Source organism: Mucilaginibacter sp. OK283, from assembly GCF_900110415.1.
Classification (GTDB): domain Bacteria; phylum Bacteroidota; class Bacteroidia; order Sphingobacteriales; family Sphingobacteriaceae; genus Mucilaginibacter.
On the sequence record NZ_FODR01000023.1, the window covers coordinates 1 to 40,472 of the forward strand.

The 40,472-nt window shown below is 44.5% G+C and carries 32 protein-coding genes and 1 pseudogene; 15 read left to right on the forward strand and 18 right to left on the reverse strand.

All coding sequences use genetic code 11. The features are described from left to right. The first annotated feature begins 672 nt into the window (after positions 1-672). Positions 673-1,185 carry a DUF2199 domain-containing protein gene (locus tag BMX56_RS29230; protein ID WP_090653270.1) on the forward strand — a complete coding sequence of 171 codons (513 nt, stop codon included), beginning with the start codon at positions 673-675 and terminating at the stop codon, positions 1,183-1,185. Between the two features lie 123 nt (positions 1,186-1,308). Here the strand turns inward: BMX56_RS29230 and BMX56_RS29235 are convergent, their stop codons facing one another. Next, entirely contained in the window at positions 1,309-1,863 is a 555-nt protein-coding gene (locus BMX56_RS29235) for a dihydrofolate reductase family protein (protein ID WP_090653271.1), read from the reverse strand. 1,065 nt (positions 1,864-2,928) lie between these two features. On the opposite strand from BMX56_RS29235, the gene BMX56_RS29240 reads away from it, so the two are divergent. The 5 genes and pseudogenes from BMX56_RS29240 to BMX56_RS29270 all read left to right on the forward strand — a co-directional run bounded on the left by BMX56_RS29240 (position 2,929) and on the right by BMX56_RS29270 (position 8,738). Then, on the forward strand, positions 2,929-4,167 hold the full coding sequence (locus BMX56_RS29240; protein WP_255369956.1) for a glycoside hydrolase family 76 protein: 1,239 nt from the start codon (positions 2,929-2,931) through the stop codon (positions 4,165-4,167). 1,766 nt (positions 4,168-5,933) lie between these two features. Next, on the forward strand, positions 5,934-7,268 hold the full coding sequence (gene argH / locus BMX56_RS29255; RefSeq protein WP_090653274.1) for an argininosuccinate lyase: 1,335 nt from the start codon (positions 5,934-5,936) through the stop codon (positions 7,266-7,268). A 4-nt stretch (positions 7,269-7,272) separates the two neighbouring features. Further along, positions 7,273-7,737, forward strand: coding sequence for an HAD domain-containing protein (locus BMX56_RS29260; RefSeq protein WP_090653275.1), 465 nt, complete (start codon positions 7,273-7,275; stop codon positions 7,735-7,737). Between the two features lie 31 nt (positions 7,738-7,768). Beyond that, a pseudogene (locus BMX56_RS29265) lies at positions 7,769-7,971 on the forward strand (YwbE family protein). Positions 7,972-8,033: 62 nt separating this feature from the next. After that, a complete protein-coding gene (locus BMX56_RS29270) occupies positions 8,034-8,738 on the forward strand; it encodes a DUF1345 domain-containing protein (protein ID WP_090653276.1) in 705 nt (234 codons plus the stop codon). Here the strand turns inward: BMX56_RS29270 and BMX56_RS29275 are convergent. The 5 genes from BMX56_RS29275 to BMX56_RS29295 all read right to left on the reverse strand — a co-directional run bounded on the left by BMX56_RS29275 (position 8,735) and on the right by BMX56_RS29295 (position 13,875). Next, complete coding sequence (locus BMX56_RS29275) at positions 8,735-9,661, reverse strand: DUF72 domain-containing protein (RefSeq protein ID WP_090653277.1); 927 nt, start codon at positions 9,659-9,661, stop codon at positions 8,735-8,737. The genes BMX56_RS29270 and BMX56_RS29275 overlap by 4 nt on opposite strands. A gap of 422 nt (positions 9,662-10,083) precedes the next feature. Further along, complete coding sequence (locus tag BMX56_RS29280; protein WP_090653301.1) at positions 10,084-11,715, reverse strand: amidase; 1,632 nt, start codon at positions 11,713-11,715, stop codon at positions 10,084-10,086. Positions 11,716-11,833: 118 nt separating this feature from the next. Further along, positions 11,834-12,376, reverse strand: a complete 543-nt coding sequence (locus tag BMX56_RS29285) for a YbhB/YbcL family Raf kinase inhibitor-like protein (protein ID WP_090653278.1) — start codon at positions 12,374-12,376, stop codon at positions 11,834-11,836. Positions 12,377-12,464: 88 nt separating this feature from the next. Beyond that, entirely contained in the window at positions 12,465-13,319 is an 855-nt protein-coding gene (locus BMX56_RS29290; RefSeq protein WP_090653279.1) for a helix-turn-helix domain-containing protein, read from the reverse strand. 49 nt (positions 13,320-13,368) lie between these two features. Continuing rightward, complete coding sequence (locus BMX56_RS29295; RefSeq protein ID WP_090653280.1) at positions 13,369-13,875, reverse strand: hypothetical protein; 507 nt, start codon at positions 13,873-13,875, stop codon at positions 13,369-13,371. Positions 13,876-14,142: 267 nt separating this feature from the next. Between BMX56_RS29295 and BMX56_RS29300 the strand changes: the two genes are divergently transcribed. Beyond that, complete coding sequence (locus tag BMX56_RS29300; RefSeq protein WP_143065564.1) at positions 14,143-14,610, forward strand: hypothetical protein; 468 nt, start codon at positions 14,143-14,145, stop codon at positions 14,608-14,610. A 199-nt stretch (positions 14,611-14,809) separates the two neighbouring features. On the opposite strand, the gene BMX56_RS29305 is transcribed toward BMX56_RS29300, so the two are convergent. Next, positions 14,810-15,571 carry an MBL fold metallo-hydrolase gene (locus tag BMX56_RS29305; RefSeq protein ID WP_090653282.1) on the reverse strand — a complete coding sequence of 254 codons (762 nt, stop codon included), beginning with the start codon at positions 15,569-15,571 and terminating at the stop codon, positions 14,810-14,812. Then, positions 15,568-15,840: a hypothetical protein gene (locus BMX56_RS29310; RefSeq protein WP_090653283.1), complete on the reverse strand. Its 273-nt coding sequence runs from the start codon at positions 15,838-15,840 to the stop codon at positions 15,568-15,570. Before BMX56_RS29310 ends, BMX56_RS29305 begins: the two co-directional genes overlap by 4 nt. A gap of 115 nt (positions 15,841-15,955) precedes the next feature. Here BMX56_RS29310 and BMX56_RS29315 point away from each other — a divergent pair, with 115 nt between their 5' ends. Continuing rightward, a complete protein-coding gene (locus tag BMX56_RS29315) occupies positions 15,956-17,017 on the forward strand; it encodes a polysaccharide deacetylase family protein (protein WP_090653284.1) in 1,062 nt (353 codons plus the stop codon). A gap of 200 nt (positions 17,018-17,217) precedes the next feature. On the opposite strand, the gene BMX56_RS29320 is transcribed toward BMX56_RS29315, so the two are convergent. Next, positions 17,218-17,766, reverse strand: a complete 549-nt coding sequence (locus BMX56_RS29320; RefSeq protein ID WP_090653285.1) for a CAP domain-containing protein — start codon at positions 17,764-17,766, stop codon at positions 17,218-17,220. Positions 17,767-17,954: 188 nt separating this feature from the next. Between BMX56_RS29320 and BMX56_RS29325 the strand changes: the two genes are divergently transcribed. After that, a complete protein-coding gene (locus BMX56_RS29325; RefSeq protein WP_090653286.1) occupies positions 17,955-19,142 on the forward strand; it encodes a glycosyltransferase WbsX family protein in 1,188 nt (395 codons plus the stop codon). A 235-nt stretch (positions 19,143-19,377) separates the two neighbouring features. On the opposite strand, the gene BMX56_RS29330 is transcribed toward BMX56_RS29325, so the two are convergent. The 3 genes from BMX56_RS29330 to BMX56_RS29340 all read right to left on the reverse strand — a co-directional run bounded on the left by BMX56_RS29330 (position 19,378) and on the right by BMX56_RS29340 (position 23,469). Next, positions 19,378-20,106, reverse strand: a complete 729-nt coding sequence (locus BMX56_RS29330) for an MIP/aquaporin family protein (protein WP_090653287.1) — start codon at positions 20,104-20,106, stop codon at positions 19,378-19,380. 126 nt (positions 20,107-20,232) lie between these two features. Next, positions 20,233-21,729, reverse strand: coding sequence for a glycerol kinase GlpK (gene glpK, locus BMX56_RS29335; protein WP_090653288.1), 1,497 nt, complete (start codon positions 21,727-21,729; stop codon positions 20,233-20,235). Between the two features lie 165 nt (positions 21,730-21,894). Beyond that, positions 21,895-23,469: a glycerol-3-phosphate dehydrogenase/oxidase gene (locus BMX56_RS29340; protein WP_090653289.1), complete on the reverse strand. Its 1,575-nt coding sequence runs from the start codon at positions 23,467-23,469 to the stop codon at positions 21,895-21,897. A 123-nt stretch (positions 23,470-23,592) separates the two neighbouring features. Between BMX56_RS29340 and BMX56_RS29345 the strand changes: the two genes are divergently transcribed. The 4 genes from BMX56_RS29345 to BMX56_RS29360 all read left to right on the forward strand — a co-directional run bounded on the left by BMX56_RS29345 (position 23,593) and on the right by BMX56_RS29360 (position 28,774). Beyond that, positions 23,593-24,360: a DeoR/GlpR family DNA-binding transcription regulator gene (locus BMX56_RS29345; RefSeq protein WP_090653302.1), complete on the forward strand. Its 768-nt coding sequence runs from the start codon at positions 23,593-23,595 to the stop codon at positions 24,358-24,360. Positions 24,361-24,604: 244 nt separating this feature from the next. Next, positions 24,605-25,552, forward strand: a complete 948-nt coding sequence (locus BMX56_RS29350; protein ID WP_090653290.1) for a GLPGLI family protein — start codon at positions 24,605-24,607, stop codon at positions 25,550-25,552. Beyond that, a complete protein-coding gene (locus BMX56_RS29355; RefSeq protein WP_090653291.1) occupies positions 25,549-28,221 on the forward strand; it encodes a TonB-dependent receptor in 2,673 nt (890 codons plus the stop codon). The genes BMX56_RS29350 and BMX56_RS29355 overlap by 4 nt, the downstream gene beginning before the upstream one ends. Before the next feature lie 172 nt (positions 28,222-28,393). Next, positions 28,394-28,774 (forward strand): nuclear transport factor 2 family protein, encoded by a 381-nt coding sequence (locus BMX56_RS29360; RefSeq protein ID WP_143065565.1) that lies wholly within the window; start codon positions 28,394-28,396, stop codon positions 28,772-28,774. Positions 28,775-28,859: 85 nt separating this feature from the next. On the opposite strand, the gene BMX56_RS29365 is transcribed toward BMX56_RS29360, so the two are convergent. The 4 genes from BMX56_RS29365 to BMX56_RS29380 form a co-directional block, all read right to left on the reverse strand. After that, entirely contained in the window at positions 28,860-30,428 is a 1,569-nt protein-coding gene (locus BMX56_RS29365; RefSeq protein ID WP_143065566.1) for a hypothetical protein, read from the reverse strand. Positions 30,429-30,431: 3 nt separating this feature from the next. Beyond that, positions 30,432-32,276 carry a glycosyltransferase gene (locus tag BMX56_RS29370; protein ID WP_090653293.1) on the reverse strand — a complete coding sequence of 615 codons (1,845 nt, stop codon included), beginning with the start codon at positions 32,274-32,276 and terminating at the stop codon, positions 30,432-30,434. Positions 32,277-32,386: 110 nt separating this feature from the next. Then, positions 32,387-34,468: a cellulose biosynthesis cyclic di-GMP-binding regulatory protein BcsB gene (locus BMX56_RS29375; protein ID WP_090653294.1), complete on the reverse strand. Its 2,082-nt coding sequence runs from the start codon at positions 34,466-34,468 to the stop codon at positions 32,387-32,389. Positions 34,469-34,482: 14 nt separating this feature from the next. Further along, a complete protein-coding gene (locus BMX56_RS29380) occupies positions 34,483-35,829 on the reverse strand; it encodes a sensor histidine kinase (RefSeq protein WP_090653295.1) in 1,347 nt (448 codons plus the stop codon). A 168-nt stretch (positions 35,830-35,997) separates the two neighbouring features. On the opposite strand from BMX56_RS29380, the gene BMX56_RS29385 reads away from it, so the two are divergent. Both BMX56_RS29385 and BMX56_RS29390 read left to right on the forward strand, forming a co-directional pair. After that, complete coding sequence (locus BMX56_RS29385; RefSeq protein WP_177183962.1) at positions 35,998-37,020, forward strand: glycoside hydrolase family 5 protein; 1,023 nt, start codon at positions 35,998-36,000, stop codon at positions 37,018-37,020. 62 nt (positions 37,021-37,082) lie between these two features. Beyond that, positions 37,083-38,063: an acyl-ACP desaturase gene (locus BMX56_RS29390; protein ID WP_090653297.1), complete on the forward strand. Its 981-nt coding sequence runs from the start codon at positions 37,083-37,085 to the stop codon at positions 38,061-38,063. A gap of 111 nt (positions 38,064-38,174) precedes the next feature. Here BMX56_RS29390 and BMX56_RS29395 read toward each other — a convergent pair whose 3' ends face one another. Both BMX56_RS29395 and BMX56_RS29400 read right to left on the reverse strand, forming a co-directional pair. Continuing rightward, positions 38,175-39,800 (reverse strand): mechanosensitive ion channel family protein, encoded by a 1,626-nt coding sequence (locus BMX56_RS29395; protein ID WP_090653298.1) that lies wholly within the window; start codon positions 39,798-39,800, stop codon positions 38,175-38,177. A 46-nt stretch (positions 39,801-39,846) separates the two neighbouring features. Beyond that, positions 39,847-40,173, reverse strand: a complete 327-nt coding sequence (locus BMX56_RS29400) for a hypothetical protein (protein WP_090653299.1) — start codon at positions 40,171-40,173, stop codon at positions 39,847-39,849. Between the last annotated feature and the right edge of the window lie 299 nt (positions 40,174-40,472).

Here is a 40,472-nt window from a genome sequence, read left to right on the forward strand (position 1 = left end):
TTGATGGTATAATAAGAGCCGTATGAAGTGAGAGCTTCACGTACGGTTCTGTGAGAGGCTTGGGCTGAAATGCCCTTGCCTACTCGACCCTCCAGGCCTGTGTGCCCGCATGCAAATCACGATGTTGTTGTAAAGTCCTCGGCTCACAATTACCCCACAGCCCGCGTTAGTAATGGCAGTGGATACCGGCCAAGCGCCTAAGGCCTGTGCAGTATGAACGTACAGCACGGCCCGCAGGGAACGCCATTTTTAAAAGGCAAAAGTTAAAACTGCGCAGCACTCTTGAACACCTAAAAAAACAATTAAACAGTGAAAAATTCAAAAGTCAAAAAAATATCGGGTCGCAAAGTTTTGGCGTTAGTACCGAGTTGTAATTACCCAATGTTACGATTTTTAAACCCCAGCTGCAGACTACGCGCTTAGTTTTGTGAAGTCGGGTATAGCATTTAATACGGACAAAACTTATTAAATTTATTACTATAGCATAATCATTCGAAGTCTTCAAAACAGGGTAGGGAGCGCCAACAAGTGCCAGATGTCTTTAGTCGTCCTCATGCCTTTGTTTTGCTATAGCCTTCACTATTGTGCGCTGCGTGTTCTTGTTAAGTAATTACCATCAAAAACATTAATTTAGCCTACTAACTAACGCCCTTAGCTATCAACTTTAAAATTATGGATACTTCGTTCACCTGTATGTGCTGTGGTAAAAGTTATGAAGGGGTTCCGCTGTGTTTCGGTACCGATTTCCCATACCATTATTTCGCTATACCGGAAGATGAAATAGCTGCTCGGGTAGAAATTACAGAAAGCTTATGCGTAATTGACGAAACTTATTTTTTTCATAGGGGAAGGATAACTATACCGATTATTGACCATGATGAGAATTTGATATTCAATGTATGGACAACAATTAGCAGGGAAAATTTCGAAATACGGAATACTATCTGGAATGATGCCGAAAGAATAAACCACCCGCCTTATTTCGGCTGGCTGCAAACCAACATACCTGCCTACGGCAATACTATCAATATTAAAACTATGGTTCACGAAAATGAAGTTGGTTTAATCCCTGATGTAGAGGTGGATCCGGAACATCCGATTGGACAAAATCAGCTAAACGGGATAACTTATCAAACTGCTCTCGAAAAGGTACAGCTTATTCTCAGCTCGCTTCATGCCGGGTAGTTGATGCCGTTACTTTGTAAGCATCTTTTGTTAAGCCGCAAGTATCAGGTACACGGATTTTTTAGACCGGGAAGTCCACAAATCTTAGCATCCGGGAAATATGGATGCTGCTTCAAATTTCCCTCACCACCCCTTCACATAATGCAACCCCACGCATCCCGATTTAAAAACCTTGGCATCCACCAGTTTCCAGTTTAGTTTTTCCGGCAGGGGGAAATCTTCCATCAGCTTTTTCCTTTCGCCAATAATTACCGGGTGAATTACAATATGCATTTCGTCGACCAGGCCGAGCGCCATGAGTTGCGAACGCAGGCTTACGCCGGCGATGGAGATTTTTTTGCCGGGCTGCTGTTTCAGGTCCAGGATTTCGGCTTCCAGGTTGTCGCGCACAATGCGTGTATTGCCTTCCACGCTTTGGAGGGTGCGCGAAAAAACAATTTTATCAACGTCGACAACGGTTTGCGCAAACGCATTGCCCGCTGCCGTGCCCGACTGGGTTTTGGCCACCTCGGTCCAATACGGAACTATCAAATCGTACATTTTACGTCCGTATACCACCAGGTCTACGTCGTGCGCCAGGTCGGCAAAATATTGGTGAATTTCTTCATCGCCATTAAATTTGGTGTGGTCGTAACAGCCATCTATGCTGATATTCATGCCAAAAGTTACAGTTCTCATGGGGGTGGTTTTAAGGTTAATTCTTATTGACCGGTTTTGCTAAATAAATATCAAAAATAAAATACGGCATTTATAGCGGTGAGGGTAGTTCGCGACAAAAAAAGGGGCGTTTAAGTCGGAAGTCTGAAGTCTTTAGTCGGAAGTCAGATTTTTCAGGACTCAGGACTTTAGACTCAAGGCTCCCCCCGTGCATAGTTGATAAGTGGTTTCGTTGAAAGATAAAATTTATACAAAACATAAAAAATTTTCCCGACGCTTGGGGGCTGAGCCCCGCTGGCAGCATCCTACTATTATAAACCAATTGAAAAACAATACCATAAGCCGGGCAGGCGGGCGCTTTTAGCGTTTGCAGCAGCCGGGCTAAACCAACATTCGTGATTTTTTTAAGGGGCAGTTTTTACTGGCTGGGCGGGAGCGTGGCGTATGGTGGGGAAGACTCACCCGGCGAGGCTGCGCCCGCCACCCTCTCTCTTCACCTGCGGTGGAAAGAGGGGCTTGAACGAGGGATATACTGTTGAGGGGAATTAAATGGGGCAAGATGGGCTTGAAACGCGGGATATGCTGTTGACGGGGGATTAAACTCGGAAAGAGAAGTCCGAGTGCTGACCAACCCGATATGCTAAATTGATTCAGCACTTCAAGCCCCTCTTTCCGGCGAAGCCGAAGAGAGGGTGGCCAGCGCAGCGTAGCCGGGTGAGTGTTGGCCAGCGTTCAACAGGTTTTTAATAATGCCTTGGGCTATGGATGGCGTGTAGGGTATGGAGGTGAAGACTCACCCGGCGAGGCTACGCCCGCCACCCTCTCTTCACCTGCGGTGGAAAGAGGGGCTTGAACGGGGGATATACTGTTGAAGGGGATTAGATGGGGCAAGAGGGCTTGAAACGCCGGCTAAACCCGATATGCTAAATGCATTCAGCACTTCAAGCCCCTCTTTCCGGCGAAGCCGAAGAGAGGGTGGCCAGCGCAGCGTAGCCGGGTGAGTGTTGGCCAGCGTTCAACAGGTTTTTAATAATGCAACAAACAGGGGCGGGCTTTATATAAACCAATTAAACAAAATCAATTTCTATGAAAATTATGAAAAACAATGTTAAACAAACCGGCGGCGCGTTGGGCGTGCTGCGTGCTTTTAAATTGATGGGCCGGGCCGGGCGCGGCTTGTTGCTGGCGGCGATGGGCTGTATGGCGGTGGCATCGGGCTGTAAAAAGGAGGGGCAGTTGGCGGCTGGGTCGCCGGCTTCGGTAGCGGTGGCCGGCCGAAAGCTGGTAACCAATGCAACCCTGCCTACCCGTGCCGAGGCGCTGGTGGCTATGCAGGTGTACAATAATACGTTTTACAACCAGTATGGCACCTACGGCCCCAGCTATAAGGCCTACTACTGGAAAGACCAGAACCACACCGGCCGTATGGACTTTTGGACGCAGGCCGAGGCTATTGAAACCCTCATTGATGCCTACAATATAAACCCCAATGTAGATTTGAAGAACAAAATTAGCTACCTGTATAACGGCATGCGCGATGGTTACGGCCTTACCTGGGAAAGCAACATTTATAATGATGATATTATTTGGGGCAGCCTCATGTGCGTGCGCGCCTATGCCATTACCAACGATGGCGGCATGCTGGACATGGCCAAAAACAACTTCGCCATTGTGTGGAACCGTGCCTATGATACCGCCCTGGGCGGCGGCCTGTGGTGGACTACCGCCAAGCAAACCAAAAACGCCTGCGTAAACGCGCCGGCCATTATTTGCGCTATGAAGCTGTACGCTGCCACCGGCGATGCCAGTTACCAAACCAAAGCCAAGCTGCTGATGGATTGGATGGTGGCCACCCTGTATACCAGCAGCGGCGAGGTTAAGGGCGCTATAAACGCGGCCGGCACCATTACCGAAGGCAGCCGCTCATACACACAAGGCACTTTCATAGGCGCCTGCGATGCCCTGCGCCTGCAATACCCTGCCGTAAACTACGCCGCCATGGCCAATAACGTAATGAACTACAGTAAAAACAACATGTGCCAAACTCCCGGCGGAATTTTGCTTGATGAGTACGACACGGCCGATACCCAGGGCTTTAAGGGCATATTTGCCCGCTGGGCCTGTATTTATGTGCATTCGGCCGGGTTACAAAGCACTTATGGCAACTGGCTGGATGCCAACGCCACGCAGGCATGGTCGATACGCAACAGCAGCGGACAAATGTGGGGCAAATGGGCCACCCGCACCCCCGACGGCACCATCCTGAACGCCTTTGAAACCACACCCGGCGTAGCCATGGTGAATGGCATTTACTGGTACCGCTAAATTAATTTAGCATGTCCCTGTTTGTTTTATAGTTTTTTGTTTGATGATGCTTTTTGATGCTCCCGGAAGTTTAAATAATTGTGAATTAGAATTTTTAGCTGCAGGTAAATGTCTGAACCGGAATTTATCGAATTAAGGAATTAGCAGAATTTTTAGCTGCAAATTATTTGTCTGAATCAGAATTTGAGAATTAGCAGAATTTTAGCTGCAAATTTCATTACAGAAAAAACACCATGTTATCCCAAAAGTGTCAGCAGAGGGAGCTTCGGGCGAAAACGGCCAAAACGATGATGGGCTGTGCGGTGGCAGGGCATAGGATGTTTTTGCACGCGTGAGGGCCGACCGTGCCGGGGCAAAATAAATCCAGCCCAGGTTTTGGCCGTTTTGCAGGGCAAAGGCCCGTGCGGCAAAGAAGCATTTCTGCTGACTTGATTTTTGGTTACTTTGTATCAAGACAAAGTAACAGCCCTCCCGCGGCGAATGAGCGGGCCGATGTAGTAGTTTCTACAAAGTAATTTCGTAAATCAGAATTTTTCACACGTAAATGATTTTTCAAAGGTGTTCAAGAGGGCTGCGCCGTTTTCAGAATTAAAGAATTAGCAGAATTTTAGTTGCAAATTTCATTACAGAAAAACACCTCGTCGTCCCAAAAGTGTCAGCAGAGGGAGCTTCGGGCGAAAACGTCCAAAACGATGATGGGTGGTGCAGTGGCAGGGCATAGGATGTTTTTGCACGTGTGAGGGCCGACCGCGCCGGGGGGCAAAATAAATCCAGCCCAGGTTTTGTCCGTTTTGCAGGGCAAAGGCCCGTGCGGCAAAGAAGCATTCCTGCTGACTTGAATTTTGGTTACTTTGTTTCAAGACAAAGTAACAGCCCTCCCGTGGCGAATGAGCGGGCCGATGCTGTAGCTTCTACAAAGTAATTTCGTAAATCAGAATTTTTCACATGTAAATGATTTTTCAAAGGTGTTCAAGAGGGCTGCGCCGTTTTCAGAATTTGAGAATTGGCAGAATTTTAGCTGCAAATTTCATTACAGAAAAAACACCTCGTCGTCCCAAAAGTGTCAGCAGAGGGAGCTTCGGGTGAAAACGGCCAAAACGATGGTGGGTTGTGCGGTGGCAGGGCATAGGATGTTTTTGCACGTGTGAGGGCCGACCGCGCCGGGGCAAAATAAATCCAGCCCAGGTTTTGGCCGTTTTGCAGGGCAAAGGCCCGTGCGGCAAAGAAGCATTTCTGCTGACGGCCATTTTGGTTACTTTTGGGGCTTCAAAAGTAACAAGCCCCCCGCGGCGAATGAGCGGGCCGATGTTGTAGTTTCTACAAAATAATTTCGTAAATCAGAATTTTTCACATGTAAATGATTTTTCAAAGGTGTTCAAGAGGGCTGCGCCGTTTTCAGAATTTGAGAATTAGCAGAATTTTACGGTGCCCAACGAGTGCTTTACGTGGGGTGGCAGGTATGTAATAAGGGTGTAACAAGGTGCTAACAGAACCTGGCAGGGTGTTCACGGGTACAAACATCCACAGGCCACCCACCTCCGGCAAAACAGGACCAATTTACCTCGCCCCGAAATTATTCGAACACCTAATTATCTGATATATAATATTTTAAGTGTTCGGCCCCGAACACCTGTTTATTCCTGTAAAAAACCGAACACCTTGCGGTAGTATCAAACCCCAGGTTGTAACCGATGCTTCAAAAATCTTGATACCTGATACTTGCGACTTGATACTAAAATCTTGCTACTAAACTTTACATTTGCACCATGAGTAAGTTATGGCAAAAAACTACTAATGTAAATCAGCTGGTAGAGGATTTCACCGTAGGCAAGGATAGGGAATTTGACCAGGAAATGGCTGCGTTTGATGTGCTTGGCTCGCTGGCCCATACCCGTATGCTCCAAAGCATCGGCCTGATGGATAGTGCTGACCTTGAGCTTGTTCAGCGCGAGTTAAAGGCCATTTATGCCGATATTGAGGCCGGTAATTTCACCATTGAAGATGGGGTGGAGGATGTACACTCGCAGGTAGAAATGCTGCTAACCCAACGCATTGGCGATGCCGGCAAAAAGATCCATTCCGGCCGCTCCCGTAACGACCAGGTGTTGGTCGATCTCAAATTATTCTTCCGTCACCAGCTGCAACAGGTAGTTGAGGAAACAGAAACCCTTTTCCGCCAGTTGATTACACTAAGTGAGCAGCATAAAGATGTGCTGCTGCCTGGCTATACCCACCTGCAGGTGGCCATGCCATCCTCGTTCGGCCTGTGGTTTGGTGCCTATGCCGAAAGCCTTGCCGATGACCTGGAACTTGTATTGGCTGCTTATAAAATCACCAATAAAAACCCCTTGGGTTCGGCAGCCGGTTATGGCTCGTCGTTCCCGCTTAACCGTACGCTAACTACCCAATTATTAGGGTTTGATAGCCTGAATTACAACGTAGTATACGCCCAGATGGGCCGCGGTAAAACCGAGCGGATCATTGCCCAGGCCTTATCAAGTATAGCCGCCACCCTTGCCAAAATGGCTATGGACCAGGCGCTTTACCTGAGCCAGAACTTTGCCTTTGTAAGCTACCCCGATACACTAACTACCGGCAGCAGCATTATGCCACACAAAAAAAATCCGGATGTTTGGGAAATTATGCGTGGCAAATGCAACCGCCTGCAAGCCCTGCCAACCGATGTAGCCATGATGACCACCAACCTGCCATCCGGCTATCACCGCGAGCTGCAACTGCTTAAAGAACTCCTTTTCCCCGCCTTTGCTGACCTAAAGAAATGCCTGCATATGGCCACCTTCATGCTCCAAAATATAACGGTAAATGCTGATATACTGAAGGATCCCAAGTATGCCTACCTGTTTAGCGTTGAGGAAGTTAACCGTATGGTATTAAGTGGAACACCGTTCCGTGATGCTTACAAACAGGTGGGCTTAGCTATTGAGCAAGGCGATTTTAACCCCGACAAAACTGTAAACCACACCCACGAAGGCAGTATAGGCAACCTGGGTAACCAGCATATTACCGCCGCCTTTGATAAGCTGCTTACTAACTTTGATTTTGGGAAAGTTGAAACGGCAATAAAGGAGCTGGTGGCCTAACAAAATGGTAATCCTGCTGGATATAGATGGAGTATTGGTGACCGAACCGTCCTGGAAAAAGGTAGAAATTGGTGCCGATGGGTTCATGCTGTTTAACAAACAATCGGCAGAAAATCTGGTTGATATTTTGTCGCTAACAGGTGCCGACGTGGTTTTAGCCAGTACACATAGGATTAGCTTTACTATTGAACGTTGGCTGGAAATCTTCAAAATCAGGGGGATAGCTATTAATAAATTATCTAAACTTAACGATAGGCAATCCCTGTCGGATATGCAGGATCGTGGTAGCGAAATTCAGGAGTGGATACATAAGAACGGTGAGGCGAACTACGTCATTATAGATGATGACTTGTCAATAAATAACTTGCCAAATGCTATAAAGCAAAGGTGGGTTACCATCAAACCCTATCTTGGAATTGATATTGAGGCCAAACAAAAGGCTTTGGATATCCTTTTAAATAATCGGTGAAATCACCCTATAAATCAGTGTAATCCTAAAAATGAACGGACAAAACAGAAGCGATATCTTCCCCGGCCTGGAGGTGGATATTATCCTAAAAAAGACCAGCGCACGGGCGCCCTTACGCGCGGCATTGTGAAAAGGCTGTTAACCAGTGCATCATACCATTCCCGCGGCATTAAGGTACAGCTAGATGATGGCCAGGTTGGCCGCGTAGCCTGGATTGTTGAGGAGGAAGATTAATTCATAATTTCTACACAATTGTTTACCATATTTACCTTGTACTTACCATAGTACAATCCTATATGCCTGCAAACCCTCAACGAAAATCAAAATTATGGTTACGGTTAGATACGCATCACCGTTTATTAATTTCGTTTATTGTAGCTATTGCCACCCTAGCTTTTATTTGGGAACGTTTTAGTATACCAGCAATCGTCTTGGTTACGTGGTCGGCATTTGGGTTGAGCGTTATAGTGATGGATTGGATTATCATCCTGTCGTCGCACCCAATGGAGGTTAGGCACATAGCCAAAATCGAGGATTCCAGCCGGGTGTTGATATTTGCTTTTGTAATTGTAGCATCCATCATTAGTCTCCTGGCAATTTTTTTCCTGCTCAAATCATCTAAACAGCTATCGCCTGCCGTAGTTACAGGGCATGTGTTGTTAGGAATGACGTCGGTAATCATTTCCTGGATATTGGTGCACACCATATTTACCCTGCGTTATGCCCATATGTATTACGCCACAGATACCGACGGTGATAACAAGACTAAACCTTTGGGCGGATTGGAGTTTCCAGGCGATGATAAGGGTTTTGAGCCTGATTATCTTGATTTTGTTTACTTTTCCTTTGTGTTGGGGATGACTTTCCAGGTATCGGATATCGAGATCTCATCCCGGCAAATCCGCCGCCTGGCCTGGATTCACGGCATGATATCTTTTGCCTTTAATACTGCTATTGTGGCTTTGAGTATCAACGTGATATCAGGACTGGTATCAAACTAAAATAAACCGCCTTGCTGATCAATAAATTTGGGGCGAAGTAAATTGGTGCCAAGGGCCGCGTTTAATTTTTTGGTTACATAATCTGACAGTATGGGCGAAAACCGTTCGTCATGCTGATGCATAAAAAACCAAACCGATTTTAAACCTTCCTGCTGCCATTTTTTTATCCTTTCTACCCACATATCCAGGCGGGCTTCATCAATACTGTATTCGCCTATTTTATCGGTACAGCCCACAAAACGGATGAAGGCGTGAGGCGTGGGCAAACTCATGTGTATTACGTCCCGGCGTCCGGAGGCATCGGTTATTACGGCGCCAATATTAAGATCGCGAAACAGGCTGAATACTTTGTCGCTGTTTTCCTGTTGGGCAAACCATTCTTTATGCCGCAGCTCTACAAAAACGGGTACATCTTTGGGCAAAGCCTCCAGGTATGCTTTCAGTTCGGGGAAGCTTTTGGGCGTATAGTTATCGCTCAATTGCAAAAATAGTGGTCCCAGCTTTTCGCCAAATGCCATGATGCCTTCATAGTAAGTTGTTGTAACATCGTCGGCATTTTTTAACCTGCGGATGTGGCTGATACTTTGTGAAAATTTAGGGCAGAATTTAAAACCGGGGTTGCTTTCGGCTTTGGCTTTCCATTTGGCAATGGTATCCGGGCCGTAAACGTTATAAAATGTGGCATTCAGTTCAATGCAATCAAAGTGTTTTACGTATTCATCTAAAAAGTTAGCCTCTTTGGTTTTTGGGGGATAGATTTGCCCAATCCACTCCTTGCGGCCCCATTTGGCACAACCTACGTGAACCTGTATTGGCTCACTGTTTTTAGCTGTTGTTAATACCTTAGTGGTGAGTTCTGTATCGGGCGGAAGGGTGAAATCTATTAGGTGTAATTCTTCGGGTGCTACTTTGCCAAATTCCATGGTAAGCTTATTGGTGAACGGTTGGGCTAAGTTAGAAAAAGTTAAAATAAAAGTGCCGTAATTCGGCGCATTACTCAGGGCAAACGCATCAAAACAGGTGATGGAATGAGCTTATGGCGTCGGGAAGATATAAGCATCAAACGATACACTGTTTTTATTGGCTGATCGTGGTTAAATGATCCATGTACTAAAGGGACTTGTATTGACCAACAACAGGCACAAATATTTGGATCTGCCTAAATTGCGCCATCAGTTCCGTGTTAACCATGATAAAATATAAAATATTGATTATCAAATATTTAAAAATATTTTACCTGGAATGTGTTAAGTTATGTTAACCCAATTAGATGCGTTTGCCCTGGCACATTATCACTGAACGAGTTTAAACCTAATCAACCACTCTCCCAATCAACCACTCACTATTACCCCAACAAATCCACTTTAAACAAAGGCTTAACCCTTTTTTTACTCGCCTGCTCGTAAGCATATCCCAGCTTAATAATATCGCCTTCTTTCCAGGCAGTGCTAAAAAATGACAAACCAATGGGCAAGCCATGTAGTAATCCCATGGGTACGGTAATGTGCGGATAGCCCGCCATAGCTGCCGGGCTGGAAAAGCCGAAACCGTTGTCGTAATCGCCATTTACAAGGTCGATGCAAACTGCTGGGCCGTTGGTTGGGCCTATGATGGCATCCAGTTTGTTATCCGTTAAAATATTATCTATCGCTTTGCGGGTGCCGGTATTGGTTTGCTTTATTGCTTTCAGGTATTCTTCGGTATTTAAGTCGCCTTTGGCCTGGGCCAGTTCAAGGGTTTCCTGTTTAAAAAATGGCATCGCTTTGGCTTCGTTTTGCTTGTTATAGGTAATTACATCGGCCAGGGTTTTTACTTTGCTGTTGGCATTGCTTAAATATTGGTTCAGCCCATCTTTAAATTCATATAATAAAACAGGGAACTCGCTTTTGCCGATATCTTTCAGTTCTTTATTCAGTTCAACTTCAATTACGGTAGCGCCTTTACTTTCCAGGGTTTTAATGGCATCTTTTAGTAAAGCCACCATGCCTGGGTTACCCTCCATTGCCGATTTTTCGACCCCGAGACGTTTGCCTTTTAAGCCATCGGCATCCAAAAATTTGGTGTAGTCAGCCTCGGCCTTGCCTTTGCCGGCCAGGGTAAAACTATCTTGTGGGTCAACGCCGGCCAAGGCACCTAAAAAAATGGCCGCATCCTTAACGGTGCGGGCCATAGGCCCGGCGGTGTCCTGCGTTTTGGAGATAGGAATAATACCCGATCTGCTCCATAACCCCACAGTAGGTTTAATGCCCACCAGCCCGTTTACTGACGATGGCGATACTATTGAACCATCGGTTTCGGTGCCAATGGCTATGGTGCATAAGTTGGCCGCTACAGCAGTCCCCGAACCTGCGCTTGAGCCGCTGGGGTTGCGATCGAGAATGTAGGGGCATTTGGTTTGCCCGCCCCGGCTGCTCCATGCACTGGTAGAGTGTGTTGAACGGAAGTTGGCCCACTCGCTTAAATTGGTTTTGCCCAATAAAACCGCGCCGGCCTCGCGTAATTTGTGTACGATAAAAGCGTCCTGTTTGGCAAAATTGTCACTCAGGGCCAGCGAACCGGCAGTGGTGTGCATATTATCGCCGGTATTTATGTTATCTTTTATCAACACGGGTATGCCGTGTAAGGGGCCGCGTACTTTGCCTTTCTCCCGCTCTTTATCCATGGCATCAGCCATGTTTAAAGCATCCTTATTTAATTCAATAACGGAGTTTAGCTTAGGACCATTCTTGTCAATCTCGTCAATTCGTTTCAGGTAAAGTTCGGTAAGCAGGCGCGATGTATATTGCTTTGCCTTCATTTTTTCCTGTAAATCGGTTATGGTAGCTTCCGAAAGCTCGAACAGGTCATCCTTACTATCCGTAGCGGTGGTATCTGGTTTTTTATCGTCTGTTGCTGGCTGGCTGCATGATGCAGTAACCAATGTTGATAACGTAAGGCCAGCTAATGACCCTGTTTTAAGAAAATTTCGTCTGTGCATAACCGGTTGTTGAAAAGCATCTACAAGTAACAAAATATTTGTGGGATAAAAAATTATCAACCTGAAATGTTACAACATGTATTCATGTACAGCCGGTTTATGCACACACGTTTAGCAATTAACGTTTGGCATATATAATTAATGATGCTTTTGCGATAACATTCTGGTTTAACATAAAGCCAACCAATGCGGGTGATGCCTTATCGCCAATGCCAAGCTTATCTGTTTTTAAGGCGAAAATGGTGATGACATAGCCGTGCGCAGCATCATTTACCGGTGGGCAGGGGCCGCCATAACCTGGAACACCAAAATCGGTGTTGCCTTGTATGGTGCCAGCGGGCAACTCATTTGCAGATTGACTGCCCGCGCCTTGTTTAAGTTGATGAACACTGGCAGGGATATCAAAAACAACCCAGTGCCACCATCCACTGCCGGTAGGGGCGTTGGGATCGTACATGGTGATAGCGAAGCTTTTGGTGCCTTGTGGTGCATTTTGCCATTCCAGCTGCGGCGATTTGTTTAGCCCCGTGCAGCCAAATGTATTTGATGCAAATTCATTGGTGAATTGCCCGCCCAGGTCGGCGCTTTTTAATGTAAATGTTTGTGCTTTGGTGCTTAAGCAGCTTAGGGCAGCAAATAAAAATAAGAAGAACTTTTTCATGATTTTTTGGATATAAATAATATCCAAATGTGGCTTATTTTCGGTGGCAGGCGTTAATGCCGGCGGCTCAAAAACTATTGAAAACAGCTCATGCTTCTTGTGCGCTCACCTGGTATTGTTTTGGGCTTACGCCGAATTTTCTTTTAAATGCCGATGAAAAGTTCGAAAGGTTATCGTACCCAAAATCAATATAAAGCGATGTGGCATTTTTACCTTGTTCCAACTCCTGCCGGGCTACCTCAAGCTTTCTCTCGCGAATGTATTTGCCGGGGGCCATGTGGTAAACCTTTTCAAAGTCGCGTTTAAATGATGCCAGGCTCTTGTTGGCCAAAAAGGCCAGCTCATCAAGCGTAAGGTTATTGAAGAGGTTGTTCTCCACTACGTTTTTCAGCAGCAATTCGGGCGAGGGGGTGTTGCTGCGCAACAGGCCGGTCAATTGGCTACCGTAACTATCCAGCAAAACTAAAAGCAGCTCTTCTACTTTATTGGCCGCCAGCAGGTATGGCAAATTTTGCCCTTCGTCTATCAGCGTTTTCAGACTTTTAATATAGCCGGCAATGTAATTAGTTTGCCTGAACTTAATATAGTCTGGTGCTAACTGGACTGGCCGCGAGTTCAGTTTATGCCGGTTTAAAAAATCCTGGGCGAAAGCCGACGAAAAAAATACCAAAATACTGCTATATTGATGGTCGTTTAAAGTATGCTCGGCCATAATGGAATTTCCTTCGGGAATCACAATCCCCTCGCCGGTGCCTACAATAGTATTATTGGCCGGGCGAAAAATTGCTTTCTCGCCATTAATTACAAAGCTGATGGCATAGCAGTTAAATACTACCCTGCTGTTTTGCAGGCTATCCTTTTCGGTATAATGTACAAATGAGATATCACCGGCGGTTATTCGCCGTTGGTTTTCGGTAGCCTGGGGTATGTAAATGTTGGTCATAAATTCGTCTCTTTGTACGTAAATCTGGCAGTGAAGCCGTCAAAATCAACTACAGTATTTGCTCGGTAGTTGATTTTGGGATTTGTAAAGCCGGGTTAAAATCAGGGATCAGCTGTTTTATTTTATCGCTGGTGGAGTTGCTTAAATCCAAAAAAGACCATGTTTTGCCACCGTCCTTACTTATTGCCAGTAGATAGCTGTGGCTGATTATATGAGCGTTTGGCAGTTTAATGGTTAAGTTCTCCGGCACAAGGCAATGGGTTTCGGCACCTGCCTTGTAAAATTTTCCTGGGGAGCCTACTGTGGCGCTTTCAAAAATTACTCCCTGGGTTTTCATTTGTGCCATACCCTTGTTAACTATCGATACCATTTTTTGCTTACCACCCGCCATTTGCACAGCTTTAGGATAAGTATGGTTTATAATAGTTGCATAATCGCCGGCTATCATGGCCTGGGCCAAAATATTTGCCTGCTGTTTTACCGTAGCAGTGTCCTGGGCTAATGCGGTTAACGGCAAAATTGTAATGACGAACAGGTGAAATATGATTTTTTTCATGGCGTATATTTAAAAGTCTTTTTTATGGATGCAACTTGAATCTAATATAGGCTTTCGATAGGGTATAAAAAATATATTTTAGTTTGAGTACGGTTTAATATCGTTATCAATATCGAAGCAGGTTTGCTAATACTGCAAACCGGTACTTTACCTAAGCGATAGTAGCTGCAAAAGGGAGGCGGCACTATATCTGTATAAATTCCATTACAAAATGCAGGCGGCGTTAATTTTAGGTAACTTCATATTTAAAAACATAACTGCTTCCTGATGATGTTAAAATGTCTGATCAAAATAGTATCTCCGGTCATTTTAACGGCAAGTTTGCTGGGCTGCAGCCATGGTAAACAGGTGTTTAAGAGCGATTGCAATGATGATTTCTCGCCCGTTTATAAGCGTGTTCCTTTTACCGAGCTGGTAAAAAACCTAAAAAAGTATGATAGGCAATATGTAGAGGTTACCGGCAAATATATAGAAGCGCCAGAGCAATCCGCTTTGTTTAATGATAGCCTTTTTGCCGATCACTCGGCAGGGCATGCCATCTGGATAAATTTTAACCCCGATTGTCCGCTTTATTTAGAGGGAACGCGAATAGGTCTTTTTCAATATAATAACGGCCAGTTTACGCAGATAAATGATAAACATGTAACTATAAAGGGGCGGGTTGATGCCCACGATACCGGGCACCTGAACCAATACAAAGGAGCTATTGAAAGAATTAGTTATATCGATTTATAAATAAGCCTTGCCGGGCTGTTTAATATCATTAAAACAAAGTCTTAAACATCGTCATTGCGAGGTACGAAGCAATCCCCGATATGCTAAGTCCTACATAGTTCGGGATTGCTTCGTACCTCGCAATGACGCATGAATATTGCTTCATTCGAAGTCTAAAAATATTAATAAACCATTTTTAGATAGCTTCTAAGCCCTTCTTTTAAATCTCCAGCTTTAAACCATCGTAAGCAAGCCGGATATTGGGTGACAGCTCGGCCGATATATCCTGGTGTTTGCCCAGGCGGTGGCTTATATGGGTAAGATACGTAGTTTCGGCGCCAATTTCATTGGCGAAATCAATGGCTTCGTCGAGTGTAAAGTGCGAGATATGGGTTTGTTTTTGCAGGGCATTAATCACCAATATTTTTGAGCCTTTTATTTTTTCTTTTTCGGCCTCTGATACCGTTTTGGCATCGGTGATATAGGTAAAATCATTAATCCTGAAGCCCAGTACCGGCAGCCGGTAATGCAAAACCTCGATAGGGGTAAATTTTACACTGCCGATATTAAAAGGATCTAAACTGATGGGGTGCACAGTAACCTGCGGAATACCCGGATATCCGGTACCATCAAACACATAAGGAAACTCGCGGGCAAGCGCGCGTTGAACCCTAAAATCGGCGTAAACATCTACAGGGCCTTGTTGAAAATAGTTGAATGCCCGGATATCATCCATCCCGGCTATATGATCTTTATGCTCGTGGGTGTATACAATGGCATCCAAACGTTTTACACCTGCACGCAACATCTGGTACCTGAAATCGGGGCCCGAATCAATAACGATAGTTTTATCTTCGGCTCCAATTAAAATAGAGGTGCGTAAACGCTTATCGTATGCATCGGCAGATGTGCAGACCTCGCACCCGCAGGCAATAACAGGTACGCCCTGCGATGTTCCGGTACCTAAAAATGTTATGGTCACAGCTGCAATTTTGTTTGTTTTATTTCCTGTAAAAATGCAACCTGTTTTTCGTCAAGCAATCTAAAATCTACTTCCAGTTCGCGGAGCAGTTCAACCAGGGCCAGAATTTTGCTTTCCAGGTTCGAAAACCGGTTTACAATCACCATACGGCTGTTTAATAGCAGGCAGGCCCCGGTTTTAAAGTTACCTTTCTCATACCGCACCTTGTAGCCTGCTGTTTTGAGCAGCATCTCTAATTTTTCGAGTGTATGGTTGGTAGCGGGTAGCATTATTTCAAAAGTAGTAAATTAAGTGTAATTACAGGTTCATTTTTGGATATCGATGCCTTTGGTTTAAATAGCTTGTATAGGTATATTTATAAACCAATTGCAACCTTGTACCATCATGAAAAAAAATATCTTTTTGGCTGTTTGCATAATTTGCCATACCGTAGCTTTTGCACAGCAAACAAAAACCTATGCCGAAAAGCTGGGCTGGCCCAAAGGCGCACGTGTAATTATTTTGCATGTTGACGATGCCGGGATGTCGCATGAATCGAACGATGGGGTAGAGACAGCTATTGAAAAGGGTGTAGCTACCTCAACCAGTGTTATGATGCCTTGCCCATGGGTGCCCGAATTTGTAAAATACCTGGATAAGCACCCCAATACCGATGCCGGCCTGCATTTAACCTTAACATCCGAATGGGATAACTATCGCTGGGGTCCTTTAGCGGGTAAAACCATTGTGCCCGGCCTTACCGATAAACAAGGATGTTTATACCCCAGTGTTGTGGCTGTTTATTTTAATGCATCGGCCGATGAAGTTGACAAGGAAATAAGGGCACAACTGGACAGGGCTTTAAAAATGGGCTTTAAGCCCACCCACCTTGATTCGCACATGGGGACCTTGTTTGCCAAGCCGGCATTTACTGAAAAGTATATTAAGCTTGGAATTGAAAAGCAAATTCCGGTAATGTTTCCCGGCGGCGAAGATTTGTTTTACCGTGCCGAAGCCCGGGCCGCTACTATAGCCGAATTAAAACAACAAGGTAAATATACTGAAGGTATGCCGATACCCGATCCGGCGGTATTGGCCAATGTCAAAGAAACCGGGGCTATGATCTGGAAGGCTGGCCTGCCGGTACTCGACGATCTGCATAACTCAAGTTACGACTGGCAGATGCCTAATATCGATAAAATGAGCGACGCCCAAATTCAAAAATGGTATACCGATCACTATATCGAAAGCATTGGCCGCCTCTCGCCGGGGCTAACCATGGTAATTATGCATTGTACCAATCCCTCACCAAATTTCGACCAGATATCCGATACCGGAAAAAAGCGCAAAGGCGACTTGCTGGCCATGCTCGATCCACGATTAAAAGCATTTTTAAAAGATAAAGGATTTATACTAACCACCTGGCGCGAGGTAATGGAAAGAAGGGTGAAAGCCGGGGATCTTTAGATGTGCAGATGTGCAGATTTCAGATGTGCAGATTTCAGGTGTGCAAATGTGCAGATTTCAGATGTGCAGATTTTAAATCTGTAGATTCAGAAATGTAATAACAGACTGCATATCGGTACAACAAATGTTTCATCATTGGCACCCGCATATTTTTACGTCTGCTATTTCATCTGCACATCTGAAATCTGCATATCAAAGAATCAATTCTGTATCAGCTTATACTTTCCGGATTTGATTAGCTTTTGTTGCTCGGTCGAAAACGAGGTGCGACCGCCAAAATCCTGTACCCAATAGCTTTTATACTCTGCTACGCCAACTTCCTTAAAGTCGGGGTTCATCAGGTTTCGGCAATGTCCTTCGCTTTTAAACCAGCCGTCCATTACCTCGGCTATACTTTGCTGGCCCTGTGCAATGTTTTCGCCTATGGCAAAGCTTTTAAAACCTTTAAACTTATAGCCTGCCAAAACTATCCTATCCTCCATACTGCGGCCGTCTTTGCTGGTATGGCTAAAATAACTGCGTTTGGCCATATCCTTTGCATGGCCGGTGGCTGCATTAAACAATTTATCGTTCCAGGTTAGGGCAGGAGCGGGCGGAAAATACTTATCGCCGCAATTGCAGCCCTTAGTGCGGGTTTGGTTTGTCCGGTTTAAAAACTCGCTTTTAAATTCTTCGGTTTGCCCATAGGCCTTGCCACAGATTAACAATGTGGCAAACAAATATATAGTGCTTAAAAATGATTTAGTCATAACTTATCAGACAAACAAAAATGGCTGAGGTTTAGTATAATGTAACAGTGTTTTGAAGAAATAAAAAAGACTGTACAGGATAGCGCGTCGAAATCAAAGAACTACTTTTAAAACAACCAGTTATTATAACCATTAAATCTGCCTGGCGGAGGTGTGATATGTTCTCATTTAATTTATACCGGATAATAATGAATAAAACCAAATTGTTGCTTTGTTTAGCGCTTATGCAGGCATGTTTTTTTGTTTTTAAGGCAAATGGCCAAAGCCCTGCTAAACATTATGACGTGGCCGCGTTTTATTGGCCAGCCTACCACCCCGATGCCAGGTTTAAGGATATTGGCGTTTTTCCGGATGGAAAAGGGGAGTGGGAGGCTATTTACAAGGCAAAGCCCAAGTTTGCAGGCCACGAAGTGCCCAAGGTGCCACTTTGGGGCTACGAAGATGAAACAGACCCTGCAGTGATGGGTAAAAAAATAGCTACGGCTGCAAAGTATGGCGTTAACGTAATGATATTTGACTGGTACTGGTACGATAAAAAACCTTTTTTGGAGGATGCCCTGAACAAGGGTTTCCTGAAGGCTAAAAACACCAACGATATGAAGTTTTACCTGATGTGGGCCAACCATGATCATAACTCGTATTTAGATCCATCGAACCCCGATAAAAGCAAGGTGTACTTTTATGGTGGAGTAGATAAGAAAACTTTTGAGGAGATGGTTGCGCATATCATTAACGATTACTTTAAAAAGCCCAACTATTATAAAATAAATGGCCGGCCGGTGTTCAGCATTTACGAACTGTCGACCTTTATCAAAGGCATAGGTGGCTCCGAAAAAGCAAAAGAGGCTATAGATTACTTCCGTAAAAAGACGGTAGACGCTGGTTTCCCCGGTTTGCATTTGCAGGCTACACTTTGGGGTAATATCCCGTCGACGTTAAAAGATGTGCCCGGCGATAAGGTACAAACACAAAATTCGACGCTGGAGTATTTTGGATTTAACAGCATGACCAATTACCAGTGGTGCCATTTTGTAGCGCCAAGCGGCGATTATATTCCCTGGGGCCAAAAAGCCATAGCCAAATGGGCCGAGTGGGATACTACCTTTAAAATTCCGTACTGCCCGCATGTTTCTATAGGCTGGGACAGCAACCCGCGTTTCCCGGTACAAAAGCAAGACCTGGTTGTAAACAACAAGCCCGAATATTTTCAGGTGTATCTTCAAAAAGCTAAAGAATATGTTGACGCGCACCCTAACCAGCCGCCACTAATTACCATAAACGCCTGGAACGAGTGGGCCGAAGGCAGCTACCTTGAACCGGATAAAAAACACGGCTACGGTTACCTGGAGGCTGTTAAAAATGTGTTTTTAAAATGAAAGGTTTTGTGACCGGGCGCTCTTTAAAAAAGCGTTGGAAATGTGCGGTTTTCCTCTCTCGGGCTGTCCTGTGAGCACCTCTTTTAAATAAGAAGCTGTCTAAAAATAAAACAACAGACCGTCGTTGCGAGATACGAAGCAATCCCCGACTATGGAGACCGGACTTGCAAAGCTACCGGGTAAGTAGGGCCGATGCCCGTTGTTAATGTATTACGCCTTTTAATACTGTGAGCATTTACCTTATCCATAAATACAAGCCGGCGGCTATCGCTGCGCCTGCTATTGGGCCTAAAACGGGGATCCAGGCGTAGGGCCAGTCGCTGGTGCCTTTGTTTTTGATGGGGAGTATCATGTGCATAATGCGCGGGCCAAGGTCGCGGCAGGGGTTAATGGCGTAGCCGGTAGTACCTCCCAGCGATAAGCCTATTACCCATACCAGCAATGCCACGGGTATGGCGCCAACGGAGCCGAGGCCTATAGGCGTATTTGTAGGCACAATTTGCGCGCCCGCAATGTAAAATATGGTAAATAACAGTACAAAGGCGCCAATAACTTCGCTGGTAATGTTGGAGATGTAATTGCGTACGGCCGGGCCGGTGCAAAACACGGCCAGTATCGAGGCCGGATCATTGGTGCGTTTAAAATGATCATAATACATCATCCATACCAGGAACGAGCCTATCATAGCACCTAAAAATTGCGCGGCTATATACAATGGCACCTGCGCCCAGGCAAACTTACCCGCTATGGCCAGCGCTATGGTAACCGCGGGATTAAGGTGAGCGCCGCTGTAGGGCCCCGCAACCACCACCCCAACAAATACGGCCAGGCCCCAGGCCGTGGTAATAACTATCCAGCCGCTGTTATTTCCCTTAGTATCTTTTAATACTACGTTGGCCACAACGCCATCGCCTAAAAGTATGAGTAACATGGTGCCAATCAGTTCGGCAATAAATGGAGACATGGTAATAAAATTTATAGGTTTAAATAATTTTAACGGGTTATAATAAAATATTCCAGATGCATCAGCCTACCGCTTTGATAATTAATCCCTCTTGCTTCCAGGCTTTCTGCTTTCTGCCTTTTGCTTTTAGCCTTTATCGGCCCAACTCTTAGCCGCATGAATGGCCCTTTTCCATCCTTCAATATCCGCTTTAATATCCTCCGGGTTGCCGGCGGGGATAAATTCCTTTTCGGATTGCCACAGTTGTTGTATTTCGGCCACATCTTTCCAAAAACCTACTGCCAGGCCGGCAAGGTATGCCGCGCCCAAAGCGGTTGTTTCTACTACGTTTGGCCTTATCACCTTGCAATTCAATACATCGGCCTGGTACTGCATCAGCAAATCGTTGGCAGTAGCGCCGCCATCTACCCGCAATTCTTTAATAGGCATTCCGGCATCGGCCTCCATGGCTTTTAGTACATCCATAGTTTGGTAGGCTATTGATGCCAGGGCCGCACGGGCCAGGTGACCGGCGGTAGTTCCGCGTGTAAGGCCAACTATAGTGCCCCGGGCTTCGGGATCCCAATAAGGGGCACCCAGGCCTGCAAAGGCCGGTACAAAAAATACACCGCCGGTATCTTTAACACTGGTTGCCAGCTCTTCAACATCGGCAGATGTTTTGATGATGCCTAAGCCATCGCGCAGCCACTGTACCACCGCGCCGCCAATAAATATGCTCCCTTCAAAGGCGTACTGTATTTCGCCGTTAATTTTCCAGGCAATGGTGGTAAGCAGGTTGTTTTTTGATTCGATAAACTGGTTGCCAATGTTCATCAGCATAAAACAACCGGTGCCATACGTATTTTTAACCATGGCCTTGTCAATACACATTTGCCCAAACAGCGCGGCATGCTGATCGCCGGCTATACCCGCGATAGGTATTTTGCTGGCGAATATGGTGGTGGCTGTTTCGCCATAAACCTCGCTTGATTGCTTTACCTCGGGCAGCATGCTTTTGGGGATGTCCAGCAGCTGCAGCAGTTCATCATCCCATTGCTGGGTGCGAATATTGAATAACATGGTACGGCTGGCGTTGGTTACATCGGTAACGTGCACCTGGCCGCGGGTAAATTTCCATACCAGCCAGCTATCAACCGTGCCAAAGGCCAGTTTACCGGTGTCGGCCAGCGCTCGTGCGCCATCCACATTATCCAGGATCCACTTTATTTTGGAGCCCGAAAAATAGGCATCTATTACCAGCCCGGTTTTAGAGCGGATCATATTACTGTGTCCGTCTTGTTTCAATTTATCGCAGTAAGCCGCGGTGCGCCTGTCCTGCCAAACTATGGCGTGGTAAATGGCTTCGCCGGTTTCACGGTTCCATACTATGGTGGTTTCGCGCTGGTTGGTGATGCCTATGGCCTTAATGTTTTTGCCGTTAAGCCCCGCCTTAACGGTGGCCTCGGCAGCAACACCCGCCTGGGTCGACCAGATCTCGTTCGGATCGTGCTCAACCCAGCCCGGTTTTGGGAAATACTGTTTGAATTCTTTTTGCGACAGCGCTATAATTTGCCCCGCATGATCAAATATGATCGCCCTCGAACTGGTTGTCCCCTGGTCGAGGGCCAAAATGTATTGTTCCATTACTAAGTGTTTATAATTGGTTGGTTATTTGAGAGTCAAGAATCAAGAGTCAGGAATCAAGAGAAAAAGCTGTTCGTTTATTGCAATACTCCGGGTACCTATTAATAGATTCCTATCCGGTCCGATTTTTTTCCTGATTATTGACTCTTAACTCTTGATTCTTTTCTATGCTAATATATAGTTTCCGGCCACCTTATTAAAGGCTTCTGTCTGTTCTTTCTCCCATTGGGCATCTTTATTTAATTCGCCAGCCATTAACCGGGCAACTTCGGGCGCCATGACTATGGCCAGGCGGGCATTTAAAAATAATACCCGGGTGCGGCGGGCCAGTATATCCTCAACGGTACGCGCCATCTCGTACCGTACCGACCAGATCACCTCGCCTTTGGTGTACTCATCATCCGGGTGCACCGGGTTTTTCCAGTCGTCATCCCCATTTGCCAGGGCCAGCACCTTTTCTATATCATCGCCATAAACGTACATATGATTGCTTCTATCCGGGTTCGGCCTGCTGCCATGGATTGCCAAGCCGGCGGTGTGGCAAAGGTTGGCTGGCAATTTGCCCACCTCTATGGCTTTATCAATGGTATCCTCGCCCATTTTTCGATAGGTGGTCCACTTGCCACCGGTGATGGTGATGAGATTTGATTTAGAAACTATCAGTTTATGGCTACGCGAAATTTCTTTTGTTTTGGATGAATCGTCCTGCGGGGCAGCCAATGGTCTTAGTCCGGCAAAAACGCTTAGCACATCCGCACTTGCGGGTATCTTTTTCAGGTACTTAGCCGCAGTGCGCAAAATAAAATCTATTTCGGCATCGAGGGCTACAGGCTCCAGGCTATGTTCGTCAATAGGTGTATCGGTGGTGCCTACCAAAAGCTTGTTATGCCAGGGCACTACAAATAGCACCCGGCCATCCTCGGTTTTGGGGATCATGATGGCATCCTCGCCAGGCATAAACCGCCTATCCAATACCAGGTGCACGCCCTGGCTTGGCCTTACTAAAGGTTTTTTATCGGGCACATCCATTTTAAGCACATCATCTACAAAAACCCCGGTAGCGTTAATCACGGTTTTGGCTTTTAGCTCGTAATTAATCCCGGTTTCTGCATCGGTGGCTCTAACACCAGCTATTTTTTGGTTGCCATCTTTTATCAGGCCGGTAACCTTAAAATAGTTTAACACGGTTGCGCCTTGCTCCAAGGCGGTTTGCGCCAGGTTTATAGCAAGTCGCGAATCATCAAACTGCCCGTCGTGGTATACAACGCCGCCATGCAGGCCCTTCTCTTCAATTCCGGGCAGCCTGTTTATGGTTTCTTTTTTGGAGATATGTTTCGCCCTGCCAAAGCCAAGCTTGCCGGCCAATAAATCATATATAGTTAGCCCTACGGTATAAAACACACCATCAAACCAACTGTAATTAGGAATAATAAAACTTTCGTTTTTTACCAGGTGCGGCGCGTTCTTTAACAGTAAGCCCCGTTCGTGCAGTGCCTCTCGCACCAGGCCAATATCGCCCTGCGCCAGGTAACGTACGCCGCCATGTACCAGTTTGGTAGCGCGGCTGGATGTGCCTTTGGCAAAGTCAGCCTGTTCCAGCAGCAGGGTTGATAGTCCTCTCGAGGCTGCATCAACCGCGGCGCCAAGGCCGGTTGCGCCACCCCCAATAATAATGATATCCCAAACTTTATCCTGATAACTGACGGATTGCAAAATGGAATCTCTGTTGAAAATACTCATTTCTGTTATTTTGTATTTCGATAATGTTTCAAATATACAATATCGAAACATAAAATAACAAATCGAAACTTATTTTTTGTTTCAATTTAGCCCATGTCGGTTTTTTACTTATTTTTGTTTGTTATGAATAAAAATACCGACAGGCATAAAATCATACTTAGGCAACTGGAAGACGGCGGCTTTGTAAACGTACAGGAATTGGGCAAGCAGTTAAATGTTTCGGAAGTGACCATCCGAAAGGATCTGAAACTTTTGGAGGATAAAAAGCTACTATTCCGTACACACGGCGGGGCTACCAAAAGTAACCCATATACCAACGACAGGCCCGTTGCCGAAAAGGAAAAGCTGAATGCTGCCGAAAAGCAACAGATAGGTATAGCCGCCGCGGCGCTTATTGGCAATAACGATTCTATCATTATTGCATCGGGCACTACCATGCTGGCCCTGGCCCGGTCGGTTAATGCGGGGAAGCATTTAACGGTGATCACATCGGCCCTCAATGTGGCTATCGAACTATCGCATCACCCCAATATAGAGGTAATTCAGTTAGGCGGCCAGTTGCGCAGCTCGTCATCATCGGTAACCGGATCATATGCCGAAGTGATGCTGCAGGATATGGCATGCAGCATGCTTTTTTTAGGTGTCGACGGCATCGACCCCGAAATTGGCCTTACCACCACCAATTTAATGGAAGCCCGCCTGAACCAAAAAATGATAGAAGCCGCCCAAACCGTAGTTGTACTGGCCGACAGCACCAAATTTGGCAAACGCGGCTTAGGCAAAATCTGTCCTCTCGACCAGGTCCAGCATATTATTACCGATAGCGGCATCAGCCCGGCCATGCTGAAAGTAATGCAGGAAAAGGGGATAGCCGTTACGGTGGTGAAATAGGTTGGTGAAGAAGATGCAAGAGTCAAGAATCAAGAATTAAGACTTTTTTATGGTTGGAAGATTTAGGGGTAAAGGATACTGCGCCGATCAGTTATCCAACTATCCAACGATGAACCAGTGAACCAATGAACAATGGCCTAATTGTTAAAATTTGTTAATTCTACGAAAGTTTCGTAGTTTAACTATTATGTTAGTTATATTTGATCTGTAATTAATAAAAAACAGATATAACCTTATAGCCATCATGAAAAAAACAATATTCTCTTTAGCCTGCCTGCTTGGTTTTGCACTTGGGGCACAGGCGCAAAACCCAGATACCGCCAGGGCTGTTGTGCATTACAAGTTTTCGCACCTGCGGGATACTGCGCATCGCGATAAGCCATATACCGAAAATATGGTACTGTTTGTGGGCGCAACTTCCAGTGCCTACAAAAGTTACGACCGTAAGTTGCAGGAGGCCCTAATGAAAAAGCAGGTTGCCGACCAGATGGCCGAGCAAAAGGGAAGTGGTAGCGTCAATATTAAAATAACCGGCGGCGCGCCTACCACGCGGAACGAGTTTTACCAGTTTCCGTTGCAACATAAACTGGTACGTAAAGAGCGGCTGATAACCCCGTATATGATTGAAGAGCCCATGCCGGTGATTGACTGGAAGATAAGCGCCGATACGGCCAGTTTTTCAGGGCTGCATTGCCAAAAGGCTACCGGCCATTTCAAGGGCAGGGATTATACGGCCTGGTTTTGCCCGGATCTGCCTTTTCACGCCGGGCCGTGGAAACTGAACGGTTTGCCGGGCTTAATTGTGGAGGCTTATGATGCCAATAAAGAAGTAGTATTTAAGTTTGACGGACTCGACGAGGTAACTAACACGCCAAAACCGGCCGCAGAGACCCCGGTTCCGGGTGGCGCAACAATTAAACTAATTGGCATGGACGATGACAACGACGATCCTAACGTAATAGCCTTGCCAACCGACGCGGTTAAAACCACCGAAAAGGAATTTAAAAACCTGGAAGCCGCCATGCGGAAAGACCCCAATGCTTTTGCACAGTCGGCCATGGCAGGCTCGGGTGGCGGCATGCGGGTCGGCGGGCCAGGCCAGGGCCCGGGTGGTGGCGACCAGGTAAAAATTCGAATAAATGGCACAGGACCGGTGATTAATAATCCTTTAGAGCTTCCCGAAAAAAAATGAGTGGCCTGCATAAAAGCGCCGGGGTATTCATATTTTGGATGCTCACGGGCATGGTATGCCTTGGCCAAAACATTAAAGGCAAAGTAACTGATAGCCTGGGCAAGCCAATAAGCTACGCCGGCATCAACCTTAAAAACAGCGCCGGATTAATTGTAGCCTATACCACCAGTGATGCCGGGGGGCTATACAGCCTTGGCATTCCCGCTAATGCCGATAAAAGCGGCCTTACTTTAGAGGCCAGTTGCATAGGCTTTAAAAAGGCGGGGCTACCGGTAAGCAGCTTTACAACACCCTACAACTTTAAGCTTGCAGGCGCGGTGCATCAGCTGCAGGGTGTTACCATAAAAAATAACCGGCCGCGGCTGCGGGTTAGCGGCGATACTACCAGCTACAAGGTATCAGATTTTAGCAGCCCGCAGGATAGGGTTATTGGCGATGTAATTAAAAAACTGCCTGGCATTGATGTAGCCAAGGACGGCAAAATAAGCTACAACGGCAAGGCCATATCCAACCTGTACATAGGCGGTGATAACCTGCTGGACGATAAATATAATATTGCTACCGGCACCATACCCCATGGCGTGGTTGACCAGGTGCAGGTGATGGAAAATCATCAGCCCGTAAAAATGCTGCGCGATAAGGTGGTAAGCGAGGATGTGGCCCTTAACCTCACCATAAAAAAAGACGCCAAACTACAATTGATAGGGCAGGAAACCATAGGCGCGGGCTTACCCAAAAAGTACGATGAAGACCTTAATGCCATGATGTTTAAGGATAAATACAAGGCCATTAATTACCTGCGCGGCAACAACACGGGCTATGATGTGGCCGGCGATTTAGTGTCGCACAATTCGGCCGAGCACATGCAACGCCTGGATAATGATCAGCCTGGTACGGTATTGTCCTTAGGTACTGCCGGCGACCCGGATCTGCCACGCAACAGGTATTTGTTTAACCAATCGGGTATAGTTAACCTGAATAACCTGGTTAACCTGAAAAAAGATGTGCAACTGCGGGCCAATATATCATACCTGCGGGATAGCCAACACCAGGATTACAGCCGCCTGAGCGAGGTTTACCTGCCCGGCGATACCATACGTTACACCGAAAAGCAAAACAACAAATGGCGGCCCGATTTAATTCATACCCAGTTTACCCTGAACGTTAACCAAAACAAATATTACCTGAACGATAACCTGGTAACCGATTATAACCACAATACCTCGTACTCAAACCTGGTGAGCAATGGCGTACCCGTAAACCAAACGTTTAAGGATAATTTGTTCAATTTTTCAAACGAGCTTAATTGGATGAAAACCTTCCATTCCGATAAAATTATGGAGGTGTACAGCTACATTAACCGCACATCTGAACCTGAGAGTAGGGTTATTGAGCCAAACCTTAATCCGGATATTTTTAACAATGGTGTTAATTATTCGCTGCTTACTCAAACGGTGAATATCCCTACCTGGTTCAGCAATAATTACCTGGCTTATAAAATACCGGGCCAGCATATAACACAAAGCTATAAGGCAGGATTCAGCAGCCAGTCGCAAACCTTAAATTCGGCGCTATCAGCTACCCAGCAAAACAATACGGTTAACCCGGTTGGCGATAGTACCCGCAATAGCTTAAACTGGAGCCGTAACAAGGCATACGCCGAGGCGGATTTTGACGTACCCGGCAAAATCCTGAAGATAGAGGCCAGCCTGCCCCTGAACTGGCAGCAAACCCATTACAGTGATGATTATTACCAGTTAAGCAACAGCCTTAACCGCTTGTACTTTAACCCGCGGCTGTATGTAAAATATCAAAGCGGCATCGAAAACTATTTTACCCTGAATTATGGCCTGCGCAATAACATTGGCAGCATCCAGGATGTGTACCGTGGCTATATCCTGACCAATTACCGCACGCTGTACGCCAACAGCGCCGACCTTACCGAGCGGCAGAGCCAAAATGCAGGACTGGGCTTTAACTACCGCAAAGCCATTACGCTGTTCTTTTTTAGCCTGAATGTTAATTACAGCCATATTTACGCCAACAATATTGCATCCAGCACATTAACCAATAATCTGCAGCAACGGGTTGTATTGCCCTATGATAATAAAACGGACGCCTGGGCGGTTAGCGGCTACATCAGCAAGTATAATTTTGATTTACAAACCACTTTCAGCGCTGGGGCTTCCTGGCAAACCGCCCGGCTAAACCAGCTGCAAAACGGGCTTGTCTTGCCTTTCAATACCGTAGGCGAAACACTGAACGTGGGTGCCGAAAGCAAACTGAGCAGTAAAGTTAATTTAAGCTATAAGGCCAATTACAGCCAAACCACCAGCAAATCAACAGCGGTTGCTGGCAGCAGCAAATTTCAGCGGCTTATCCAAACCGCCGCTATCGAATATAATCCGCTTAATACCCTGCAGTTTAACCTTGCTGCCGATCATTATTATACCCACCAGCAGCAGGCCAATGGTCTTAAATACTTTTTTGCCGATGCAACCATACGCTACAAATTCAGCAAGCCCAAAATAGATGTACAGCTAACTGCCCAAAACCTGTTCAACGTAAAAAACTATACTTCGCTGTACCTATCGGCCAACGTGTTTACGTCAAGCACATACAGTATTCCTGGCAGAATGGTGCTGGCTAAGGTGATGTTTAATTTGTGATAGGGGGAGGTTATCAGTTGATTATCACGATAAATATCCAGCATTATCTCCCCTTTTTTCTCGTGGTTGTGTTTAATTACACTTAAGCCAGAAAAGCTGCACTACTAATAAAACACGCTGTGTGTATAATTACCCCACAACATTTATATTAGCCGCAATAAATAAATCGCCGATGGAAAACACAGCCCAAACCGTTATGGAACAAGTGGTAAAAAAACAGCTTGATGCCTATAATTCAAAAGATATTGATTTGTTCATGACCTGTTGGGCCGACGATGCCTTGTATTATGAATTTCCGGATACTCTGCTGGCCAGCGGCGCTGCAGCCATCCGCGAAAGGCACCTGGTAAGGTTTCAGGAGCCAAATTTATTCGGTAAGCTGATTAGCCGAACAGTACTCCATAATAAAGTTGTCGACTTTGAGCTGGTATCCCGTACTTTTCCTGATGGGCCGGGCTATATTGATGCGCTTTGTATTTATGAGGTGGCCGGTGATAAAATTACCAAAGCCTGGTTTGTAATGGGCACGCCAATACCGGATACTGCAGCCTGAAATGGATTGCCTTTAAACATAAAAGACCTGCTTTGTGGAGCAGGTCTTAGTTAATATAAGTCAGTCAACAGTTAATAGTTCGGCTTTATTGAATAGAGATGATCTTGTACAGTACCCAGTTGTCGCTTTCGTGCACACGCCTGTAGTTTATACCACTGTTTACAATGCGTATGGCCGGGATGTACTTATTATTGAGCTGCGTATAGCCGGTAAATGGATTTTTTGCTGTGGCAATCAGAATATAATCATCATAGCGGTAAGGCGTTTCTATAGCACTTAAAAACAAGTCCTGGTAAGGCAGGGTCAGCTTTCTGATGTCGTTTGTAAATGCTGCAACCGGATAAGCTACGGCATCGTCCATGAGCACGTGCGAACTTTTGGGCAGGGTATTGATGTATCCAGCCATGTCCATAATTTCGGCCTGGTCCATATTATGCTTACCGCTGAAGAGCGTGGTGATAAATGCTTTTTCATCATGAATGAATGACCCCTTGAGGAATACATAGCCTGTATAAAGCTGGGCGAGCACGGCAACCGACACAATTATTTTAAATACCTTTTGATTTTTAACTACCAGCGCTTTAAAAGTAAGGCAAAGCAATGATAGCACCAGGAAAATGAGATAGTACTCGTAGGTAATATATAGTTTATCGTATTTGATATGTAAAAACTCGATAAAAGCGAATGGGCTTAAAATGGTTAAAGCCTGGTAGGTGCTTTCGCGGAAAAGATATATAGCAACCAAAATGAGCGGGCAAAAATAAACAACCCTTACCGATACCAGTACCGAAAGCTCGGGCAACTGGTAATTGGTAGCGGCTGTGGTGATGTCATAATTAAGTTTATCAACCAATACATTCCAGGTTGCGTAAGGGCTTTCAATAAAGTAATTAAGATCGCTGGCGTGGGTTAAATTGAGTAGTTTATAACAAATGATAGATGCTATGGGCAAAATAAACAGGATGATATAAATAGCAAAGGTTTTGCTTACCAGCTTACGGCGCAATGATGGGCTGTTAAAGCTTAAAAACAGCCGGAAGATGGATTCCTTTTCGCCCAGGTTTAAGCTTTGTAAAGTAATGGCCAATACCAGCGGGATAAAGAACAGGCAAAGCCATACAAACTTATAATCGCAAAAAATAAGGGTAACCAGCGCTATACTGGCCAACGACACATGGAAGGTTGTATTTGACCGGTAAAACTTTAACAGGTTAAAAAAGAACAGGAAAAAACTGATAAGCACCAGGTAAATGGCCTTGCCCGACGTGGCCACATACAGCAAACCGGGATGTAAAAAAAACAGGGCTATTAAAAGGTAAAAATAAAAGTCGTCATTTGGTATGCGGGTGCGCAGCGTGGATGCAAGGATGTAAAATAAAGCGGCTGTACCCAATGCAGATGCTATTACCGGGGCCAGGAAAGTGCTGATGGAGCTAAATATGATGGAACAATAAAAAGGCAATAGCGGCGATGTAAGCCCCATTACTTTGATGCGGTTGCCAAGGCCTTCAAAAATAATTTTGGTTTTTTCGATATAAAAAATACTCTCCTGGTTATAATAGCCCAAATGGTTCATATAAATGCCGGCTGCCAGGTAATAAACGGCAAGCACTGCAGTTATTATAAACAGATATTGACTTTTAGAGATCCTCATTTTTTATTTAACAACGTTTGTAGGGTTATTAACTTTGCTTAAACCATGATTGGTTTTTTCCCAATAAAACGGATTGGTTATCAATTGGTATAAGCCCATGTAAGCGGCTGCCGAGTGCATTAACCAGTAAACGGGGTTGGCAAGGGCAAACAATATCAGTTCAAAATAGCGGCGTTTAAATACAGCCATCATGTTTACATAAATCATCAGGATGTTGCCTACCATCAAATTAAATATAGCCATAAACAAAACCCAATCAGGAAACAGGGTGCGGATGGTTGAAAAATCAAATATTAGGTAACTGATAAATATGGCCAGCAACAGCGGGTAAACTAAAAACGTGGCCGATGTGGCGCCGATAAAAAAGTTAAAGCCTAAAAAGCCTTTAAAACCAATCTTTCTTATTAATTCGGCGGGATTGCGCATGTGCACCAGGTAAGTTTGCATATAACCTTTTATCCATCTTGAGCGCTGCCTTATCCAGTTAAAAGGCTCATTATTGGCCTCTTCGTAAGTGGTTGAATTGATAATGGCTATTTTATAGCCTTTGGCATAGGCGCGCACGCCAAGGTCGGCATCTTCGGTTACGTTAAAGGGATCCCAGGCACCAAGCTCAACAAGGGCATCCATTTTAAAGTGGTTGCTGGTGCCGCCCAATGGGATAGGGATATCAAGGGTATCTAATCCGGGCAGCATATAATCAAACCAATACGAATATTCCAGTGTAAACATGCGGGTAAGGAAGTTCTCGTTACGGTTAAAGTAGTTAAGTGCGCTTTGGATACAAATATAATGATCAGGCAGTTTGCCAAACAGGGTAACTACTTTTTTAAGCTGGTCGGTATCCGGGATATCCTCGGCATCATAAATGGTTAAAAATTTGCCTTTTGAAAAATGCAGGCCGTAATTGCAAGCCTTGGGCTTGGTTTTGGGCATGTGAAAAGGTACCACAATTACTTCAAATACAGCCGGGAAATCAAGGTTTTGAACAGCTTTTAATGTTTTATCATCATCTTCCTCAATCAATAGCTTTATATCCAGCATTTCGCGCGGATAGTCAAGACTTTGCAAGTTCCAAATGAGCTTTTTGATAAGCTTATCCTCTTTGTACACCGGCAATAATACGGTGTATAGCGGCAGGTCGGTATTAACAACATCGCGCACTTCATCCTTTGTTACGGCCTGGTGCAATTCAAACCGCGAGCCAACCAGTGCCAAAAATAATTTGAAGGTGATGGCAACCAGGAAAAACATACTGATAACCACATTGATGGCGATGGATGTATTTTTAAAATTCAAAACCATTCCGGCGGCTACGATACCCAGTAGTATAAACAGGAATGCAAGTTGCGGGGTTGTAAAAGTGGTAGAGGCCGAACTTTTAGGATCGCGCCTCATAAGCTCATAAACGGAAGCTTTAACATACTTTTCGCCTAATAGTTTGTGACTAAGCCAGGTAATATCCAAATCATAGGCAACAATAATATCGGGTTCCATATCATAAGTAAACCTTACGAAGTCTACAAAAAGCTGGTCGGAGGGATCGGCCATAAGCGTAACCACCCGGTTGTTCTCGATACGCAGGGGTAGGGCAAGGTGGTCATTGGCAAATTTGAGTTCAACTTTTTTTAATACTTCGGTATCAAAAGCTTCCTCCCTTATTTGTTCAAAATGATAACCTGCGTTAGTTAATGAGCGTTCATAGTTTTTGCGCGAAATGTAACCGAAGTTTAGCGCTATTTTAATATAGGCCATTCCAGATCTTTCCGCAAAACTTTTAATTTTTACCTGATCGCCTGGTGTTATAAACCCGTCATTAACCAAAAGTTCAGGAATTGAAATACTCATTATATATAATGTAAGATTAGTATCAAGTAGTAAGTATCAAGTAGCTAGTACTGAAGGCAGCTTTTGCAGCTATCTTACTACTTGATACTTACTACTTGATACTTAAAAAGTTAATCGTTAAACAAATCCTGTGACCTTTGAACTCTTGAACGAACGTACAGGAACGATAGCAATATCAATATAAGTATCCCCAGCAAAATGTACAGGTTATAACTATCCCAGAAACGGGTTAAACCACTTTTAGTATCAATATACTCCAGGTTTTCGCTCGATTTATTGATATTAAACAGGTATTTGTTGGAGTTTACATCAGATATACATACGTTGCTTGACAGGGTTGAAAGCTGCTCGGTGATTGATTTTGACGCGGCCAGAAAAGCTTCGGCTATGTGTGTTCCGGTTGCGGTGAGTACCAGCGTGGCGTTATTGCTGCGGCCATAAAATATTTGCGCAAGCCCATTTGATACGGTATCATTTAAGGAGTATACTACAGTGTTATCGTCGGTTTTATATAGCCTGAAATCCTTGTCGAAGCGGATGGGGGCATCAGGAAATTCTTTCATTAACTTGTCATTTTTGGATAACAACGCAATGATATTATATTTTTTCAGGTCGTTTGACGGAAAATCGGCTGAGTAAGCAAACTCTGGGAAGTTGTTGGCGTTAATGTTGTTGTTTAGTTCATAAATAATTTCGCCCATAGCGCCGGCCGCGTATTTTGCATATTCTTTAGATACGATGATGCGTGTTGTGCCGGTATTAAATGCCTCGGGGTATTGGTAAAAGCTCAGATCGGTGGTTATAAAAGGATTTTTTGATTCCAGGTATGATTTGTCTACATCAACTTCGGCAAAAAAGTTGGTGAAGCTATCCTTGCAATGGCCACTGGTTGGGTAAAACCTGAATTCGGCTTCCAGCGTGTTGTACTTGTGGTGCTGATAACGGTTAATGGTAATGGCTGTATTTAATTTACCGGTACCATCAAGCTTTTCGCTGTTAATAAGCAGGCCGTTAAGGTATATATTAAAGAAACCACGGTCGCCTGCGCTTAAAGCGCTGTAATTGGCCACAAAACGAATCTCCACCTCTTTTGGAGTAAAACTAAAATCGCTGTTTTTAAATGAGTATGCACTTTTTAACGATCCTATACCCGATAAAAAGTCGGCTACACCGCCAATTTGTTTTAATGAAAGTTTTGAACGGTTTTCGTCGATAGTTTTTGAAAAGGTGTTTTGTGCTTTTTCTATCAGCAGGTAATCGCCAAAGGTCGAATTTAAAATATTCATGTTACCCAGGGCGGTAATGGCTTTTTCGTAGCCAGCATCGTCGCCGCCGGTTACAAATAAAATCTCTTTTGGCTGCATTTCCTGCGTTGCGGTTTTTACCGCTGTAAGTACACCTTTAACATCAACCAGGCGGGTATTGGTATCAGTAACCAAACTCATTGATTTATGCAGGTAAAATAAACCCTGGTCATTTTGTGGGGTTACTTTTATCAGTTGGCGTGCATCGGCATTCAACTTGCCAACCAAACCAACTTTAATATAGTTCCGTAAAGTATCGGGCATATGGGCTTCGTCATAAACCATAATGTCTCTGGTTTGTGTCTTTTTTAACCTGGAGTAGGCCCATGCAACCGCTTTAAGATCGGAAAGGGTTGGGTTTGCAGGGTAAACAATGGCCTTTTTTGAATCGAAGCAATTGCTAATGTTTACATTATCAAAAAAACCTTTATTGCTGCGTAATAATGATAGGTATGAATAATTTTTAATTTTCAGCCACATGCCCGGGTTGTCAAGATCGCGGCACTCATCATCGGTGATGGTTAGCAGTGTTTTAATCTGAATTTTAAGGAACTTATCGTTCGATAAATCGGCCCTGGTTAAGGTAAGTACTATTTTTTGGATAGAATCCTTAGTCATCCGGGCGCTATAAGCGGGTTTGTTGTTTATAACGATGTTAATGTACGAATGATCTTTAAGCAGGGCCTGAGAGGGCTCAAAAAACAACACCACTTTGCTTCCGTTCATCTCGGTAAGCGGCGTAATTTTAAAATAAAATGAGTTGGCACCGCTCATGCCGTATATCATATCATCATCGTGGCCCAGCGACTTAAAGGTTAAAAGCTGCTGTGCTTTTGACGCCGTACTAATAACAAATACAAAGGCTAAGAGGGAAAAAAATTTATTCATCTGATTGTAAATAATTAACTTATAACATAAAATTCTACCCGGAAATAATTGCCATTTTCATCGCTGCGGTATGATAAATCGCCGCCCATTTCCTGGGCCATTAATTTGGCTATTGACAGGCCAAGCCCCAAACGGCTTTCGGTTATGCCCGATGTATCGTTTAATGTTTTTAATTTATTAAACATCATATCCAATTCGCTTTGCCCTATGGCAATACCTTCGTCAATAATTTCAAAAACAAAGCGTTGGCGCTGCAGGCTGGTTACAACTTTGATGGTATTATTGGTTTGCGAAAACTTAATGGCATTTGATAAAAGGTTTTGGAATACCTGCCCGGCAAATACTTTATCAAGTTTTACGTTTAAAGGCAGTTTTAATATGTTATCAACCAGGTGGATATTTTTCATTTGAGCGGTATCATACAGGCCCCTGAAAACGTGCATTACCTCAACATTAATATCAAAAATCTCGGTGTTGAACTTAATCTCCGGCGATTCGATCTCTTTAACATCCATCAGCTTATTAAGCATATATTGCATTTTATCGGCCGATTCGGCTATGTAGCCCACATATTCTTTCTGATCATTGCTCAAGCGGTAATCCTCTTCTTTGATCATGTTGTTGCTCATGGTGATTGAACCGATCAGGTTTTTTAAATCATGCCCTGCTATATTAATGAAGCTGTTTTTTTGCTCATCCAGTTTGCGCAGTTCTGCATACTGTAAATCAATAAGGTTGTTTTTCTCGTTGATAGATGTATTTTGCTCCTTCAGTTGCTCGTTTGACTTCTCGATAAGTATTGCCGAACGCGCATCGCGCTTCATTATCTTAAAGCGGGTATTAGGCACAATACACGAAATGGCCGATATAATGAAAAAAAGCTGCCCGCCACCGTTTATCACAATATCCAGGTTGTACTCGTGCTGCATGTTAAAAAACACAGCAAGCAACAAAATGGCCAGCAAAAACTGGATGATTGAATGTATAGGCTCCCAAAAAACCTGCAGGTTAAAAAACAGTACAAGTGTAGCAAAAAGCGAATAATATATATTTAAATTGGACACTCCTACTATATTACAAAGCAGTGCCGATGTTACCGATAACAGTAACATACTAACATGTAACAATATGCGATAGTCGTATTTTTTGTATTGAATGTAAGTATATAAAGCATAAATTATAAGGCAGGTAATTATCCTTACAATAAAAAACTGTATCCAGATGTCGGGCGCGTAAATAAAATCGACTATGCTAAAAAGCGGGTAAAGAAATATGATCATCCAAACAATATTGTTGGTTTGGAACCATGCTTTTTTTGAGGTCTCTTTTATTAATTCTTCTTTTGTAATTTGAACAAACATTATTCGTTATCTTGAAATTATGATCAAAAATAAAAGCTTTAAGTTAATCGGTGTAAATGCTTTATTGTGAAAAATAAAATTATGTGTTATACGCGGTTATTATACTGTTTGTTAATATTATTATGTATAGCAACAACATGCCCGATTGCAAAAAGCAGTCCAAAAAATATGAACGCGCGTGCACTGGTCTTTAAACGGGCCGCAACCCTCAACAACGGCATTAGCTTTTCATGGCTCGAGCAAACCTGGAATAAAAATTCATTGAGGCAGGGCGCTATAAACGATACCGATTTTAAACTAATAAAAAGGTTGGGGTTTAGGAGTATCAGGCTCCCGGTAGCTTTTACATATTTTGAATCTGCAGGCGTGCCGGCTGCCGAAATATTGGAATACATTGATAACGTAGTTAAGCAATGCCATAGGTACGGATTTAAATTGGTATTGGATTACCATTATGGCAATTTAAATGATATAAACGGCAATGCCGAAACCGTTAAAATTATCACTTTGTGGACAAAACTGGCCAAAAGGTATAAACATATCGATGCCGGCGAGCTGTTTTTTGAGTTATACAACGAGCCGCCCCACATGAACCCCGATGTGTGGAAAGACGTAGCATATAACGTTGTAACCGCACTGCGAAAAGTTGATAAAACGCGTACATTTATCATAGGTGCCAGTAACTACAACAGTATATATGAGTTAAGCCGCTTTGCGCGGCTTGCCGATGATAACATTATATACACATTTCACTTTTACGAACCTTTCTTTTTTACCCACCAGGGGGCCAGCTGGGTAGGTAACCAGGTTGCCACAACCGGGGTATCATTTCCTTATAGTGCGGAAAATTTTCCAGCCCTTGATCCCAGGGCAAACGGAACGCCGGGCGAAAGCAACCACGAAATGTATAAACGTGATGGTAACGAACAGTCGGTAAATGATAAGCTGCAAATTGTGAAGGCCTGGGGCGATAAATATGGCGTACCAATAATTTGCGGCGAGTATGGCGTATATAATAAATACGCAGATTTAGACAGCCGCTGCAGGTATATTAAAGCGGTAAGGGCGGCACTAAAAAAGCTGGGTATCCCAGGGATGCTTTGGGACTATAATGATTCGTTCTCGATATTCACGGGCAAGCCCTCGATGGATAATTTGCCTGCGTGTATGAAAGACGCAATAGCTTATTAAGCCTTAAAATGATGTAACTTTATTGTGGTTTAAATGTTACCTTTGAACACTAATAATTTGTTATGGAATTTTTTGTAGAAAAACGCAGGGAAGTAATGAGCCACATTGAAAAATTCATGCTCGAAAAGATGTATGATTTTTTAAAACCTGTTGATACGATATGGCAGCCCTCAGATTTTTTACCCGATTCTTCAAGAGATACCTTCTTTAACGAAATTAAAGAACTGCAGGAAAGCGCACAGGGATTAAGCTATGACCTTATTGCGGTATTGATAGGTGATACCATTACAGAAGAAGCGTTGCCAACCTACGAATCATGGTTAACCATGGTTGATGGTGTTTCAAAAAACGAAGAAGGTGGCTGGATGAAATGGACACGCCATTGGACTGCCGAAGAAAACCGCCACGGCGATTTGCTTAACAAGTACCTTTATTTATCGGGCCGGGTTAATATGCGCATGATGGAGGTATCTACCCAATACCTTATTGCCGATGGTTTTGATATAGGCACCGGTACCGACCCGTACCGCAATTTTATATATACATCTTTCCAGGAGCTGGCAACCAACGTATCGCACAGGCGTGTGGCATCGCAGGCTAAAAAAGATGGCGATACTTTATTGTCAAAAATGTGCGGCGTAATTGCAGGCGATGAGGCCCGCCACGCCAAAGCCTACAAGTACTTTATCGAAAAAATATTTGAGGTTGACCCTAACGAAGCCATGATAGCCTTTGAGGATATGATGCGCAAAAAAATTGTAATGCCAGCCCACTTCCTGCGCGAAGTAGGTTTAAAAATAGGTCAAACTTTTGGCCACTTTACCGATGCCGCCCAGCGTTTAGGTATTTACACCGCAATTGATTATGTTGACATATTAAAAGAGTTGATTGAAGACTGGCATATTGAAAGTGTTACCGACCTTAATGAAAGCGGCGAAAAAGCCCGTGATTATATTATGAACCTACCCGGCCGCTTACTACGCGTTGCCGATAGGATGAAAAACCCGATGCTGGAGTACAAGTTTAGCTGGATAAACGGATAAGTTTTTAAACCGATAAGATTTTTAAAGAGACGCATTATATGCGTCTTTTTTTGTTTAGGGGGTGGTTTGAAAATATTTACCTTCAAAAAGACCCATTGTCATTTAATATTCCTACTCCACCTTAAACCCTGGTTTAACATACCCGTCGGCCACATAGCCATCCGGAATCTGGATATGGTTGCCATCCCGTAACGATGTATAATGCGGCGACATGATCTCGACCCCCGCCTCGTTAAACTTGTCCTGTATGTTTTGGTGTAATCGCGAATAGATGGCGGCCATTTGGTTTGATAAGGCTGTGTATGCATTCAACTGGTAGCTCACGTTAAAATCGTTTAATTCGGTTTGCAGTACAAAAGGTTTTTTATCGGCCATAATGCCTTCGGTGGCTTCGGCTGCGCTGATTAAAAGATGATGTACCGTTTGCCAGGACACATCGTAACCAATGGTAACTGTGGTGTTCAATATCAGGCCCATTGTATTAGCCACGGTTGTATAGTTGGTGGTGTGGCCGCTTAATATAGTGGCGTTGGGTATGGTGATATCTTCATTTTTGATGGTGCGCAGGCGCGTTACCAATAAGTTTTTTTCTACCACATCGCCCATAACATCGCCTACTTTGATGCGGTCGCCAATTTTATAGGGGCGCATATAGGTAAGTACAATGCCCGATACCATGTTGGATATGGCTGATGATGACCCTAACGAAAACAATATCCCCAGGAATACGGTAACCCCCTGGAAAATCTTTGAATCAGAGCCCGGCAAATAAGGGAATATCACCACAAACATAAACGCGAAAAGCAATACCCTGATGATGTTATAGGTTGGCATGGCCCACTCGGCATAAAAGCCTTTAATAGTAAAATTGCCCAGGGCTATTTCGTTGGCTATAAATTTTACCAGTTTAACTATGTAACGGGTTACCAGGTAAATAACGGCAATGGTAAGCAGGTTGGGAATATAATGTACAATGGCAAGTAATATGCTTTTAAAAGGTGTAACCACATAGCCCAGCAACTGTACCGAAATGGGTTTTGACGAAGGGAAAATATAAAACAAAACCGGGAGTGCAAGATACACCAGCATAATAATAACAATGATGCGTGCTATGCGTAGCAGGCCGGTGATAACGGGCAGCAGCCGGTGTGCGTAAACCACGGGTGCGCCCTGCGATGCCAGTTTATCCATCCGGGTTTCCCAAGCCGTTAATAGTTTCAGCTTTAACCATCGCGAGGCTTTAAATAGTGCCCAAATAAGCGCTATTAACAATACAATAACGGCTATGGCTTCTAAAATATTAACTATAACCTGTTGGGTGCCATTATTGGTAAAGTAGTTGCCAAGTTTTTGTTTAAGGATGAGTAAATAGCTGGCGGCAAGTTGCGGGCGGTTAAGTTCGGTAAAAGTTGCATCCTGGTTATTTACGGCCATCACAATTTGCGAGTTGTAATAAATAACCGATAATGTGCTGTCGTTTTTTAAAGTGAGCGAATCGGGATTAAAATTCATCCGTGCTACAAGGGCCTCTATCCGTTTGGTAACTATGGCGGCACGTTCCTGCACGTTAAACAAGCCCTGGCCGGCATATAATTTAAGCAGGGTATCGCGGTTGATAATAACCGGTTGGCCTTGCGGAGGCGCAGGGGTCGGGGTTTTGGCTTTAACAGGCGCTTGCGCGTTCAGGTTGACAGATGTTAATAAAAAACAGATCAACAGGTACCAAATATTACGCATAGGTAGTTTTTCTGTTAAAGCTAAAAATTATATTTCAAATTTTCGCTTAGCCTTCCTGCACAAGATCGGTGCCGTACTTGCCCGCCACATCGGCAAACAACTCGTTCAGGATAGATTCCACCGTGAGCGAATTTACATCATCCACATAATGCTCATTACGGGTAATATGCAGTTCGTGATCAACTATTTCCAGCTTAAACAAAACCCCTTCGTACAAATCCGGCTGACTTATTTCAATAATATCATTATGCCCGCTGATGGTGAAGTTAATGGCACTTTGCCTGCGTTCGTGAAAAAGCGCATTCAGCTTATGTTGCAGTATGTTAAATAACTCGTGGATATGTATTGGGGTATGGAGTGTTATAATTTTCATGGTAATACATTTGTATTGTTTAATATTACAAAGCACCTTTGTTATTGTTTGAGCATCCTGGTTAAGGAAGGCGGTTATACTCACCCGCCCGACGCTGCGCTGGGGCACGCTTCTCTCTTCACCTGCGGTGGAAAGATGGGCTTGAACAATGTTAAAAGAATTAATAACAATATAAGCAAACTTTCAAGCCCCTCTTTCCTGCGCAGGTGGTCGTTGCGCAACTATTGAGACTATTATACAGACGTGAGCCTGTTCGTCCGTTCTTTGAACTATTGATTAAAACGAAGTTAGGAAGTTCA

What these genes read in the sequence shown, in the direction of transcription:
- BMX56_RS29230 (WP_090653270.1), top strand. Translation starts at nt 673, where the DNA reads ATGGATACTTCGTTCACCTGTATGTGCTGTGGTAAAAGTTATGAAGGG.
- BMX56_RS29235 (WP_090653271.1), bottom strand. Translation starts at nt 1,863, where the DNA reads ATGAGAACTGTAACTTTTGGCATGAATATCAGCATAGATGGCTGTTAC.
- BMX56_RS29240 (WP_255369956.1), top strand. Translation starts at nt 2,929, where the DNA reads ATGAAAATTATGAAAAACAATGTTAAACAAACCGGCGGCGCGTTGGGC.
- argH (WP_090653274.1), top strand. Translation starts at nt 5,934, where the DNA reads ATGAGTAAGTTATGGCAAAAAACTACTAATGTAAATCAGCTGGTAGAG.
- BMX56_RS29260 (WP_090653275.1), top strand. Translation starts at nt 7,273, where the DNA reads ATGGTAATCCTGCTGGATATAGATGGAGTATTGGTGACCGAACCGTCC.
- BMX56_RS29270 (WP_090653276.1), top strand. Translation starts at nt 8,034, where the DNA reads ATGCCTGCAAACCCTCAACGAAAATCAAAATTATGGTTACGGTTAGAT.
- BMX56_RS29275 (WP_090653277.1), bottom strand. Translation starts at nt 9,661, where the DNA reads ATGGAATTTGGCAAAGTAGCACCCGAAGAATTACACCTAATAGATTTC.
- BMX56_RS29280 (WP_090653301.1), bottom strand. Translation starts at nt 11,715, where the DNA reads ATGCACAGACGAAATTTTCTTAAAACAGGGTCATTAGCTGGCCTTACG.
- BMX56_RS29285 (WP_090653278.1), bottom strand. Translation starts at nt 12,376, where the DNA reads ATGAAAAAGTTCTTCTTATTTTTATTTGCTGCCCTAAGCTGCTTAAGC.
- BMX56_RS29290 (WP_090653279.1), bottom strand. Translation starts at nt 13,319, where the DNA reads ATGACCAACATTTACATACCCCAGGCTACCGAAAACCAACGGCGAATA.
- BMX56_RS29295 (WP_090653280.1), bottom strand. Translation starts at nt 13,875, where the DNA reads ATGAAAAAAATCATATTTCACCTGTTCGTCATTACAATTTTGCCGTTA.
- BMX56_RS29300 (WP_143065564.1), top strand. Translation starts at nt 14,143, where the DNA reads ATGATGTTAAAATGTCTGATCAAAATAGTATCTCCGGTCATTTTAACG.
- BMX56_RS29310 (WP_090653283.1), bottom strand. Translation starts at nt 15,840, where the DNA reads ATGCTACCCGCTACCAACCATACACTCGAAAAATTAGAGATGCTGCTC.
- BMX56_RS29315 (WP_090653284.1), top strand. Translation starts at nt 15,956, where the DNA reads ATGAAAAAAAATATCTTTTTGGCTGTTTGCATAATTTGCCATACCGTA.
- BMX56_RS29320 (WP_090653285.1), bottom strand. Translation starts at nt 17,766, where the DNA reads ATGACTAAATCATTTTTAAGCACTATATATTTGTTTGCCACATTGTTA.
- BMX56_RS29325 (WP_090653286.1), top strand. Translation starts at nt 17,955, where the DNA reads ATGAATAAAACCAAATTGTTGCTTTGTTTAGCGCTTATGCAGGCATGT.
- BMX56_RS29330 (WP_090653287.1), bottom strand. Translation starts at nt 20,106, where the DNA reads ATGTCTCCATTTATTGCCGAACTGATTGGCACCATGTTACTCATACTT.
- glpK (WP_090653288.1), bottom strand. Translation starts at nt 21,729, where the DNA reads ATGGAACAATACATTTTGGCCCTCGACCAGGGGACAACCAGTTCGAGG.
- BMX56_RS29340 (WP_090653289.1), bottom strand. Translation starts at nt 23,469, where the DNA reads ATGAGTATTTTCAACAGAGATTCCATTTTGCAATCCGTCAGTTATCAG.
- BMX56_RS29345 (WP_090653302.1), top strand. Translation starts at nt 23,593, where the DNA reads ATGAATAAAAATACCGACAGGCATAAAATCATACTTAGGCAACTGGAA.
- BMX56_RS29350 (WP_090653290.1), top strand. Translation starts at nt 24,605, where the DNA reads ATGAAAAAAACAATATTCTCTTTAGCCTGCCTGCTTGGTTTTGCACTT.
- BMX56_RS29355 (WP_090653291.1), top strand. Translation starts at nt 25,549, where the DNA reads ATGAGTGGCCTGCATAAAAGCGCCGGGGTATTCATATTTTGGATGCTC.
- BMX56_RS29360 (WP_143065565.1), top strand. Translation starts at nt 28,394, where the DNA reads ATGGAAAACACAGCCCAAACCGTTATGGAACAAGTGGTAAAAAAACAG.
- BMX56_RS29365 (WP_143065566.1), bottom strand. Translation starts at nt 30,428, where the DNA reads ATGAGGATCTCTAAAAGTCAATATCTGTTTATAATAACTGCAGTGCTT.
- BMX56_RS29370 (WP_090653293.1), bottom strand. Translation starts at nt 32,276, where the DNA reads ATGAGTATTTCAATTCCTGAACTTTTGGTTAATGACGGGTTTATAACA.
- BMX56_RS29375 (WP_090653294.1), bottom strand. Translation starts at nt 34,468, where the DNA reads ATGAATAAATTTTTTTCCCTCTTAGCCTTTGTATTTGTTATTAGTACG.
- BMX56_RS29380 (WP_090653295.1), bottom strand. Translation starts at nt 35,829, where the DNA reads ATGTTTGTTCAAATTACAAAAGAAGAATTAATAAAAGAGACCTCAAAA.
- BMX56_RS29385 (WP_177183962.1), top strand. Translation starts at nt 35,998, where the DNA reads ATGAACGCGCGTGCACTGGTCTTTAAACGGGCCGCAACCCTCAACAAC.
- BMX56_RS29390 (WP_090653297.1), top strand. Translation starts at nt 37,083, where the DNA reads ATGGAATTTTTTGTAGAAAAACGCAGGGAAGTAATGAGCCACATTGAA.
- BMX56_RS29395 (WP_090653298.1), bottom strand. Translation starts at nt 39,800, where the DNA reads ATGCGTAATATTTGGTACCTGTTGATCTGTTTTTTATTAACATCTGTC.
- BMX56_RS29400 (WP_090653299.1), bottom strand. Translation starts at nt 40,173, where the DNA reads ATGAAAATTATAACACTCCATACCCCAATACATATCCACGAGTTATTT.